At 51.4% G+C, this 44,480-nt stretch carries 65 protein-coding genes and 1 tRNA gene; 49 read left to right on the top strand and 17 right to left on the bottom strand.

The window, feature by feature from the left end:
* Positions 1-72: 72 nt before the first annotated feature.
* A protein-coding gene (locus OGV69_RS14990; RefSeq protein ID WP_114140367.1) for an IS3 family transposase occupies positions 73-1,241 on the top strand; the annotation gives its coding sequence in 2 pieces (ribosomal slippage) (positions 73-322 and positions 322-1,241; 1,170 coding nt in all).
* 73 nt (positions 1,242-1,314) lie between these two features.
* Here the strand turns inward: OGV69_RS14990 and OGV69_RS14985 are convergent.
* The 13 genes from OGV69_RS14985 to OGV69_RS14925 form a co-directional block, all read right to left on the bottom strand.
* Complete coding sequence (locus OGV69_RS14985) at positions 1,315-2,439, bottom strand: DNA-methyltransferase (RefSeq protein WP_286469375.1); 1,125 nt, start codon at positions 2,437-2,439, stop codon at positions 1,315-1,317.
* On the bottom strand, positions 2,436-2,597 hold the full coding sequence (locus tag OGV69_RS14980) for a hypothetical protein (RefSeq protein ID WP_286469374.1): 162 nt from the start codon (positions 2,595-2,597) through the stop codon (positions 2,436-2,438). Before OGV69_RS14980 ends, OGV69_RS14985 begins: the two co-directional genes overlap by 4 nt.
* Positions 2,597-2,881: a hypothetical protein gene (locus tag OGV69_RS14975; RefSeq protein WP_286469373.1), complete on the bottom strand. Its 285-nt coding sequence runs from the start codon at positions 2,879-2,881 to the stop codon at positions 2,597-2,599. Before OGV69_RS14975 ends, OGV69_RS14980 begins: the two co-directional genes overlap by 1 nt.
* Before the next feature lie 17 nt (positions 2,882-2,898).
* A complete protein-coding gene (locus tag OGV69_RS14970) occupies positions 2,899-3,447 on the bottom strand; it encodes a 3'-5' exonuclease (RefSeq protein ID WP_286469372.1) in 549 nt (182 codons plus the stop codon).
* An 8-nt stretch (positions 3,448-3,455) separates the two neighbouring features.
* Entirely contained in the window at positions 3,456-3,917 is a 462-nt protein-coding gene (locus OGV69_RS14965; RefSeq protein WP_103770196.1) for a single-stranded DNA-binding protein, read from the bottom strand.
* A complete protein-coding gene (locus OGV69_RS14960) occupies positions 3,918-4,526 on the bottom strand; it encodes an ERF family protein (protein ID WP_286469371.1) in 609 nt (202 codons plus the stop codon). It lies immediately after the preceding gene.
* A 7-nt stretch (positions 4,527-4,533) separates the two neighbouring features.
* A complete protein-coding gene (locus OGV69_RS14955; RefSeq protein WP_181633872.1) occupies positions 4,534-4,722 on the bottom strand; it encodes a hypothetical protein in 189 nt (62 codons plus the stop codon).
* Between the two features lie 8 nt (positions 4,723-4,730).
* Positions 4,731-5,735 (bottom strand): hypothetical protein, encoded by a 1,005-nt coding sequence (locus OGV69_RS14950; protein WP_286469369.1) that lies wholly within the window; start codon positions 5,733-5,735, stop codon positions 4,731-4,733.
* Positions 5,736-5,811: 76 nt separating this feature from the next.
* The gene (locus tag OGV69_RS14945; protein ID WP_044856894.1) at positions 5,812-6,018 is read right to left on the bottom strand and encodes a cell division protein FtsZ; all 207 of its coding nucleotides are present in this window, start codon (positions 6,016-6,018) and stop codon (positions 5,812-5,814) included.
* A complete protein-coding gene (locus tag OGV69_RS14940; protein WP_023330205.1) occupies positions 6,015-6,173 on the bottom strand; it encodes a hypothetical protein in 159 nt (52 codons plus the stop codon). The genes OGV69_RS14945 and OGV69_RS14940 overlap by 4 nt, the downstream gene beginning before the upstream one ends.
* Positions 6,170-6,379: a hypothetical protein gene (locus OGV69_RS14935; RefSeq protein WP_180252633.1), complete on the bottom strand. Its 210-nt coding sequence runs from the start codon at positions 6,377-6,379 to the stop codon at positions 6,170-6,172. Before OGV69_RS14935 ends, OGV69_RS14940 begins: the two co-directional genes overlap by 4 nt.
* On the bottom strand, positions 6,376-6,624 hold the full coding sequence (locus OGV69_RS14930; protein WP_181825329.1) for a DUF7446 family protein: 249 nt from the start codon (positions 6,622-6,624) through the stop codon (positions 6,376-6,378). The genes OGV69_RS14935 and OGV69_RS14930 overlap by 4 nt, the downstream gene beginning before the upstream one ends.
* Positions 6,625-6,757: 133 nt before the next feature.
* Entirely contained in the window at positions 6,758-7,117 is a 360-nt protein-coding gene (locus tag OGV69_RS14925) for a hypothetical protein (RefSeq protein WP_286469366.1), read from the bottom strand.
* A gap of 808 nt (positions 7,118-7,925) precedes the next feature.
* On the opposite strand from OGV69_RS14925, the gene OGV69_RS14920 reads away from it, so the two are divergent.
* Complete coding sequence (locus tag OGV69_RS14920; RefSeq protein ID WP_172750994.1) at positions 7,926-8,135, top strand: hypothetical protein; 210 nt, start codon at positions 7,926-7,928, stop codon at positions 8,133-8,135.
* Positions 8,136-8,175: 40 nt separating this feature from the next.
* On the opposite strand, the gene OGV69_RS14915 is transcribed toward OGV69_RS14920, so the two are convergent.
* Both OGV69_RS14915 and OGV69_RS14910 read right to left on the bottom strand, forming a co-directional pair.
* The gene (locus OGV69_RS14915; RefSeq protein ID WP_172750995.1) at positions 8,176-8,556 is read right to left on the bottom strand and encodes an SEN1984 family lipoprotein; all 381 of its coding nucleotides are present in this window, start codon (positions 8,554-8,556) and stop codon (positions 8,176-8,178) included.
* A gap of 48 nt (positions 8,557-8,604) precedes the next feature.
* On the bottom strand, positions 8,605-9,309 hold the full coding sequence (locus tag OGV69_RS14910; protein ID WP_061070705.1) for an XRE family transcriptional regulator: 705 nt from the start codon (positions 9,307-9,309) through the stop codon (positions 8,605-8,607).
* Between the two features lie 111 nt (positions 9,310-9,420).
* Here OGV69_RS14910 and OGV69_RS14905 point away from each other — a divergent pair, with 111 nt between their 5' ends.
* The 47 genes from OGV69_RS14905 (at position 9,421) to OGV69_RS14680 (ending at position 42,338) form a co-directional block, all read left to right on the top strand.
* A complete protein-coding gene (locus tag OGV69_RS14905; protein ID WP_025913385.1) occupies positions 9,421-9,648 on the top strand; it encodes a helix-turn-helix domain-containing protein in 228 nt (75 codons plus the stop codon).
* 29 nt (positions 9,649-9,677) lie between these two features.
* Positions 9,678-10,220 (top strand): toxin YdaT domain-containing protein, encoded by a 543-nt coding sequence (locus OGV69_RS14900; RefSeq protein WP_286469365.1) that lies wholly within the window; start codon positions 9,678-9,680, stop codon positions 10,218-10,220.
* A gap of 93 nt (positions 10,221-10,313) precedes the next feature.
* Positions 10,314-11,009 (top strand): phage antirepressor KilAC domain-containing protein, encoded by a 696-nt coding sequence (locus tag OGV69_RS14895; protein WP_286469364.1) that lies wholly within the window; start codon positions 10,314-10,316, stop codon positions 11,007-11,009.
* Positions 11,010-11,062: 53 nt separating this feature from the next.
* On the top strand, positions 11,063-11,995 hold the full coding sequence (locus OGV69_RS14890; RefSeq protein ID WP_286469363.1) for a phage replication protein O: 933 nt from the start codon (positions 11,063-11,065) through the stop codon (positions 11,993-11,995).
* Positions 11,992-12,681, top strand: coding sequence for a replication protein P (locus OGV69_RS14885; RefSeq protein WP_286469362.1), 690 nt, complete (start codon positions 11,992-11,994; stop codon positions 12,679-12,681). The genes OGV69_RS14890 and OGV69_RS14885 overlap by 4 nt, the downstream gene beginning before the upstream one ends.
* 1 nt (position 12,682) lies before the next feature.
* Positions 12,683-13,093, top strand: a complete 411-nt coding sequence (locus OGV69_RS14880) for a hypothetical protein (protein ID WP_286469361.1) — start codon at positions 12,683-12,685, stop codon at positions 13,091-13,093.
* Entirely contained in the window at positions 13,090-13,701 is a 612-nt protein-coding gene (locus tag OGV69_RS14875; protein ID WP_286469360.1) for a hypothetical protein, read from the top strand. Before OGV69_RS14880 ends, OGV69_RS14875 begins: the two co-directional genes overlap by 4 nt.
* The gene (locus OGV69_RS14870) at positions 13,689-13,970 is read left to right on the top strand and encodes a hypothetical protein (protein WP_286469359.1); all 282 of its coding nucleotides are present in this window, start codon (positions 13,689-13,691) and stop codon (positions 13,968-13,970) included. Before OGV69_RS14875 ends, OGV69_RS14870 begins: the two co-directional genes overlap by 13 nt.
* Positions 13,967-14,338: an ead/Ea22-like family protein gene (locus tag OGV69_RS14865; protein WP_286469358.1), complete on the top strand. Its 372-nt coding sequence runs from the start codon at positions 13,967-13,969 to the stop codon at positions 14,336-14,338. Before OGV69_RS14870 ends, OGV69_RS14865 begins: the two co-directional genes overlap by 4 nt.
* Complete coding sequence (locus OGV69_RS14860; protein WP_286469356.1) at positions 14,338-14,688, top strand: hypothetical protein; 351 nt, start codon at positions 14,338-14,340, stop codon at positions 14,686-14,688. Before OGV69_RS14865 ends, OGV69_RS14860 begins: the two co-directional genes overlap by 1 nt.
* A 3-nt stretch (positions 14,689-14,691) precedes the next feature.
* Entirely contained in the window at positions 14,692-15,420 is a 729-nt protein-coding gene (locus OGV69_RS14855; protein ID WP_286469355.1) for a hypothetical protein, read from the top strand.
* Positions 15,417-16,082, top strand: coding sequence for a hypothetical protein (locus OGV69_RS14850; RefSeq protein WP_286469354.1), 666 nt, complete (start codon positions 15,417-15,419; stop codon positions 16,080-16,082). Before OGV69_RS14855 ends, OGV69_RS14850 begins: the two co-directional genes overlap by 4 nt.
* A gap of 193 nt (positions 16,083-16,275) precedes the next feature.
* Positions 16,276-16,713 (top strand): recombination protein NinB, encoded by a 438-nt coding sequence (locus OGV69_RS14845; protein ID WP_286469353.1) that lies wholly within the window; start codon positions 16,276-16,278, stop codon positions 16,711-16,713.
* A 16-nt stretch (positions 16,714-16,729) separates the two neighbouring features.
* Positions 16,730-16,876 (top strand): NinE family protein, encoded by a 147-nt coding sequence (locus OGV69_RS14840; RefSeq protein ID WP_233597610.1) that lies wholly within the window; start codon positions 16,730-16,732, stop codon positions 16,874-16,876.
* Positions 16,869-17,159, top strand: a complete 291-nt coding sequence (locus OGV69_RS14835) for a DUF1364 domain-containing protein (RefSeq protein ID WP_001752687.1) — start codon at positions 16,869-16,871, stop codon at positions 17,157-17,159. The genes OGV69_RS14840 and OGV69_RS14835 overlap by 8 nt, the downstream gene beginning before the upstream one ends.
* Positions 17,156-17,515 (top strand): RusA family crossover junction endodeoxyribonuclease, encoded by a 360-nt coding sequence (locus tag OGV69_RS14830; RefSeq protein WP_001752686.1) that lies wholly within the window; start codon positions 17,156-17,158, stop codon positions 17,513-17,515. The genes OGV69_RS14835 and OGV69_RS14830 overlap by 4 nt, the downstream gene beginning before the upstream one ends.
* Positions 17,512-17,628 carry a PPVAKH motif-containing phage-derived small protein gene (locus OGV69_RS14825; RefSeq protein WP_149007184.1) on the top strand — a complete coding sequence of 39 codons (117 nt, stop codon included), beginning with the start codon at positions 17,512-17,514 and terminating at the stop codon, positions 17,626-17,628. The genes OGV69_RS14830 and OGV69_RS14825 overlap by 4 nt, the downstream gene beginning before the upstream one ends.
* A complete protein-coding gene (locus OGV69_RS14820) occupies positions 17,625-18,314 on the top strand; it encodes a bacteriophage antitermination protein Q (protein ID WP_286469352.1) in 690 nt (229 codons plus the stop codon). Before OGV69_RS14825 ends, OGV69_RS14820 begins: the two co-directional genes overlap by 4 nt.
* 100 nt (positions 18,315-18,414) lie before the next feature.
* Positions 18,415-18,490 (top strand) — tRNA-Arg (locus OGV69_RS14815).
* A 187-nt stretch (positions 18,491-18,677) separates the two neighbouring features.
* Positions 18,678-18,983, top strand: a complete 306-nt coding sequence (locus OGV69_RS14810; protein ID WP_001472851.1) for a phage holin family protein — start codon at positions 18,678-18,680, stop codon at positions 18,981-18,983.
* Complete coding sequence (locus OGV69_RS14805; RefSeq protein WP_286469351.1) at positions 18,970-19,410, top strand: lysozyme; 441 nt, start codon at positions 18,970-18,972, stop codon at positions 19,408-19,410. The genes OGV69_RS14810 and OGV69_RS14805 overlap by 14 nt, the downstream gene beginning before the upstream one ends.
* A gap of 8 nt (positions 19,411-19,418) precedes the next feature.
* Complete coding sequence (locus OGV69_RS25350; RefSeq protein ID WP_502873884.1) at positions 19,419-19,883, top strand: lysis protein; 465 nt, start codon at positions 19,419-19,421, stop codon at positions 19,881-19,883.
* Between the two features lie 281 nt (positions 19,884-20,164).
* Entirely contained in the window at positions 20,165-20,689 is a 525-nt protein-coding gene (locus OGV69_RS14795; RefSeq protein ID WP_016245435.1) for a Rha family transcriptional regulator, read from the top strand.
* A 191-nt stretch (positions 20,690-20,880) separates the two neighbouring features.
* Complete coding sequence (locus tag OGV69_RS25220; protein WP_106672173.1) at positions 20,881-21,465, top strand: HNH endonuclease; 585 nt, start codon at positions 20,881-20,883, stop codon at positions 21,463-21,465.
* Positions 21,466-21,559: 94 nt separating this feature from the next.
* Positions 21,560-21,778 carry a hypothetical protein gene (locus OGV69_RS14790; protein WP_137397937.1) on the top strand — a complete coding sequence of 73 codons (219 nt, stop codon included), beginning with the start codon at positions 21,560-21,562 and terminating at the stop codon, positions 21,776-21,778.
* 3 nt (positions 21,779-21,781) lie between these two features.
* Positions 21,782-22,297, top strand: a complete 516-nt coding sequence (locus OGV69_RS14785; RefSeq protein ID WP_096854973.1) for a hypothetical protein — start codon at positions 21,782-21,784, stop codon at positions 22,295-22,297.
* Positions 22,297-23,769, top strand: a complete 1,473-nt coding sequence (locus tag OGV69_RS14780) for a terminase (protein WP_286469344.1) — start codon at positions 22,297-22,299, stop codon at positions 23,767-23,769. Before OGV69_RS14785 ends, OGV69_RS14780 begins: the two co-directional genes overlap by 1 nt.
* Before the next feature lie 12 nt (positions 23,770-23,781).
* Positions 23,782-25,251 (top strand): DUF1073 domain-containing protein, encoded by a 1,470-nt coding sequence (locus OGV69_RS14775; RefSeq protein WP_286469343.1) that lies wholly within the window; start codon positions 23,782-23,784, stop codon positions 25,249-25,251.
* On the top strand, positions 25,178-26,182 hold the full coding sequence (locus OGV69_RS14770; RefSeq protein WP_286469342.1) for a phage minor head protein: 1,005 nt from the start codon (positions 25,178-25,180) through the stop codon (positions 26,180-26,182). Before OGV69_RS14775 ends, OGV69_RS14770 begins: the two co-directional genes overlap by 74 nt.
* Positions 26,183-26,227: 45 nt before the next feature.
* A complete protein-coding gene (locus OGV69_RS14765; RefSeq protein WP_286469341.1) occupies positions 26,228-26,611 on the top strand; it encodes a hypothetical protein in 384 nt (127 codons plus the stop codon).
* Between the two features lie 62 nt (positions 26,612-26,673).
* Positions 26,674-28,059, top strand: coding sequence for a DUF2213 domain-containing protein (locus OGV69_RS14760; RefSeq protein ID WP_286469340.1), 1,386 nt, complete (start codon positions 26,674-26,676; stop codon positions 28,057-28,059).
* Positions 28,060-28,062: 3 nt separating this feature from the next.
* On the top strand, positions 28,063-28,491 hold the full coding sequence (locus OGV69_RS14755; RefSeq protein WP_286469339.1) for a hypothetical protein: 429 nt from the start codon (positions 28,063-28,065) through the stop codon (positions 28,489-28,491).
* A gap of 11 nt (positions 28,492-28,502) precedes the next feature.
* Positions 28,503-29,597, top strand: coding sequence for a major capsid protein (locus tag OGV69_RS14750; RefSeq protein WP_049060704.1), 1,095 nt, complete (start codon positions 28,503-28,505; stop codon positions 29,595-29,597).
* 10 nt (positions 29,598-29,607) lie between these two features.
* Positions 29,608-29,877, top strand: coding sequence for a hypothetical protein (locus tag OGV69_RS14745; RefSeq protein WP_286469338.1), 270 nt, complete (start codon positions 29,608-29,610; stop codon positions 29,875-29,877).
* Between the two features lie 2 nt (positions 29,878-29,879).
* Positions 29,880-30,260 (top strand): DUF7370 family protein, encoded by a 381-nt coding sequence (locus OGV69_RS14740; protein WP_163331873.1) that lies wholly within the window; start codon positions 29,880-29,882, stop codon positions 30,258-30,260.
* Positions 30,260-30,433, top strand: a complete 174-nt coding sequence (locus OGV69_RS14735) for a hypothetical protein (protein ID WP_286469335.1) — start codon at positions 30,260-30,262, stop codon at positions 30,431-30,433. The genes OGV69_RS14740 and OGV69_RS14735 overlap by 1 nt, the downstream gene beginning before the upstream one ends.
* Positions 30,433-30,789: a hypothetical protein gene (locus tag OGV69_RS14730; RefSeq protein WP_286469334.1), complete on the top strand. Its 357-nt coding sequence runs from the start codon at positions 30,433-30,435 to the stop codon at positions 30,787-30,789. Before OGV69_RS14735 ends, OGV69_RS14730 begins: the two co-directional genes overlap by 1 nt.
* A 2-nt stretch (positions 30,790-30,791) precedes the next feature.
* On the top strand, positions 30,792-31,256 hold the full coding sequence (locus OGV69_RS14725) for an HK97 gp10 family phage protein (RefSeq protein ID WP_286469332.1): 465 nt from the start codon (positions 30,792-30,794) through the stop codon (positions 31,254-31,256).
* Complete coding sequence (locus OGV69_RS14720) at positions 31,253-31,636, top strand: phage tail termination protein (protein ID WP_286469330.1); 384 nt, start codon at positions 31,253-31,255, stop codon at positions 31,634-31,636. Before OGV69_RS14725 ends, OGV69_RS14720 begins: the two co-directional genes overlap by 4 nt.
* Before the next feature lie 62 nt (positions 31,637-31,698).
* Positions 31,699-32,442, top strand: a complete 744-nt coding sequence (locus tag OGV69_RS14715; protein ID WP_286469329.1) for an Ig-like domain-containing protein — start codon at positions 31,699-31,701, stop codon at positions 32,440-32,442.
* Positions 32,443-32,498: 56 nt separating this feature from the next.
* The gene (locus tag OGV69_RS14710; protein WP_286469328.1) at positions 32,499-33,170 is read left to right on the top strand and encodes a DUF6246 family protein; all 672 of its coding nucleotides are present in this window, start codon (positions 32,499-32,501) and stop codon (positions 33,168-33,170) included.
* Positions 33,171-33,182: 12 nt separating this feature from the next.
* On the top strand, positions 33,183-36,116 hold the full coding sequence (locus OGV69_RS14705; protein WP_286469327.1) for a phage tail tape measure protein: 2,934 nt from the start codon (positions 33,183-33,185) through the stop codon (positions 36,114-36,116).
* Entirely contained in the window at positions 36,116-36,613 is a 498-nt protein-coding gene (locus tag OGV69_RS14700; protein ID WP_286469326.1) for a hypothetical protein, read from the top strand. Before OGV69_RS14705 ends, OGV69_RS14700 begins: the two co-directional genes overlap by 1 nt.
* Positions 36,613-37,083: a hypothetical protein gene (locus OGV69_RS14695; RefSeq protein WP_286469325.1), complete on the top strand. Its 471-nt coding sequence runs from the start codon at positions 36,613-36,615 to the stop codon at positions 37,081-37,083. The genes OGV69_RS14700 and OGV69_RS14695 overlap by 1 nt, the downstream gene beginning before the upstream one ends.
* Positions 37,046-37,462, top strand: a complete 417-nt coding sequence (locus OGV69_RS14690; RefSeq protein ID WP_286469324.1) for an NlpC/P60 family protein — start codon at positions 37,046-37,048, stop codon at positions 37,460-37,462. Before OGV69_RS14695 ends, OGV69_RS14690 begins: the two co-directional genes overlap by 38 nt.
* Complete coding sequence (locus tag OGV69_RS14685; protein WP_286469323.1) at positions 37,449-39,926, top strand: host specificity factor TipJ family phage tail protein; 2,478 nt, start codon at positions 37,449-37,451, stop codon at positions 39,924-39,926. Before OGV69_RS14690 ends, OGV69_RS14685 begins: the two co-directional genes overlap by 14 nt.
* A 57-nt stretch (positions 39,927-39,983) precedes the next feature.
* Complete coding sequence (locus tag OGV69_RS14680) at positions 39,984-42,338, top strand: tail fiber/spike domain-containing protein (protein ID WP_286469322.1); 2,355 nt, start codon at positions 39,984-39,986, stop codon at positions 42,336-42,338.
* Positions 42,339-42,367: 29 nt separating this feature from the next.
* Here OGV69_RS14680 and OGV69_RS14675 read toward each other — a convergent pair whose 3' ends face one another.
* A complete protein-coding gene (locus OGV69_RS14675) occupies positions 42,368-43,441 on the bottom strand; it encodes an acyltransferase family protein (RefSeq protein ID WP_286469321.1) in 1,074 nt (357 codons plus the stop codon).
* A 93-nt stretch (positions 43,442-43,534) separates the two neighbouring features.
* The coding region (locus OGV69_RS14670) for a hypothetical protein (RefSeq protein ID WP_286469319.1) at positions 43,535-44,480 on the bottom strand (946 nt) is incomplete at its 5' end.

Raw genomic sequence — 44,480 nt, 5'->3', positions numbered from 1 at the left:
TGTAGTGGTTTACTGAATTTGGCCACCTGAACAGAGGTGATATGCTCATCTCAGAACAATACAGGTGTCCCAATGAAAAAAAGAAATTTCAGCGCAGAGTTTAAACGCGAATCCGCTCAACTGGTCCTTGATCAGAACTACACAGTTGCAGCTGCGGCCAGTGCTATGGACGTGGGGCTTTCTACCATGACGCGATGGGTAAAGCAGTTACGGGATGAACGACAGGGCAAAATACCTAAAGCCTCTCCTATAACCCCAGAACAGATTGAAATACGTGAGCTAAAGAAAAAGCTACAACGCATCGAAATGGAAAACGACATATTAAAAAAGGCTACCGCGCTCTTGATGTCAGACTCCCTGAACAGTTCTCGTTAATCGAGAAACTCAGAGCGCAGTATCCTGTGGTCACACTCTGCCACGTGTTCGGGGTTCATCGCAGCAGCTACAAATACTGGGTGAAAAGCCCCGAAAAGCCAGACGGCAAGCGGGCTGTATTACGTAGTCAGGTTCTGGAGCTGCATAACATTAGCCATGGCTCTGCTGGCGCGAGAAGTATCGCCATTATGGCAACCCTGAGAGGCTTCAGAATGGGACGCTGGCTTGCCGGCAGGCTCATGAAAGAACTGGGACTGGTGAGTTGTCAGCAACCCACCCACCGGTATAAACGGGGTGGTCATGAACACATCGCTATCCCAAATCACCTTGAGCGACAGTTCGCAGTGACAGAGCCTAATCAGGTATGGTGCGGCGATGTGACGTATATCTGGACAGGCAGGCGCTGGGCTTACCTCGCCGTCGTTCTCGATTTGTTCGCCAGGAAACCGGTAGGCTGGGCAATGTCATTCTCACCGGACAGCAAGCTAACCATCAAAGCGCTGGAAATGGCGTGGGAAACCCGAGGTAAACCAGCGGGAGTGATGTTCCACAGTGACCAGGGTAGCCACTACACAAGCAGGCAGTTCCGGCAGTTACTGTGGCGTTACCGGATCAGGCAAAGTATGAGCCGACGCGGAAACTGCTGGGATAACAGCCCGATGGAACGCTTCTTCAGAAGTCTGAAAAACGAGTGGGTGCCAGTGACAGGCTATATAAACTTTAGCGAAGCAGCTCATGCGATCACAAACTATATCGTCGGGTATTACAGCTCGCTAAGGCCGCATGACTATAACGGTGGATTACCTCCAAACGAATCGGAAAACCGATACTGGAAAAACTCTAAAGCCGTGGCCAGTTTTAGTTGACCACTACAGTTGAAGGTGAACGCCATCAATAAAAAAGGCCGCATTAGCGACCTTGTGATTCGTTTGGTTAGCGTCATGCGGCCTCAGTCGTCTTTTTGAAGGAGTGAGCTATTCGCGCCGATGCGATTGTCACGTAGTCAGGATTCATGTCGATGCCTATGAAGTTGAAACCTTCTTCGATAGCTGCCCGACCAGTGCTTCCGCTACCCATCCATGGATCCAGAACGGTACCGCCTTGCGGGGTAATCAACCTGCAGAGGTAACTCATCAATGAGATCGGCTTAACGGTTGGGTGATTGTTCTTCGCACCATTGGTGCGACCGGCACCTGCGCGCGGATCATTAATTCCGACACTTCCATCTTTGCGACCTCCAGTCATCTCACTGGCTGATATCGATATGAATCTCTCTAGCCCTTCATCCCTTTCTTTCTTCGTTACCTTGGCGCAGTAAAAGAACCTAGCCGCACTTTTGTCGCTTTCCACTCTAGCGACATGCGCTTTTGGAGGTGGCATATCTCCATACCTACCTTGAGAAATCCTAGACCTCCCAGTCTCTTTTAAATCTCCTTGCTGACCTTTCGCATCCGGGAACGCTGACACGACAACATCACTTCCATCGTGAATAATATTTGCTGGCCAACGCCCCTCTGGTGCCTGTTCGTAACCACTAAACGGGTCGGTACCGTCACGCTGATGTGAAAGCAGGACTCCAGCGCCACTGCTAAGCGACTCATCAGTTTTTATCCGGCAGGAGTCGATATTTATTGCGCCGGTACCATGCTCGGTCATGTTGGCTGAAACAGTCTTCTTGAAAGGTTTGCGAGCCATGACGATCGGCTCATGGGCTGGTTTTAACGCGGTACCCCATCCATCAAATTCACCATCAAGATTATGTGACTTGGGAAAGCCGCTACCGTAAATCCAGAGGATTTGGTCCCGGATTTCGAAACCAGCATCCTCAACGTTAACCACAAGGCGGTGATAGGTACGGGAACCACCGAAAGCCAGTAGGTGTCCTCCAGGCTTCAGAACTCGCAGACATTCCTGCCACTGCTCAACGGTCGGGACCTCGTAATCCCATTTGTGGTTCATGAAACTCAGTCCGTACGGTGGATCCGTCACTATGGCGTCAACTGAGTTATCAGGCAGCGTTTTCAGAACGTCCTCACAACGCCCGACGTGAAGTTGATAGGTCATGCGTCCTCCTGGTTATGCTTATCCCATCCATTCCGCTCAATATTCACCTGCAGCGGCTTATCTCCGACCTCTTCGATACTCCTACCGGTAATTTCTGCTATTTCTGCGTTGGTGTAGCGCATGAGCGCTGATAGTTCTTCTATGCTCCAGACTTTCATCAGTCGCTCCTTATTTGTCCGTAACGACCGCGATAAGTGCGCATACGGTCATCAACGTAATCAGGTTCTACAGGTCCAACTACCACCAATCCCGGTCTGAATGACGCTTCTAAGTTGGCGTACCAGACTTCCTTTTCGTGCAACTCCATAAGCCTGTCTTCCATGCTTGGCTTCTGGTAATCGTCATTAGCGATAGCTGCAAAGCAACGAGCCAGCACCTCTTCTTTAGTGCCGGATCGCTTTGGTGGACGCAGATATCCCGCCCCATGAAGAGGTGATGACATGATTTAACTCCGTGGGTTTATTTGGTCAGCTTCTGCCAGATGGCTGAAACGTATTTGGCTTGGTGGATGGCATCATCCAATGCGCTGTGGCGGGTTCCTTCGAATGGCATATCGCGTTTAGGGTCGATGCCGATTACTTTCCCCATCTCCACGACAGTGCGTACATCTCGGTCATTCCACCATTGCCACGGCGCTTCATGACCGGTTAGTGCATAGCTGTTGCGAAGGATTACGCAGTCGAAAGAAGCGCCATTACCCCATACCTGAACAAATCTCGGCTTGGCATGTTTGGAGATGAAATCAGATAGCCAGGAGAGAGCGGTTGAAAGCTCCTGCGTGTCAGTGGTTAATGCCTTGCGAGCATCTTCACCTTGTTCCATCCACCACAGGATTGTGGAGGCATCAGGTCTGGCGCGGAATCGCATTGATGATTCGAGAGATACGTTCACCTGGAAGTCGGAACCAATTTCTCCGCTATTCGGTTCGAAGAATACAGCACCAATGGAGATGATCGGCGCGTACGGACCGTTACCCATGGTTTCCAGGTCAATCATTAAATGGTTCATATCAGTCCTTAAAATGGAATATCGTCATCAAAATCCATAGGCGGCTCGTTATGCTGTTGTGCCGGTTGCTGCTGTTTCCGTGGTTGTTGCTGGCTGTTACCTGCTGGCTTTCCTTCTGCTTGCTTCCCGCCAAGCATCTGCATGGTTCCACCGACGTTAACCAGCACCTCAGTGGTGTACTTCTCTACGCCTGATTGATCTGTCCACTTCCGTGTGCGCAACTGGCCTTCGATATACACCTGAGAACCTTTTCGAAGATATTCGCTGGCTACCTCCGCCAACTTGCCAAACAGCACCACACGGTGCCATTCTGTCTGTTCTTTCTGCTCACCGGTTGCTTTATCCCGCCATGATTCCGAAGTTGCCAGTGTGATGTTGGCTACTGCGCCACCATTTGGTAGATAGCGAACCTCAGGGTCTTGCCCGAGGTTGCCGACGAGGATCACTTTGTTTACGCCTCTGCTTGCCATTTATGCAGGCTCTCCTTCAAGTTCATCTTTGCGAATGTTGTAAACGTCCTGGGCTTTCTGCTGCTCATCAGTACCTTCGAGCATTTTCCATGCTTTAGCGAACGCCTGTTTAAGCTCATCGACCGATGTCTTTTGTGCTGCGGCATCAGTGAATGCCTTCAGGATCTGCTCAGGAGTAGGGGATGGTTTTGATTGTTTAGCTGGCGCGGAATTCTGCTGATGTTTGTGCTCATCAGTATCAACATCTTTGGAGTCATCAATGCCGAACAATCCGTTAAGGCAATATTTGCGAGCGTAAGAGCTTGTAGCGCCAGTAACCTGAGCGGCATCCATACCTTTCTTGCTTTCTTCTTCTCGCGCCATAGCGGTTGCTGTGTGCTTATTTTCACCGTCCGTGATTATCGCCGTGGCCTTGACGTAATACCGATCGCCAATCAACACGATTTCATCACTAATCGATAGGAAAAGACCGTTCAGTAGCGGCTTAACTCCTTCGAGAATGTCCTCGCAACTGCGGTATTTGTATTTACCGAACGAGTTGTACTGATTTTTTGGCGCATTCAGATGCTCCTGAATGAATGCCAGCCGCTCATAAAATGTGGCGCTCATAATCACCTCAGAATGGAAGTTCGGAAGGGTTAGCCAGGAACTCGCATTTATTCATGCGCTCACGTTTAGCCATATACAGGCAAAAGCTTTTCATCGACTTGTTACCTGACTTGCGCCAGTAGAGCGCCTCTGTGACGTGGTACTGGCGCTTAATCCGGCTTAGTTCTGGTGTTGTTGCTAAATCAACTGGGATCATCTTTCACCTCAGTAGTTAATTTGTGTTCTCGGTACCAGGCCATCCATCAGCGCTTTCAGGACTTCGATCGCCTGATCACGTGAGATGCTGGTATTAGCAGTGAGTGCGTTTACGATTTCAGTGCCGACGGCCTTGCGGTGCTTAACATCTGCTTCACGCTTTGCCTTTTCGTCAGCGATACGCTTCTCTTCTGCCAGACGTGCGGCTTCTTTCGCTTCTGCTTCACGCTTAATTCGATCTGCTTCTTCCTGAGCTTTACGCTGCTCCGCTTCAATGGCTGCTTTCTTCTCTGCTTCAGCTTTCGCTGCGGCGTCTTTAGCTTCCTGCTCTGCGCGTTCTTGTGCTTGTTTAGCCAGCAATTCAGCCTGAGCTTTTGCTGCAATCGCATCCTCTTCACGCTTCTTCGCTGCCGCCAGTTCAGCTGCCGCTTTCTCTTCGGCTTCGCGCTTGGCCTGTTCTGCTGCCTGACGTTTCAATTCCTCTTCGTGAGCAATGCGCTGGCGTTCTTCTTCCGCTTTCTTCTCTGCCACTTCACGGTCGAAAGCGTCATTCATCAGCAGAGCCATTTCGTGGTCTGCTTCGAACTTGGCCGCCAACTCCTGATCGAACTTGATGTTCATTTCCAGCGCTTCGGCGTGCAGCGCGTTCATGGCTTCTTCAGCCTTGATGCGTTCCTGCTCGGCTTCCCATTCGGTAAGTGGGCGCCGAACTTCATCCTTCAGCGCGTCCAGCCTCTCACGTACAATGCGGCGGCTTTCGTCGATCTGCTTCGGCAGGGCTTTAAGCTCGGCAACCAGATCTTTACCGGCGTTGTCGATGTAGGTTTTGGAACGGGCAACCTTATGCGCCATGGATGCGATAGCGTCGCGGCCTTTGCGGGTCGACACATCCGGCACCAGGCTGCGAGCTTCTTTCTCGATCGCCTCAATAATCGGGTCGAGCTGCTCTTTGGTTGTGAATACCGCCATTGCGTTCTGTTTCTCAATGACGACTAAATCCGTTACTTCGCTCATGGTTTCTCCTGAAATTTGGATGTGCAGATCCCGCCCGCAAAAAGCCAGGCCGATCGGTTGAATAGGGTGGTTAATATCAGTGAACCATCGGCTCGCCGCGCTCATTCAGCAGCACAACGACGGAATCACTTTTGATGATGGTTTTTTCGAAGATGTTGAAGGCGTACAGGCCTTTCTCAACGTTCGCAGAGGCGCGATAAGTTTTACCGTGGTGTTGCAGCATTGTGCCCGGTAAAACCTCGCCACGTGGCACTGATGCGGTGCCGTAGTGCATTCCAATCATACCTTCACCTCAACCTGTTCCAGGAGGCCAGCGATATGCATCTGCCAGCGGTTAAGTACCAGCTTTTCACGCGGTGCCGATACAGACGTCAGCTGCCACTCGTTATCGTTGAGCTTTTTGGCGGTGTACTGCTTTCCGTTGTGGGTGACTGTCATGAGGCCTCCCGGTCGTTGAGGTGCTCTCGAATTTCAGAAATCAACTTTTCCGCATCTACCTCAAAGCGCTTCAAAGTGTCGCACCCGCCAACCTTGTCACCGGAAATACGACACCCGAAATCGTCATTGCTGACGCACAGGGATAGGCCACCAGATTGGTTGTGGGATATTTCGATATAGACGTTTCCCGGTTTGAGTTTGCTCATGATGCCTCCCGCTTTTCTTTGATGTCGGCGCGGAGGTGAATCTCTTTCCCATCAGCTGCCTGGAATATCAGGATGTCATCACGAACCGCGAGAAGATTGGCCACTGCAAATAGTGCCTCGTCAGTGACATCAAATTTCTCACCGGTGAACTCGCGAACCCCGGGCGCCAATTTGCTTGGCTTTGATCGGCCAGCGAAAATTCGCTTAGTCAGGCCTGAAAAACCTACTGTGATTGGGTTACTCATAAATCCTCTTGGCCTTATCGCGGCGAACGGAACATTAATAATGGGGTTGCGCAATATCTGGCGGTGGATGGCCGCCGGTTGTCATAACGAAACAGGCTCTTTGAACCCGTTTGGGTATGAAAAAAGCCGCTTGTTAGGCGGCCTTACCTTCGAACTTCGTTCCGCAGAATGGGCAGTAATTAATTGCGAGCTTGGTGTCAGCGTTTGTAAGGCGCTGCTCCGGATCTCCGTTTTTCTTGCGCTTGCGATATCGCACGTTGAACGGAAGCATTACCTGGCAATAGTCGCCTTTTTCGAGAACCCAAACGCGGTTACCAAAATCACACTCATCCATCGAATAAACGGCGTCACCAAGCGCCTCTTTGACGCGCCCTGCCATCCGTTCCTTAACTTCTGTAAAACACTTACATGCCATCGCCTTACCCTCTGTCGTTACCCGCTGATGCGGGAGAAATGCTTTGGTCGGTGTGGTGGACTGGCACTGAGTCGCCACTCTCACTTACTTCCTGACGCCCTGTTTTCTGTATTGGCAAACAACTATCTGCCCAGCCGGTTTTCAGGTCTTATCACACTGCTAGCGTTGCACCTCGCTTGAGGACACCGCCACCACACCCCAAAGCACTTCGCCACAACGAAAAGAGCACTACCGCGTTTTGCCATTCCATCCTGGCTTTTGGTACTGCAATGGCTGCGAGATTATTTTTTGCATGCCAGCGCTCTTTTCGTTGTGAGCCGTCTCTCCGGCTGTCACCCTTGGCGTTTCATCCAGTTGCAGGCCGTAGCCACTTACCAGACGGACGCCACTCGAACTTCGTGTTGCGGGTTACACCTGTACTACGCGTCGAGTCCGCGCCCCGCAGTTAGCCTCTCATGCGGGGAAAGCTGTGTTTTTGGCAGTAGGTTGCCAGCCAGGCAGCTAAGATTTGTTCATTAAGCGCCAACTCCCTGCCAGTGTTGCCCGTTCTCACGCCGTTCTCGCTCTCGCGCGGGGATACCCTCTCACCGACCGGATCGCACCCGGTGATACAGCACGTTTACGTGTAGGGGTCTTAACAGGTCATTGACGCTGTAAATCTGCATGTTGTTAAAAAGCAGGCGACTTGCTGTCCGCCGCTGGCTAACTTCGCTCAGCTGTCGATGTTTCGTTTCGATGAGTTGATAATAGCGATGAGTATTGTTTATAGCAATACGTATTGATATTAATTGATAGCAATAGGTATCAATTCATTGATAGCTAAAGGAATTTATTTTTGTAAAAGTTGCGTGGTATGCTCATAAAAACATCAAGAGGCTGGTTATTTATGGAACTGGATGATGAAAGAGTAAACATGATGGCTCACGCAGCCGGGCGCGCAGTGATGGAATTGTGCCTGGCAGACATTCCTGTGACTCAGAAAGCTATAATCGACAAGCTGGAGCAGTACCGGAAGGAAACCGGTAACGTGATCGGGAAGGGGATTAACAGAGATGCTGCGGAGATCGTGCGGAATGGAAGGAAAGCATTAAGGTGAAGAAACCCGGCCAGATCGCCGGGTAAAGCTAATTGGATTATTAATCAGCCCAGCCTGATTTTGTATTAATTGCCGATTCGGCCATGGTGTATTTCTGCACCTTATCGTCTTTGAATAGAATGGTAAGCTCTTTCTTGGTGCCATTTGTTCCGTTATGGAAAAGACCATAGAAGGGGATGAACGTAGTCCCGTTCACCTTCACTTTTGCGAAAGCATATTTCCAGATTTCATTCCCGCCATCAGTGTAAGAAACAGCGTCTGGTGAGCCAAAATAGGATTTAACTTCAGCCTTTGTTGTCTTTCCTTCCTGAATTTTTGACTGAACGCTAGTTTCTGTCTCGTTCTTCAGTTGCTGGTTACCAGAGGATGCGCAGCCTGCAAGAGTAACAGCCAAAGCGACTGCAAAAAGGTATTTTTTCATTGTTTTTCCTTTGCTGTGAAAGCTTCTAACGATGAAGCTAAATATATTTCAACCGTGTTTTCTGTATGTCTGCGGCATACTACCAATCACCTTGCCGAACACGAAGATTTTATTCATCTCTTCTTTTTCGATCGGTTCCCACGGGCGATATGTCTTATTGTCAGATATGACCAGCAGCTTATCCTTCATCTTCTGCAGGCGTTTAACGTGTGATGTGTCGTCGTAGATGAACGCGTAGATTCCGTCACCGTCAAAGTGTTGGACGCTGATATCCACAAACAGCAGATCACCTGGCTCAATAGTGCCAGACATGCTGTCGCCGCGGACGTTGATAATCCTTATTTGTTCTGCCTTCCTGCCATTGAACATCCGGCGAGCATCTTCGACTGAATATTCCACGGATCTAAGCACCTCTACAAACTCGCTATTGATGGCGCCTGGTCCGGCGCTCACACAAAAGTCTAGCGCTTCAATTCGAAAAGTGTCAGTAGGTGCAAGCTCTGTTTTTGGCTGCGAAATTTCAGGAATTTGACCATCTGCACGCATCGGCCCAACTCCGGTTGAAAGCCACTCAGTTCGAACGCCAAGCGCATTGGCGATCTCAACGATTTTAGTCGAGCCACGCGCATTTCCACTGGTCAGCCTCCAGATAGTGGGCTGAGCAATGCCAGCCGCTTTAGCTAAAGCGCCCTGAGACATGCCAGATAGTTCCATTGCCTGATTCAGGCGTTCTGCAAGAGTTTCTTTTTTCATGAGTTTAAATTTATACGCTTGCGTATTGATGGTCAAAACACGTTTGGCTATTGCTTAAATCAATACGCATTGCTATTATCAATTCACACCAATACTCATAGGAATTGGAATATGACGAACAAAACCATCCAGCGCGCCATTGATATCGCTGGTAGCCAGAAGAAATTAGCCGACCTGTGCGGCGTGGCGCAGCCGACGGTATGGCGCTGGTTGCACGGTGGCGGAATCGATGCTCGCTACGTAATGAAAATTGTGTCTGCAACCAACGGCAAGCTCAAACCAGCAGATATCCGTCCAGATCTCGCCCAACTGCTTGGGGCGAATAACACAGCCGCTTAACGGCGGCCCTAACCACGAAAGGGAAAGCAATGCATTCACTTGCGTATCAACACAATACCGGAATACACCCGGGAGCGATGATAAACCGCGCTCAACCTAAGGCGGCGCCGGAGCACGACAAGATCCGCGATGCGGTCCGTGCCTGGTCGTCGTCCCTGGACAATCAGGACGTCGTCTCTGCGCTAATCATCAACGAATACCGGGAGCAGGGCGGGACCGCCATCAGCTTTCCGGACGACATCAGCCGGGCACGCCAGAAGCTGTTTCGCTTCCTGGATAACCGCTTCGACTCCGATCAGTACCGCGAGAACGTTAGAGAACTGACTCCCGCAATCATGGCTGTTCTGCCGCTGGAGTATCGTCACCGCCTGCTGCCAGAGGACAGCTTCATGTCCCGTTTAGCGCGCCTTGAGAGGGAAACGAGCGAGGCGAAGGTGGCCGTTGCAATGAATGCCCCGCGCCATCAAAAGCTGAAGGAACTTAGTGAGGGGATCGTAGAGATGTTCCGTGTTGACCCGGACCTGACTGCGCCTCTGATGGCCATGGTCACTTCGATGCTGGGGGCTATGTGATGGGGAGTATCAATAAAGGCGAAAGCCGCGCTGTTGGTAGCAGCTACGGCTCTCAAAACACTGTGTTATGTCAACAACACTAACGAGGTCAGTATGTCAGGAATAATTACTACGGGCAATATCCTGAAGATGACAAGCCGCGAAATCGCTGAATTGACCGGCAAAAATCACGCTCATGTTATGCGTGATATCGATGTGATGTTAGAGCAACTTGGAGAGCGTGCTGAGGGGTATATCCAGACTTGGGTACACCCCCAGAACGGTCAGGAATATCGTGAATATGCTCTTGACCGTGAGCATACCGAATGCCTGGTAACCGGCTACAGTGCTCAGCTTCGCATGAAGGTGATACGTCGCCTTCACGAACTTGAAGAACAATCTCGCCCTCTGCTTCCGCAGACACTACCTGAAGCACTGCGCCTGGCTGCTGATTTGGCTGAAGAAAAGCTTCAGCTTGAGAATCAACTTTCCATTGCTGCGCCGAAGGTTCAGTTCGTTGACAGCTACGTTAATGCGTCGGGATCGCTCGGATTTCGCGAGACCTGCAAACTTCTGCACATCAAAGAAAATCTCTTTCGCCAGTTCCTGCTGGATAACGAAATCATGTATCTGCTGGCCGGGAAGCTGACGCCGTACGCGCAGCACATTGACGCAGGGCGGTTCACCGTAAAAACAGGTGAAAACCATCTCAACGGACATGCGTTTACCCAGAACAAATTCACACCTAAAGGCATCCAGTGGATCGCCGGATTATGGGCCGCTCAGCAGGTTAAGGAGCGTGCAGCATGACAACGGCGATCGTCTATGACTTAAACGCCGCAAGGCAACTCAGGAGCAACAGGATGGAAAACCAGAAGTCTGGTTACATCCCGTTGTACCGGAGCGTGCTTAAGCAGCCATGGGCGAAGGATGTTTATCTTCGCACTCTGTGGGAGAACCTGCTTATGAGCGCTGCCAGACAACCCTACGCTGCCTCATTTAAGGGGCATGAATGGCCTCTGCACACCGGTCAACTGGTAGTAACTGCAGCCGATTTAGGACTTCAGCTTTGTGACAGAAACGGAGTGCCAACAAGCAGGGATTCTGTTGAGAGAATGCTGTCTGTTTTTGTCCGCGAAGGGATGATCACCATCACTGGAGAGAAGCGAAAAGGCAGGGTGATCACTATCACAAATTATGCTGAATATGCTCAAAAAATGGACGATTTACCCGCACATAAAGCCGCACATACAGGCGCACATGACGAAGCCAGTAATGGCGCGGGTTCTGATGGGTATGCCGCACATAAGGCCGCACAATTACCCGCACATCATGAACAAGAAGGTAATAACAAGAATATAAATAACTCTTCGTCCGAGAATTCTGACGAATCCTCTGACAAGCCAGGAAAAAAAACTCCTGTCCTGAAACCTGAAGCGGCGATCCAGAGCGGTACCAAGTGGGGGACGTCAGAAGACCTCCGTTGCGCTGAATGGCTGTTCAACATGGTGCAAAGCATTTCACCATCTGCCAAAAAACCAAACTACGCAGGCTGGGCTAACGACATCCGTCTGATGCGCGAGCGTGATGGTCGCACCCATTACGAAATCGCCGCCCTGTTCAAATGGGCCTGTAACGACAAGTTCTGGAAGGGCAATGTCTTGTGTCCGGCAACGCTGAGAGACAAGTGGACCCAGCTTGATATCAAACGCAACAAGCAGCAGACAGGCGAAGTAGATGCTAAGCCGGAGCTCGATTTCAACAACACTGACTGGGCCTACGAGGTGATGCGATGAAATCTCTTGCAGAGCAGATGCACGATTTCGACCGCGAGCAGATGAGCCGCGTCGCCAACAACCTGCCTGAGCAGCACCAGGAGCGCGCACCGGTCGAGCAGGTGGCCCAGGTATTCAATGGCCTGTTCAACCAACTGCGAGCCGCGTTCCCGGCCAGCATGGCGAACTTCCGCACTCAGGACGACCTGAACGAATTCCGCCGTCAGTGGCTGCTGGCGTTTCAGGAGAACGGTATCCACTCAATGGCCCTGGTCGATGCCGGTATGCGCGTCGCCCGCCGTCAGGAGCGTCCATTCCTGCCGTCGCCGGGTCAGTTCGTCGCCTGGTGCAAACAGAGCGGTGGGGTGCTTGGAATCACAGTTGAGCAGGTGATTGCCGAATACTGGGACTGGCGCAACCGCTCTTTCGAGTTCACCTCCAGCGAGCAATTCCCCTGGTCTCAGCCGGTCATGTACCACATCTGCGTCGAACTGCGCCACCGCAGCACAGAGCGGCAGTTAACGCATGGTGAGCTGGCACGCGAGGCTGGTGATCTTCTGGACATGTGGGAAAAGCGCATCACCGAGGGTAAGCCAGTGCCACCGGTACGTCGGGCAATTGCTGCTCCGGCAGCGGACAGAGGGCCGACGCCGATCCAACTGCTGAAGGCTAAGTATAACCGCAACAAGTCGAACGGGATGGTGTGAGATGGACAGCATAAAACAACGCATCGTCAGCTATGTGAAAGCTAATCAGCCTGTCAGCGTAGCAGACATGATCCGCGATTTGAGTATCGGTCGATCCCGTTACTACGAGGAAGCCAAAGCGCTGAGAAGACTCGGCATGCTGCGTAGCGTATCCGGCATCGGTGTATTCGCCAGCGAAGACGACCATCAGACCTGGTTAGAACACGGCGGCAGGGAAGTTATTTCCCGTCGAGCAGTCGAGGCAAACGCCGCTGGCCAGCAAGCCAAAGGCATCGCTAAAGCGCCGGTTGATAAAGACGATCCGAAGATGTTCATGCCCTACAACCCGGATAAAAACGGAGTGGTGGCGGAGTTCATGAAAAGCGAAGCGCATCAGCGCCTGATGATGGTTTACGGGAGGGTAGGGGTATGAGCGTGACACGTTATGATGTAAATGGGCCATCATCGGTATTTGAAGATGTAAACGGTAGCCTTGTTGATTTCAAAGACTACGCCGCACTTGAAGCCAAACGCGCAGCGCTGGCTGCGGAATTGAAGCAAAGCAAGATTGACGCCGACTGCTACAAGAAGGGCATGGAAGCGTCAAATGCTCGACTGGTGCAACTGGCTGCGGAGAATGCGGGGCTGAAGGCTGCCATCCCGCCACTTAAAATTATTAACGATGTCACCGATTCATGGGATGACGTTTCTCTCGCAGAAGAGATCGGTTTCAATTACGCGGTATCAACAATATTAAAATCTCTTCCAGAAACCCCGGACACAGACGCTTTCCTGGCTGAAGTGCGGGCGCAGGGTGTGGAAGAGTTTCTGAGAGGGAGTCAATTACCTTATCAGATCGCAACTGTGCTAGCTGATTACGACAACGTCGATGACGCAACGCTCCAGACCGTTATTTGGTCTGGTCAACCTCCAGAGCCTGACGGCGACGTTTGGCACCTCGAATATGTGTCTCGTGGTAATGCAATTGTGCATGCTGTTTTGAAAGAGCTTCGCAAAGGAGTGCAGTCATGGGCAAGTTAACAATCGATTTACTCGTAATGGATGATGCCTGCGACCCATATATTTGCGGCGTTCGGGGGGCTTGCACCATTGAAGACCTGCAAGCCATTGAGAAGGAAATTGTTGAAAACCGAGATGACTACCTGCCAGCAGATGGGACCTACACCATTGAGGCCAGTTTTTTTAAGGGTCAGTACGATGAATATGGTCGTTGCGAAATTGCTCCTGGGTGGGAATGGGATGTCGTTGAGTTTTCACCTTTTGATTTTGGTGAGGAGGTCGCCCAATGAGCAACATCGACAAACAGGCACTGCGCCAAACAGCAGAGAAAGCTCAAGAGCATGGCGTGTTCAACATGGACATGCATTCACAAACCGTGTTGGCGCTGCTGGATGAGTTGGAAGCCGCAGAGAAGCGCATAGCAGAACTGAGAGACTGGAATTTAGGACTTGCGCAAGAGTCATTCGAACGACAGCAGCGCATAGCTGAGACTTCTTGTCAGAAACGGCTTATTGGGTGGCGGGCTTCAGATTACACCGATGAGACATCAGACCCTGAGTTAGCTAAAAACTGGGCTGCTGCTATTGGCGTACTACCTATTTTTGAAGGCGATGTGAATACAAAACTTAGCGCCGCTGGCATCGGTAAGGGGGAGTGATGCGCGAAATCGGAGAGCAAATCACAGCGGCGAGGGCCGCAGCGGTCATCTATGAAACCTTCGGACACCTCGACGCGAAGCCTGGCGATCGGCATAGAGGCTGGTTTGTCTTTATCAACGGGCAGCATGGCGACATGGACGTGGTGTACAGCGACTTCCCGACATTTGGCGAAGGGCCCGGTTATTTCAACGACCGTGAAGACTTCATCTGGGAGTTAATTCGTGATGATGGTCCTTGCGCTGCTGTCGGCATTTACCGGTTCGATGGTGAATATCGCCTGCCCAAAAGAAAAGGTTCAGCCCGTTTCGTTGGCAAAACCACCTGCATTCAGACATTCGGGGAGGATTAACTCATGACCACTATTACCAGAGAACAGGCACAAAAAATTATTGATGCAGCCGACGAGGTTATTACCGCGCTGGCTGGCACAAACGATGATGTTCACCCAGACAACAGCAGGAAGATGTGTGACCTGTGGGACGACCTGAACGACAGATACGCACCACCAGAAGTTGTGCGAGAGTTGGCACGTATCGCGCTGGCATCGCTTACCGCTGAGCCTGTTGGTACGTTCCGGAAAGGACCGTGTGGGTACTCTCCATCCTTTCATGAAGATGCCGTGCCGCTTTACACCGCCCCGCCAGCGCCGGTAGTGCCAACGTTCGATGAATGGTTGGAAATTCGCGGTAACAAGCCGCTTGGCTGGGTCAAAGATGCTATGCGTGAATCGTATGACGCCTGCCGCGCCGCCATGCTTCAGGGTAGCCAACCTGTAAGTAATCGTGATGAGTTGCCGGTAATCGGCTGGCTGCGTAGTGATTACAACAGTGACGACAAACGCGATCCGAACGCACCTCTGTTTATGCTGGGCCGCAATGACCCGTCAGAGACATGGGGAGTGAAATACATCCCGCTGACCGGCAACTCTCCGGTAATTCCGGATGGTTACGTAGTGGTGCCGGTTGAGCCAACCATGGCAATGCTTGACGAGTTCGACTCGATTATTGATTATGGCGCAGAAGATTCAAAAGACGCATGGAGCAGACTGATTGCAGCAGCACCGCAGCAGGAGGTGAAGTGATGCCTTGGCACTCACCTGAAACCGACGTCATTCTCGAATCAATGCCGAGAAAACAGAAGCGGCAGAAGTTGATCTACAACGTAGCCGAGAACGATGCTGATTTCTGTATCGGATCCACCATTGACGGAAAAATCATTCGTCATGGAGCTTATGCGGCGTGGATTAACGTTCTTCAACGGTGCTACGGAGATTCATTTCGTAACGCACATAGGCAATATCAGCAGGTCTCAATAGATCCTGAGTGGCACAAGTTTTCTTCGTTCTATGCGTGGTGGAAGCCACGCTATAGAACAGGATGGCATCTTGATAAGGACCTTCTTCTTCCAGGTAATCTGCTCTATGGGCCATTCACATGCGTCTACATCCCTAAAGAGATAAATAACTTCACCATTGGTAGAGACTGCAAGCGGGGAGATTTACCAATAGGTGTAAGTTGGAATAAGCAGCATGGAAGGTACATGGCAAGGGCTAACGACGGTAAAGGGAAATATCTCTTCCTCGGTCTCTATGATAATCCGATGGAAGCCCATGAAGCATGGTTTTTCAAGAAGCTTGAGATAGCACTTGAATACAAATGGCTATGCGACAGCATACATCCTGATCTTTACCGCGGAGTCCAGAGGAAGTTACTGCTTATCCATCGGGAGCAACTGGCAGCATGAGCAGTGATTCTTGATAATCACTTTTCAAAAGTGATGTTATAATTAACCATCGTCGGCCTGAACACCCGGCGATGGGGTTGCGCTAAACGGGGACGTTTATGCGCACACAAAATCTGAAGTCACTTCTCCAGTCACAGATGCAGAAATGCACCTGCGATTTCTTGCATTCTGCGTTACCTCCCGGAGGTGGCGTATGAAGCAGCAATATCTCCTCCGTAACACCAACATTCGTGCTAATGCCATCAATGCGATTAACCAGTTGCAGATCGACGAGAAGCGCCCTGTCGTCATCGAGATAAAAGAGATGACGCGTTCCATCGACCAGAACGCCAAACTTTGGGCCATTTTGGGCGACGTCAGTAGCCAGGTTGAATGGCATGGACGCAAGCTCTCATCTGAATCGTGGAAACATATTTTCACCGCCGCACTGATTAAGCAGGAAGTTGTGCCTAACCTAGCTGGTGACGGCTTCGTTGTGCTTGGGCAGTCAACCAGCAAGATGAGTGTCAGCCAAATGCGTGACCTCATCGAGCTCATTCATGCCTTTGGTGCTGAGCGCAACGTTCGCTGGGGTGATGAATCTCGCCTGGCTATGGAATGGGCTTCCCGCTTCGGAGGTCGTCGTGGCTAATCTCATCAATCGCGTCATGAATGGCGGCATCTACAAAGTACCGACTCGCAACAAGCGTAAGCCGGAACTGAGCCCGTCAGAAATACCCACTCTCAAAGATTACACATCCCGCCTGGTCGATCAGAAATGGCTGCGTCTCGCGGCGAGGAGAGCGCATGGCTAATTTATGCAAAGCCGCACGCGGCCGCGAATGTCAGGTGCGGATCCCCGGCGTATGCAACGGCAATCCTGAAACCTCAGTGCTGGCACATATCCGCCTTGCCGGCCTGTGCGGAACCGGAATTAAGCCGCCTGACCTGATCGCCACCATCGCATGCAGCAGCTGCCACGACGAGATAGATCGCCGTACGCGTTTGGTAGATGCCGAATATGCAAAGGAGTGCGCGCTGGAAGGCATGGCCCGCACGCAGGTTATCTGGCTGAAAGAGGGGCTTGTGAAGGTATGAATATTTACGATATCACGCCGGTCAGTAAGCCGCGCATGACACAGAGAGATCGCTGGCATAAAAGACCTGCGACGGCGGCATATTGGGCTTTCAAAGCCGAAGTGCGCCTGCTTGGAATCAACATTCCTGAATCCGGTTATCACATCACCTTCATCATTCCCATGCCAAAAAGCTGGAGCCAGAAGAAGCGCGCGCAACTCAACGGCCAGGCGCATCAGCAGAAACCGGATAAAGACAACCTGGAAAAGGCGCTACTCGATGCCATTTTCGACGACGACAGCCGCGTCTGGGATGGCCGGGTTACAAAACTTTGGGGAGAGAAGGGGCAGATCATTATTGGGGAGTGCGCGCCGTGACCAGAGACGAGATAACCAGATACCAGGCCGAAAGCGTTAAGCGCGCCAGCATGCCACCAGTAGCAAAGCACAGCAAGACCAAAACCAACCAGCCACAGAAGGAAGCCGCATGAACAGTCAGCAACTGGAATACGTACGTCAGCAGCTCATTGTGGCGACCGCAGATCTGAGCGGAGCGACGAAAGGGCAACTGGTAGCTTTCGCCGAGAACGCGCAATTCACCGCGACGGCGCGCAGCCGTGGCAGAAAAAGGGTATTCGACAAGGATAAGCAGCGCATGGTCAACCCGGACGGCCCACCGATGAGCGGTAGCCAGTCCCGCGCAAAGGGATCGTCTATCGCGCTGGTCAGCCCGGTAGAGTTCGTTACCGCATCGTGGCGCCGCGCCGTCCTGTCGCTGGAAGAGCACCAGAAAGCATGGCTGATGTGGAACTACAGCGAGAATGTGCGATGGGAGAATCAGGTTTCGATCACTCAATGGGCGTGGGCAGAGTTCAAAGCCTCCCTTGGCACAAAGAAGGTAGCAGGGAAGACTCTGGATAGGCTGAAGGCCCTTATCTGGTTAGCAGCTCAGGACGTGAAAGCAGAACTGGCAGGGCGCGAAACTTACGAATATCAGCAACTGGCAGAACTGGTTGGCGTCACACCAAAGAACTGGTCTGAGACATTTACCGATCGATGGCTGGAAATGAAACGCACATTCATGCGACTTGATAGCAGCGCTTTATTGCAAGTAACGCGATCACGTTCACAACAAAAGGCGACAAATTTACATACAAGTCTTGCAAAACTGGATTGAAAAGCATATATTTCATATAAATCTGATATTGTGCCAATGTTGTATGCACTGGCGGTATCTAAGAATTCATAGCCTGAGGTTAACGCCTTGGGCTTTTTATTTGCCTGTAGCTCAGTGGACAGAGCAGCATCCTTCTAAGATGTCGGTCACTGGTTCGAATCCAGTCAGGTGAGCCAAATCCCAGCCAGGGTATCCAGCCAAAGAGCTGACATTGCTAGACCCTCATATTGCCCACGCGCCGTGGGCTTTTTTATTCAGGCCGCAGACAATCAATCAAAGATGCCACGTAGCTATCAGTGTCTGACGGCCTCCCACACTACAAACACAGCACCCCGTTCCTTCGGAGGTGATATGGCAAAACGTATGAATGACGACCACAAAATTGTAGGCCTGTCCTGGCTAGTTCTGCTCGGCATTGCATGCTGGGGCGGTTTGGTTCGCTACCTGATCGACGTAAAGCAGAATAAAGCAACATGGAGCTGGATTAACGCTCTCGCGCAGATCGCTGTCTCCGGCTTTACCGGCCTGATTGGTGGATTGATAAGCGTGGAGAGCGGCCTGAGTTTTCACATGATTCTGGTCACGTCCGGCATTAGCGGAGCGATGGGATCCGTTGCTCTTACGTATTTCTGGGAACGCTTGACGGGGATGAAGAATGCAAACCAGTAATAAAGGCATTGCCCTGATCAAAGAGTTCGAAGGCTGCAAACTCACCGCCTACCAGGACAGCGTCGGCGTATGGACGATCGGCTATGGTTGGACTCAGCCTGTCGACGGGAAGCCAATCCGCGCCGGGATGGCGATTAAGCAGGAAACGGCTGAGCGTTTGCTGAAGACCGGACTTGTCAGCTACGAAAGCGACGTGTCCAGACTGGTTAAGGTTGCACTGACTCAGGGGCAATTCGACGCCGTAGTGTCGTTCACGTATAACCTCGGCGCCCGGTCATTGTCGACATCGACTCTCCTGCGAAAACTCAATGCCGGTGATTACGCTGGCGCTGCTGATGAGTTCCTGCGCTGGAATAAAGCTGGCGGTAAAGTTTTGAATGGGCTGACCCGTCGGCGTGAGGCGGAGCGTGCTCTGTTCCTGTCGTGATTGGCGCATTGGTAAGGCGTTACTGGTTGCAGTTGCTGGTGATAGCGTTAATCGGCGTGCTGGCATTCTCCGTGAACCACTATCGCGACAACGCCATCACCTACAAAGACCAGCGCGACAAAGCCACCAAGAATCTCAGCCTGGCTAACGCCACCATCAAAGATATGCAGGTACGCCAGCGAGATGTCGCTGCTCTGGATGCCAAATACACGAAGGAACTGGCAGATGCTAAAGCTGAAAATGATGCTCTGCAGCGTAAGCTTGATAATGGTGGTCGGGTGCTCGTCAAAGGAAAGTGCCCAGTGCCTACTTCAGTCGAAACCTCCAGCTCCACCGGCATGGGCAATGATGCCACCGTCGAACTCTCTCCAGTTGCTGGACGAAACGTTCTCGGTATCCGATCCGGAATCATCAGCGACCAAACATCGCTGAGAGCGCTGCAGGAATACATCAACGCGCAGTGCCTTAAATAAGCAAAATTGAAAAATATTTCAGTTGGTCATGTCTATTTATAGCTATCCAATTCAACGAACATCTATTCACTGAGTGATTATATCTATCTGAATTTAAATGATTTAATCAAGCCTCGCGATTGCGGGGCTTTTTTATGCCCGCAGTAAACCGCGCATCGCAGCGCATGAAAATCCCGAGTCTTTCAGAAAGCTGAGCCTGAGAACTGCCGTATATGGTGGCGACCATCTCGGGGCGGCTTTTCTGTGCGAACAGGCTCATCTTTCTAAAAGGTAAAGACGCTATGAATAATCCGTCAGTTATTCCAGCCTTCGACTTCCGCGAAATGGTCATGCCATGTAACGGGAAGGTCATCACCACTTCTATGAAGATCGCCAGCTATTTCGGCAAGGCGCATAAAAACGTTCTGCGTGCTATCAAGCGGCTGGAGGTTGATTGCTCGCCTGATTTTAACCGGCTCAATTTTGAGCCCGTTGAATATCTCGATAAAAAAGGCGAAATGCGTCTGATGTACAACATCACAAAAGACGGGTGGATGATGCTGGTAATGGGATTTACCGGGAAAGTAGCTACCGCTATTAAAGAGCAATACATCGCCGCATTTAACTGGATGGCCGAACAACTTAGCAGACGTCTGGCGATGGGCGAAGAAATGCAGCACCGCTACGCCATCAAAGAAACGCGCTCGAAACTGAAAGGCACGATCGGCAGCAGATTGATGAACGAACGCAAGAAGGAAAAGCGCGTTCTGGCCGTTGAGCATGAGCACATCATGCAGGTGACGCAGCCAGAATTGTTGATAGGCTGATCGCGACATTACAGAAGCTCTTCACTGAGGGGCTTCGATAATGATCTGTGTAACCCCGCAAGGATGGTGAAACGAACAGTCAGGCTTCGCTCAGGCGAGGCTTTTTTTATGCGCGCAATCTAGGCTGATCCCCGAAAAGACGCTGCGCCTGCGTCCTGGTTGCGCACTCCAAAGGCGATAGCGAGGCGGCTATGTTCACTGTGGAATATCTGAAATCGATTAAATCAAGAGAGCCTATAGTGTCCAGAATTATGAAAAAGGTTGAGATTCGACCTGAAACAGGGTGCTGGATATTCAAAGGCTCGAAAGATAGATGCGGTTATGGATGCATTAAAATTGGCAAGCACCAGCTCGGGGCGCATAAGGTTGCTTATTTGATGCTTGTTGGGGATTACGACCAAAAGAACCTTGAGTTAATGCATCGTTGTGACAACCCGTCTTGTGTTAACCCGTCTCATTTATCACCGGGAACACATAAAGAGAACATGGATGACTGCCTCAGGAAAGGGAGGCACACATCGCAGAGGGGTGTTTTTATTGAACCTCTTTACGGTCGTCAGGCTGAGTATGCAAGTTCAAAGCTAATAATGACGTGTTCGCCAAGAAAAATGGCGACTACGAATAAAGAAAAAACATATGCAGGTAGTTTTTGCAAAGTGCATACCGACAACAATTTAAGGGTTACCTCTAACGGCGCTTGTTGCTTTTGCCAGGCACAATATCAAAAAAGCAAGAGAACCAACTGCGATACCAAATCAATGAAGTGCATTTTCTAAAGAGATTTATCACATCTTGCTGACGGGTAAGCCGTAAGTGGCTAAGCACTTCTGATAAGCAGGGCAACAGCTGCGACAAGGCAAAGAGGTAATCATGTCAGACACCTACCAAATCACTCTAACCACGCAAACAGGCGAAACCTTCACTGGCAAGATGTCACGACGTCAGCCTGAGCTGGTTAACGGCTTTGTACCGCTGGCTACCGAAACTGGACAGTGGCTTTACTTTGCCCCTGCCGACGTGAAGCGCGTGGAGTTCACGCCAGTGCCAGCAGAGCAGACCGAACAGCCAGAAGAACAAACAACGGAGTAACCAATGAGCAAACCAGATTGGGAGGCCATTGAATCGGCTTACCGGGCTGGTTCTTTATCAGTAAGGGCTATCGGTGAAAAGCATGGCGTTAACCACGCCACCATCCTGAAGAGAGCGAACAAAGAAGGGTGGCAGCGCGATCTGACAGAAAAGGTCAGGGCGGCAACGAAAGCTAAGGTAACCAAGTCGGTAACCAAAGACGGTAACCAGTCACCAGTGGTTACTGATGAGCAGATTATTGACCAGGCATCCGATGAGGCGGCCGCTGTAGTCATGGCTCATCGAGAAAGTCTGGCGGCATGGCGCGGCATCACTAATAAGTTGCGCGACTTCCTCGAAGATGCAGATATCACGGAAAAAAACCACGCCTCAATGTCTCGATCGATCACTGCCGGTGTTGATGCTCAAATCAAAGTGATAAACGCTGAGCGCAAGGCGTACAACCTCGACACCGAGGAAGGCAATAAGACGGTTGATGACCTGTCTAACCTGATGGATTCATTGTCTCAGGGGGCGTAATGAAACCTGAGCACCTCAAGCTGCTGGCTGATAAAAACTGGCGGCTGAACAATCTTTACTGGATCACCGACAAAGAGGGAAAGCCGACGCGGTTCAGGATGACACCTGAGCAGCGCGAGTACTTCGAGGGGATCCACACCCGCAACATCATTCTGAAAGCTCGCCAGCTAGGATTCACCACAGAGGTTTGCATCATCCAGCTCGACGCGGCCCTGTTTGAGTCGGCGAAGTGCGCGCTGATTGCCCACACGCTGAATGACGCAAAGCGCCTGTTCCGCGAAAAGGTTAAGTACGCTTACGACAAGCTGCCAGCAGAGATAAAGGCGGCCAACCCGGCCAGCAATGACTCTTCCGGAGAGCTCGTTTTTAAGAAGGGCGGCTCGCTATATGTGAGTACGTCATTTCGTGGCGGTACGCTGCGTTACCTGCACGTTTCAGAGTTCGGGAAGATATGCGCCAAGTATCCTGACAAAGCCCGTGAGATCGTCACTGGTGCTTTTGAGGCGGTATCGACTGGATGCTTCGCTACCATCGAGAGTACAGCAGAGGGCCGGGCGGGTTACTTTTTCGATTACTGCCAGACGGCAGAGAAAGCGCTGCTGCAGGGTAAAATGCTATCAGCGCTGGACTGGAAGTTTTTCTTCTTCTCATGGTGGAAGAACCCGCAGTACGCAATCGACCCGGTTGAACCGTTGCCGGTGCGCCTGCTGGAATACTTCTCTGAGATGGAGGCGAAGCACGGCGTAGTCGTCAACGAACGCCAGAAAGCCTGGTACTACGCCAAAGAGAAAACGCTCGGCGATGACATGAAGCGCGAATACCCGACCATTCCGGCCGAGGCATTCCAGCAGTCTGTCGAGGGCGCGTACTATACCAAGCAGTTCCGCTGGCTGTACACCAACAAGCGGATTGGCCAAATCCCGGATAACTCACACCTGCCGGTGCACACGTTCTGGGATATCGGTGTGGGCGACTCCACGGCGATCTGGTTCGTTCGCGAGGTTGGCGAAGAGTTCCACATCATCGACTACTACGAAAACTCCGGCGAAGGCCTGAGGCACTACATGAAGGTGCTGAAAGACCGCGGCTATAAGTACGGCGAGCACTGGGGGCCGCACGACATCGAAAACCGCGAGTTCGCTGCTGATGCGAAGTCACGCAAAGAACTGGCGCGAGAAGGTTACGAGATTGACGGCCAGATGTATTCGATGAACTTCCGCGTTGTGCCTAAAGCCGGGATCGACACCGGCATTGAATCGGCCCGTGAAATTCTCTCATCCTGCGTATTCGACGAAGAGAAGTGTGCTGTTGGCATCTCTCACCTCGAAAGCTACCGCAAGGAGTGGGATGACAAGCGCGGCTGTTGGAAAGATAAACCGCTTCATGACTTCACATCGCACGGCGCTGACAGCTTCCGTTATTTCGCAGTAGCGAAGAACAACCGTAAGCAGGTCGGCACAGTATTCTTCTAAGGAGCATCGCCAGTGAGCGAACAAGATAACGGCCTTCAACTGGCTGTGAACAACCTCGCCACTGAAATGCGGCGAGCGAATTACCTGAATGCTATCGGCATTGGTGGTGGCAACACGAAGCGTCCGACGCTTTATCAGGAATTTGGCTACCCACGCACGATCACCTTCAACGACTTCTACAACATGTACCGCCGCAACGCCGCTGGCTTCGCTGTGGTGCATCGCCTGCTGGATGGTTGCTGGCAGGATTATCCGGTCATAGTTGACGGTGATGAAGCACAGGAAGCGGAGAAAACAAACGCCTGGGAAAAGAAAGTCACCAAGTTCATGAAGAAGCTGTGGCCGAAGGTGAAGGATGCCGATCGCCGCAATATGGTTGGACGCTACTCCGCGCTGCTGCTGCAGGTGAAAGATAATAAGTCGTGGAACGATCCAGTAGATATCAAGCTGGTGAAATCCCTTGGCGAGTCAGCGCTGGTAAAACTTATCCCGGTATGGGAGCCGCAGTTAACTGTCGCCGAATGGGATAACGACCGTCAGTCAGAAACTTTCGGCCAGCCGAAGATGTTCAACTTCAATGAGCAGCCGGTCGGTGATGAGCCTTTTGTCGGTCCGATGCGCGGCGAACCGGTACACCCGAGCCGCGTTATCTTGTTCTGCGAAGGATCTGAAGACGACAACGTGCTGTCTGGCATTCCTCTGCTGGAGGCTGGCTACAACAAAGGCCTCGACCTTGAGAAGGTATCAGGTGGTGGTGCTGAGGGTTTCCTGAAGAACGCTAGCCGTCAGATTGCCGTTGAATTCAGTAAAGAAACCGACATGGCGACACTGGCAGACCAAGCCAAAGCTGCTGGCTATTCTGATCTAGGCGAGGCTATGGGCGACAAGGTCAATAAGTTGAACCGTGGCACTGATGCGGCAGCCGTAATGCAGGCCGGTCAGATGCATGTTCTGAGCGTTACGCCAGGCGACCCAGGGCCAACGTGGGAAGTCACCGCGAACGAACTGGCAGCCTCCGTACAAATCCCGTTCACCATCCTGTTCGGTCAGCAGACCGGGCGACTGGCGAGTGACGAGGACAAAACGGACTGGGCTATCCGCCGCAACACTCGGCGCAATGGATTCCTTACGGACCGCATCACCGCGCTGCTGGAACGCTTCTGGACGCTTGGGATTATCGACCCGCCGACCAAAGGCGAGGTCACCATTTCGTGGAGCGACCTGCTGGCGCCCGGCGAGAAAGAGAAGATCGAGAACGCTTCGAAACTCGCCGACATCGTGCAGAAAACCACGCCTTACTATGGTGGAGACGCGCCGTTTACCGCAAATGAGTTGCGCGAGATTGTGGGGCTTGACCCGCTACCGGAGCCAAAAGAACCGCCGAAACCGGACGAGAAGGTGACTACCGATGATCCACTGGCCGATGACACCAGAACAGACGGCAAAGGTGGGCCTGCCGATCGTTCCGCGCAGCAAGGTTGACCCGACCAGATCGGCAAAGCAGGTAACCGCGATGTTCCGGGATATCGAGGGGCGGTATCTCGGCATCAAGCGAGCGCTGAAAACCTTGTTCGACCAGCGCATGACCGGGCGAGAGCGTGAGGTAAACAGCCATAACTGGCACTTCCTGTGCCACGACCACGGCGAGGATATGCGGCTCTACCAGGTCAATGCCGGAAAGTTTATCTACGACATGTCGGCGCAGGAACTGGCTGACCTGCTGGAAGCTGTGCAGGGCATTCTTGACGATTACCTGCTTGAAGGTGGCGAGCAAAACCTCTGGGCTATGGATTACGTCGCCGCAGAAGCGCAGCGCGGCACGCTGGAGGCATTCAATAACCTCTCGCAGCAGTCCCAGGTTTACGCCAGTCAGACGACGCTACAGCAGCTATTAAGCAGCCCCGGTTATCTTAATCAGATATCGGCGGCCAGGCTGACAACGTTCAGTGACTGGAAGGTCATCAGCGACACCGCTCGCGGCGACCTGACTAACATCATCACCGATGCGGTAGCGCGCGGAGTGAATCCTCGCGAGACGGCCAGCGTCATCAGCAAGCGCCTCGATGTATCGATGTCGAAGGCGAAGAACATCGCTCAGACTGAGCAGGTCGGCGCGCTGCGGCAGGCACAATGGAATGAAACGGACTGGGCCGCCGACCGTCTTGGGCTGAATACCGGCCTGCTATGGCTGTCAGCGCTCAAGCCTACGACGCGCACCTGGCACGCCAGCCGACACGGTAAGGTCTACACCACCGAAGAGGTGCGGGACTTCTACGCTGAGAACGGTAACCGGTATAACTGCTACTGCAGCCAGATTCCGGTGCTTCTCAACGACGACGGCAGCATCTTCAATGAAGGGCTGGCGGATAAATTAGCAAAAGAGCGTAAGGCGTGGACGGCTGAAGAAAATTAACGTCTAATGCAGAGTTGAGAAACCGCAACTTACAACTTTACTGATATGAAAAAGATATTAGCTGGCATCTTCTTTATTCTCACGTCGATAGCAATACCAATGCTAACAGATTCAGGAAAGGAATTTATATACGGCTTTGCGAGGGGGTACATAACTCCGTATTTAGTATACTGGCGTGAATTTGCTATCGCTGTACTTGCCATCACAGTGGTGGTGCTAATAGCAAAGCTTCGCAAACCATCAAGCCAATATAAAATGAAGTTTGAGCAACTATGGGATAAAGACGGCACTCTTTACTGCAAAACTTGTAAAACCCCTGTAGATCGCGATATTGACGGATTATGGTGCCCTTCCTGTAAAAAAGAAGTCGAGCTATTCGATGGAAAAAGGAAAATCAATCTTCATGATGCAAGAATTCGTTTGAAATAAAAATAGAAGGGTCGCCACGGCGGCCTTTTTTATTGCCTGAAATCCACCAATGAGGATCCAGCATGAAACGCAACCGCGTTAACGTGCTGACCGTCGTCAACTCCGCCTCAAACATCACCACTGAAACCATCGACGGCAAGCCACATATCGTGGTTCGCGGCATCACGCCTGTCGTGGACGATATCGTGATGAACCGGAAGTTGTACCCGGCAGCAGAAATCGAAAAGGCCTACAACACGCTCGAGCGTAACCCGATGCCGCTGGGCCACCCGAAAGTGGACGGCAAGCATGTGTCGGCGCGCGATGTCCGGGCGGTGAACGAGTACCACGTCGGGGCTTGGCTGCAGAACGTCAGCCACAATGACGGCAAAGTGACTGGCGATATGTATGTTAACCGCCAGTACGCCGAATCCAGCGAAAAGGGCAAGCGCCTGATTAATCGCCTGGATGAGATGCTGGCCGGTACCAACTCCGACCCGATCCACATCTCCACCGGCCTGCTGTATTCCGGCATCGCCGCCAACGGCGAGTCAAAGGGCAAGAGGTACAACGAGATCGCCACCAACATGATGTTTGACCATGTGGCTGTGCTGCTTGATGAGCCTGGCGCCGGAACGCCGGAAGAGGGCGTGGGCATCTTCGTTAACTCAGAAGGTGATGAGCAGCAGATCGAAGTTGCCCGCCTGGCTGATGGTATCGACTGCACTCGCGACGGCCTGATCAACAAAACCAAATTCTTCTTCACCAATGCCTCCAACTTCTCTTTTGACGACATCTCCCGCGCCATCAGCGACAAGCTGCGCGAGGGTGACGACGAAGATAAGTGGCTTTGGCCTGAAACGGTGTGGCCGGACAGCTTCATCTACCGCAATGACACCAAATACCTGAAGCAGAAGTACCTCATCGATGACGACGGCAAGGCCGTGTTCGTCGGCGAACCTGTAGAAGTCGTGCGCAAACCCACTGAGTACGAGATTAAAACCAACGGAGAGAACGATCCGATGAAAGAACTGATTATCAATGCGCTGCAAGCCGCTGGTAAGCCGACTGAAGGCAAGTCCGACGCCGAGCTGATGGACGCATACAACCAGATGAAGGCCGAAGAAGCCACCGCCAAGAAAAAAGGCGATGAAGAAATCGACCCGGAAACCGGCAAGCCAAAGAAAAAAGAGCAGGCCACCAATAACGAAGAAATGCCAGCGTGGGCGCAGAAACTTGCCGATCGCGTGGACGTCGTTTTCAACAGCCTGAACTCGAATGCCGACAAAGAGAAAGGCGAAAAGCGCGCGGCTGTGAAGCTGGCGATGAACATGAGCGATGAAGAAGTCGCGGATCTGGACGGTAAAGCGCTCGACGCCATGTACGCCAAGTGCCAGACATCTTTCGGCCTGAACGGTGCATTCCGCCAGGCAACCAACATCCAATCAGTCAGCGAAATGCCGGAGTAAAAAATGGCTAAAGACGGAAAACACGTAATTCACGCTGGTGGCGTATTCCCTAATCCGCTGCTCAACCGCGAAGGCCGCGCCACCGCGGTCAAGCCCGGTACCCTGGGCTTCTTCGATGCTGGCGTCTTCAAGGTGTCGGTAGATGGTAGCGAAACAGCGATTATTTATGTCGCTGACTTCGACTATCTGCGCTGCAAAACGGTAGATGACACGTTTGCAGTAGACGATCTGCTGGTCGGCATCCACCCGCTGCCGGGCATGTTCTTGAACGTTCGAGCCACTGCCGGGACCTACAAAAAAGGCGACGCTCTCTCAATCGTCAACGGCCAGGTTAAGAAATGGGCCACTGGTGAAAACGATCGCTGCTATTGCGACGAAGAGCGCTCAATTACCGCCGCTGCTGGCGATCTCATTCGCGTAGTGATTAAGTAAGGAGTCACTGAATGCTTGTTTATTCTAAATCGCTGGGCGAAAAGACCGGCAACCTGGCCGTTAACCAGTACCAGTTTGGTATGTTGACGCAGGAGCGTAATGCCGCGCTGAACCATCAGGGCATTAACGTAATGCAGGAAATGGCTGACCGCCTGAATGCAGTTAATCAGCTGAATGGCATCAACGCTGTTCGCTCACCTGCCGATCTGTACAAGGCATTTGACCAGACCGTGCTGCGTCAATTCCAGCCGAACACTGAGTTCACTCTGTTCAACGACCTGATGCCGCTGTCTCGTTCAGTGCGCATCAACCAGACCGTGTACGAATACGCTAAGTCCGGCGGCCGCATGTGGGCGCACACCTCCATGTCAGGCCAGATTGGTGCGGCGCTGGATGCTGTGCAGTACCAGTACGACGGCACGATGGTTCCGGTGCACGATACCGGCTTCAAGTTCCACTGGCGTGAGCCTCGCCTGAACAACCCGGATGCGTTCGACATCATCTCTGATGCTCAGTTCGAGTCCACCAACGAAGTCCGCCGCCAGTACGTGGATTACATCTACAACGGTTACCGCGACGCGGAAGGCAATTACATCAAGTTCGACGAGAAGACCTGGAAAGGTCTGAAGAACGATGAGCGTGTGGCGATGGTTGATCTGGGCGCGTCTGGCCTGAATATCGACTTCACCAGCGCATCCGCTACAGCAGAGCAGATCCGTAACGCAGCGATTAAACTGCGCGACACTCTCAAGCTGACCAACAATCAGTACGCAGAGCAGACCTGGTATGTGTCGAGCGCCATCATCTCCAACCTGGAGCGCTACTTCAGCGACAACTACCAGTCTGACACCATTCTGCAGGAGCTTCTGAAACTGTCCGGCATTTCCGCGATTAAAGAAGATGCTCAACTGACCGGAAACCAGATTCTGATTGTTCCGCTGACTGCTGGCGTGATTGCTCCGATTGTAGGCCAGGCATTTGGCACCGTTGCCGATCCGCGTCCTTTCTACAATAGCGATTACATCTGGCGCACCTGGGGTGCGGCTGGCCTGATGGTTAAGACCGACATCAACAGCAAAAAATCAGTCATCTACGCACACAGCTAAGGGGGGAAATATGGCACTGGTTAAAGTGATTAGCGATAACCTTTTCTCCGGTGCCAATCTCCAGAAACTGGAGGTTGGTGCAAAGGTGGAAGTCAGCGAAGACACCGCGAATAAGTGGAAAGCTGCTGGCCTGGTGGAAATCGAATCCGGTGGTGATCGCATGCTTGAAGTCGCCACTCCTGGCGATACTCCTGTAGAGCAGTCTGAGCAGTCTGAGCAGTCTGAGCAGTCTGAGCAGTCTGAGCAGCCTGAAGCCGCTAAATCGAAGAAGGGTAAATAACCATGGCTGACCCAATCACAGCGGCAGACGTGCAGGCGTTCCTCGGTGAATTGGGTTACTCCATCCCGGGCGCGCTGCTGGATCCGATCCTCTGCGTGGTGAACAAGATTATCCCCTGTCTTGATGGTGCTGGGTATGACGAGTGCACCGCGAAGCTGATCCTGATGTATGCCGCGGCGCTCATGGCTACGTCGTCCGGCGCTCGCCGTATCAAATCGCAGGGTGCGCCCTCTGGCGCGTCCCGCTCGTTCGATTACGGTGCTGACAGCATTACCTGGTTGCGCGACTCGTTGGCCCGGCTCGATACCAGTGGTTGCACCGGTGAGTTGCCGATCAGCGCCGGTAACAGCGTCGGCCTGTTCATGGTTGTAGGAGGCTGCTGATGACGTACAAATCAGTTAAGCAAGGCCTGCCGCGTTCGTTTACCCGCGTATGGGTGATGACCGACACCGGGCGGGAGACTACCGGCTACGTTAAGTCGGACGGCGAGTGGTTCATCAACTGCCAGCGCATCCGGGCGACTGGCGCGAAGGTGCTGCGCTGGAAGGAGGGCTGATGTCGTCTACTGCTTCATGGTCCTACAACAAGCCGTGCACGATATGGCGTAAGGGGGCGGGCGGTAATGATGAGTTTGGCGATCCTGTCGACCCATATGAACCGCCTGAAACCATCATGTGCGACTACATCGGCGGTCTGTCTGCAAAGCTCGGCTCAATCGGAAAAGAGGTTGTCGTTAAGAACACCTTCTTTACTGCGTTTGCGCTGGCCGATGAGGGCGATTACATCCTGATTGGTGTGAGCACTGAACCTGACCCGGTCGTGGCTGGTGCTGATGAGGTCCGTCACGTGACGCGCTGGAACGATACTCTCGACGGCCTGGAAGATGACTGGGCGATAATTACGGGAGTATAGCCATGGGCATCAAAGTGAAAGGCATCAGCCAGGCTAAGAAGCATCTGAACGATGTCATCAACGACGTAAAGGGGCGCAAGATAATTCGCGCGCTGCAGTCGGCGATGATTCTTATCGGTGCCCGGGCAGCCTATTACACCCCGATCGACACCTCCACGCTGATTAACAGCCAGTTTCGAGAAATCGACGCAGGCGGCGTGTTCATTACCGGGCGAATCGGATACTCAGCCAACTATGCCGCGTACGTCCATGAGGCGTCAGGCAAGCTGAAAGGCCAGCCGCGCGCGCACTTTGGCGTGACCAGTAACCGCTCTGAGTTCGGACCGCAGAAGCCGAAAGAGTTCGGAGGCGGTACCGGAACAGGTAACTATTGGGATCCGCATGGTGAGCCGCAATTCCTGACCAAAGGTGCGAATGACGAGCGCGATAACGTTGACGCGGTGATGCGCAAGGAGCTTTCGCTATGACACCCATGATGCACGAGCGGGTGCGCAACATGTTCGGCGACGCCGGGCTAACGACCGGCTTCACGGTGCAGCAGTTGATGTACGACGACCCGGGCGACCTGTCGAAGGCGATCATGGTATTCAGGCCAAACGGCGGTTCGAATATCCGTACTGACCTCGGTTCTGAATATCACGTTCTGGTCGACATTGTCGGCGCGAAGGACAAGCGCAAAGACGCGCTCAGCGCAGTGCAGCGCATCGTCGATTACGTCCAGGCCAACCCCATGGCAGACGAGTGTGTCGGATACATCCAGAACATGGGCGCAATCCCTGCGCCGGTGCTCACAGAAGAAGGGCGAATAGTCTTCCGACTCCAGTTCGCCTGTACTTACGGCGAATAGCCATCCCAACCAAATAACCCGCTCCGGCGGGTTTTCTTTTATACGTCAAAGAGGAGTTTCACATGGCTAATTGCCAGAACTCGAACGAGCGCCTTTTCGGCGGTGCGGTCGTGCTGGAAGTCGCCGATGGCTGCCCGGACGTCAAACCACTGGAAAGTGAGTGGAAGGCGCTGGCAGCTGGTACGTCGAAGGGCTTCGACTTCAACCCGAACTCGGTTACCTCTGATGCGGATGACGGCGGCGGCTATGTCGAGACCATCATCACCAACAGTGACTTCACCCTGAGCTTTGAAGGCGAAGTGCGCAAGAAGGACAAACTGGATCAGTACGGCGTTGGCAAGTTCATCAAGTATTTCGCTGACGAACTGAAGGCCAAGCGCCAGCCTGGGATCTGGGCGCGCATGGACTACGGCCCGGTCGAATTCGTCGGTTACATGAACATCACGGCGCTGAGTTCTGACGGCGGCACCAACGACATCGTCACGTTCTCAACCGAGTTTAAAGTCGGCGACGCGAGCACCATCGAAGTGAACGAACTGACCGCGGTAGCAGTGACTGGCGTAACAGTAACCCCGACAACCAGCACCGGTACGGCAGGTGGTACCAGCACTTTCACGGTGAACATCGCACCAACCGGCGCAACAAACAAAGACTTCACTGTAGCGACTACCGATGCGACCAAAGCAACGGCCACCGCCTCCGGCAACACCGTTACCGTGACGCGTGTCGCCACCGGCAGCGCGCAGATCATCATCAACACCGAAGACGGCAACTTTGTGGCTGTGCATACGGTTACCATTACCTAACGGACATTCCAAAGGGCGGCGTGCTGCCCTTGATAATGACCGTTTACTGGAGGCCTATGACCGCTTTAACCGATATTGGCGAACTCTCTATTAGCGACAGCCGCGAAGGCGGGAAAGATTACCTGCTGCGACCTTCATTCGAGGCCATGACCAGGATCGGCACTCCGGAAGAGATTGTGCAGGCGTACGCCACCATCCACGGCAATGATGTCGCTCAGCTGATTGAGGTTTGCGCTGGCACGCTGGGGCATTTCCCTGCCTGGTTATCTCCATCATTCAACCGCGCTGCTGAGAAGCTGTTATCAACTAGCATGCTGGTGCTGCAGGCGTGCTGCGAGGAAGACCTGACGCCAATGATCGGCGAGTGGAAAGGGTGGCGACACTGCGTCGTCTACCGCCCGGGCCAGATGCCGAAGAACGACATCATCGTGCTGGCGCAGCACCTCATGCAGCACGGTGTCGTCGGCAAAGCTAAGGTCCGCCAGCTGCAGCGCCACGAAACAGGTGCGAGAACGAACGAATTTAAAGCCTTCGACTACATCAGCGCGGCACGCAGCCACTTTGAAATGAACCGAGCCGAAGCCTCTCAGTTAACGATGACCGAGTTCCAGATGCTGCTGGCGGCGAAATACCCGGACCAGAAAGGCTTCACTCGAGAAGAATACGACAGCATCGCCGACGAATACCTGGCTAAACAGGCCGCACGCAGGGCAAAAGCAAAGCAATAACCGGAGAATGACATGGCAGGTGAGAAGAACGCCGGTAGCATCGTTTATGAAATCAGCGCCGACGTTGAGCCGCTGCTGCAGGGCGGGAAACAGGCCATTGACGCTCTGGATAAACTGGATGCTGCTGCCCAGCAATCCGGCAAGGGAATGGATAACCTCGACCAGAGCGCGTCCCAAACCGGATCCGCATTTACTGAACTGGCCGGTTATGCCAACTCCATGGATAACCAGCTGCGCAAGCTGAATACCAACGTGAGCGGAATAGCTCGCGCAATGGAAGAGGCCCGCAGCGGTACCGGCGGCGCGAGCAGTGAATTCAGCCGCGCAGAATCCATCATCGAGGCGCTGGGTAACCAACTGGCTGTGCTGGACGAAGCACAGGAGAATGGTGCCCGTAGTGCCGCAGTCCTGGCTGCACAGCTGCGCGCAGGGTCGAAAGCGACAGACGAAGAAAAGCAGAAAATCGGCGAGCTGACCGGCCGTCTGTATGACATGAAGACTGGCGTTGAAAATGGCGCAAAGGGCACTGGCAACTGGAAAACCAGCATGCAACAGGCCGGATACCAGGTTCAGGACTTCATCGTACAGGTGCAGGGTGGACAGTCTGCGCTGGTGGCGTTCGCCCAGCAGGGCTCGCAACTAGCTGGCGCATTTGGTCCTGGCGGTGCCGTGGTTGGGGCCATAATAGCGCTTAGTTCAGTCCTGGCTGGCGTGCTTATTACTTCGCTGAATGGCGGAAAGAACGCCATGGACGCGCTGAAAGACGCAGCTGAAGCGATGGATAAGGTGATCACCATTTCCTCGCAAGGCGTGGCTGCGCTTTCCGATAAGTATGCTGCCCTGGCGCGCGTAAATGCCGACGTGGCTACTTTGCTGCGAAATCAGGCGCTGCTCGAGTATAACCAGGCGATCTCAAAGATTCCGAAGGCCATTAGTGACGCGTCTGATGCTTTCATCACGTTAGGCGATCGCGCACTGGCGGCGGTCGGAGGGGCGTCTCCAAGCATCAAGAAATTCAACGATGAGCTTTCTGCGCTTGGTGTTACCACCACAGACTGGAGCCAGGCCATTCAGCAGGCCAACAGCCAGGGACAATATGCTTCTGGCATTGTTAACTCTTTATCTTCAACGGTCAGCACGCTTTCATCACGCCTCGGTATCAGCAAGCAAGCAGCGTTTGATCTGGCAAGAGAGTTATCTGACCTGAGCAATAACCCGTCCCCGGAAGCACTTCAGGAACTGGCGAAAAAACTCCAGGAAATGAAATCATCATCCAAAGATGGGCAGTCAGCTATTGCTGAACTGGCAGGTAAGCTTGTCGATTTGGCGAGAGAGGCGGCCAACGCGAAGATTAACGTCGACAGCCTGAACAAGTCCACTGACAACCTCACGGCCGGGCAGAAGAACCTCATCAAGCAGTCTGAGCGAAACCTCGCCCTGTCGAAACTACAGGGCGAGGCCCGCGCGCGGCTGCAGGCGCAATACGCTGCCGAAGATGCCGGGTTTGCGAAGGATGATCCGCACGCCAAACAGATGGAAGATGATGCTGCTGCTACGTACAAAAATACGCAGGCGCAGAAGACGCTTCAGTCTGAGCAGAAGAAGGGAGCTTCCCAGGCTGATTCTATTGCCCAGAAGCTGGCGAACCTCAAACAGCAGTCAGAACTTGCCGCCGACTCAACGAACAAGCTGAGCCGCGAGCAGGCCATCCTGGCTGCGCAGCAGTCGCTTGGGAAAGGGGCCACCAAGGAACAGGTGGCTCTGGCAGGTAAGTACGCGGCTGCAAAATGGGATACGGCCAACGCCCTCAAGGCGCAGGCCGCTGCCGAGAAACTCCTTCCAGAAGCGCGCGAAAACGCCAGCTATAAGCAGGATGTTGAGGACCTGAATACGGCTCTGGCTGCGAAGAAAATCAGCCAAGAGCAGTATAACCAGACCTCAGAAAGACTGGCGGCAACGCACCAGGCTAACCTTGCGAAAATTCAGGCTCAACAGGCTGTAACTCCACAGCAGGAGGCTGTCGGCGGAGTTGATCCTGTTCAGCAGCTGGCTAACGAGAACGCCCAGAAACTCGCGCTTATTCAGTCATACGAGCAGCAGGGGCTGATTACTCACCAGAACGCACTTATGCTGCGCGCTACTGCTGACAGAGAGTACGAGCAGGCTCGCATTGCTGCACAGTGGGAGATCTTCCGTAACCAGAGTGCAGGCAATGAAGCGCTGGCGGCGTCCTTTGATGCACTTGCTGGGAACGCATCGAATGCTTTTACCGGACTTATAACTAAAAGCATGACGGCAGAGGAAGCCGCCAGATCGTTAGGCAGTACTGTTTTGAACAGCCTCGTAAACACGTTTGTGCAGATGGGCGTCGAGTGGGTTAAGTCAGCCATCATGGGCCAGGCTGCACAAACAGCTGCTATCGGCACGGTGACGGCAGTGCAGACGGCAGCAGTGGCTACGCAAACGGCAACCAGCACAGCAGCAGCGGCAACGACTGCTGCAGCATGGACACCGGCGGCGATCCTGTCATCCATTGCCTCAATGGGTACGGCTGCAGCAATTGGTCTCGGCGCGGTAGCGGGCGTTATTGGCGCGAACCTGCTCGGAAAGCGTAAGAACGGCGGTCCAGTATCGGCTGGCGGGATGTATCAGGTCGGCGAAGGTGGCATGCCGGAGATCTACCAGGCCAGTACCGGTAAGCAGTACATGATACCGGGCGACAATGGCAGGGTGATCAGCAACAAGGAGATGACTGCTGGCGGCGGAGGGGTAGTTATCAACATCCAGAACTACACGTCATCGTCCGTTGATGCACAGGCTGGCACTGATGCAAATGGTGGTTTGACTGTTGATGTCATTGTTGCAGACCTGAACAACGGCGGGCCAATCAGTAGCGCTATTACCAGCAATATGAACGTTAAACGCACGCCAAGAGGGCAGGGCTGATGCCAATTATCGACTATCCCGACTGGCTTCCGCTGGCGCAGAAGGCCAGCAAAAACATGACGCTTGATACCGGGTTCCAGACCGATCATCCAGCGGTAGGCCCGGCCATCTTCGAGAATCAGACTGATGACCTGAAAGTGACATGGTCGGTGACGTGGGTCTTCACGCTGGCTGAAGAGCGAGCTTTCCAGCAGTGGCTACGAAGTCCGAATTATCTGAACCGCGGGCTGAACTGGTTCCGGATGAATATCAATCTGGGCGGCAGTGGCCTGCAACTCCAGGAGCTTCACTTCACTCAGATGCCGGTGCAAACTAGTATCGATGGCGGAGTGGTGACCTGGACGGGGACCGTTATTGCGAACCACCTGTTTAACGCTGATGACGAGTTCGACGACATCATTGTTGAGCTTCCGCCGCCGTGGGCTTCATGGCTGGATATCGTGGTTACGGGTTACCCAGACAACAGAGACCCAGAGTCATTACCGAGGGTGCCGTAATGCCGAGCTTCAGGGAGTATAAGCAGCAGCGCCCGACACGCGGCCTGTACGACACCATCACGTTCTACCATCCATCCTTTGGCTATGTCCGCCTAGTCGATAAGCAGTTCTTCCAGAAGACGCTCGGCGGCCAGACGTACACGCCATCACGCTTTGAAATTGAAGAGAGCCAGCAGAGTGGTACGCCGGTGATCGACGCCACGGTTAAGTTAGGGCGGCTGTCGTCTGATATCAAAGCGCTAATGAAGCAGTGGAAAGGTGCATCACGGTTAACAGCCATCACGGCCACAAGGCAAATCTTCGACAGCGGTGATATGTCGGTACCGATAAAGTCTTGGGAGTTGTACGTCAAGACGGTAGATATAGACGCTGATGCCGCTTCTGTGACGCTTTCTGTCACTAACCCGCTGAACAACAACATAGGCCGACTTTATGATCCGCAGGAATACACCGGGCTGCAGTACCTCTGATTTCATCAGTAAGGTGATCGGCGTGCCGTGGTCTAACCGGGCCTGTTCGTTCGAGAAGGTAGATTGCTGGGGTCTGGTGGTACTGTATTACCGTCACGTTCTCGGCATTGAACTGCACCAGACACCGGACTACGAAGCCGGGGCTGACTTCTTCACCTGCTATCAGGGTGATGTCGTTTTCTGGCGCCAGGTCGATAATCCTGTCGAAGATGGGATATTCGTCGGGTACCGCGGTGCGCAACCGGCACACGTTGGACTGGTGCTTAACAGGCAGGCGTTGCACTCGCGCGGCGAGAACGGAAGCGTGCGCATGGACTCGTTGCTGGTCATTCAGCGGGCATTCACTAAAGTGGAGTTTTTCGAATATGGCGCTGGTTGAGATATCGAATTTTCCAGGAACGCCTAAGCTGCGTTGCAGGGTGCCAAACGGCACCCTTTTTTATGACTGGCTGGCGGCCAATGATGCCACCTTTCATCGCGATCTACTGATCTTCCGCAATGGCGTGAAGCTGGGCGATGATGATGAGCTGGCGTTTGAACTGAGCGAACTGGACACCATCCAGATATTCGACCAGCCAAAAGGTATTATCAACGATATTCTCAGCCCAATATTCAAAGTTGTTGGTGCTGTGTTTTCCTTCCTGGCTCCGAAGCCTGCAATTGCTAACAACGGTGGCAACACCGTCGACTCACCGAATAATAGCCTGACTGGGCAAACGAATACTGCGCGAGTATACAAGGCGAAACCTGACATTTACGGACAGGTCAGATCTTTCCCTGACTTGATTCAGGAGTCGATGTTTGAATATGTGCGCCAGAGTGAGAACGATGGTGGCCTGAAATATGTCACTGAGTGGATGTGTATTGGTATCGGTAAGTATAACTATGAGTCTGTTCGTTACTCAGAGTCGAGTCTTGGATCGATGGCCGGTGCTGAATACCAGTTTTATCAGCCTGGTGAAGTGATACCGACTATTAACGAGGGGTATTCATTCGACGATGTCGACGGGCAGGAGATGCCAGGTCCCAACGAAAGCGACAATTTCCCGGTAGAATCTGCGACGGCCAATACCGTAGTCAGCGGGGATTATGCAGGCGGCCAGATAGCGATGAAAATCGTCAAGCAGGCTGAATTCGACTACTTCATGGGGCTGGTGTTACCACACTCCGTAACATTCACTATTAACGTCACCTACAACACGACATCAGGAAGCGTTACTGAAGATGTGCTTTTTTCAGGCACGTTGATTTCTGCTGTGGAGAGTGATGATGGCGCCGTTATAGACCCTGTTCAGTGGTACACGTTCACCATGACAGACTTGCAGGGACCGCCTACCGTTCCCTCTACAGCCACAATTAACACGACGAAATTCATCCTCAACGATAATGAGGCACTTGTTGTGGGGCCTTTTTTCTCGCCAGTTGAGTCAACAGAGCTTTGGCTGCATACGCAATCATCACTGGGTGGGGGAAACTGGACTGACTGGGCGGTGACAATCTGGAAAATCGATGACGATTACAATCAGATCCCCGGGACACAACAGACATTCACCTATCATCAGGGAACGCCGCATAAGTCGACCAGCGAAGTGTTTTATCGGACCGATAAAATAATTCCAGCAGGAGGATTTGGTAAATACGCCATCAACTTCCAGCGTACAAACAACTCTAATGATGCGTCCATTCTTAAAGTTGAGGAAATTCACGCCGTCAACATCCGCAGCAATGTTGTTCATCCGACTGATACGCTGGTTCGCGTAAAGGTAAGGGCAACAGAGAATGCGTTAGGGAGTCGAGACCGAAAATACAATGCCCTGGTGACCCGGCACACAATCAGTTATGACCTGACTACACAGACCGTAGATTATACATTGCGTCCATCGCGTTCCTTTGCTGACGCTGTTGCACATACCTGGCTCGTAATGGGTGGGCAGCCAGAAAGCAGCATTGATCTGTACGGCCTGTACTCTATCGCAGAGAGCCTGTCAGATGAGCGACTGGGCTACTTCGACTACACGTTTGACGATGAGAATGACTCACTTGGCGACCGCGTGCAGGCGATATGTAATGCGGCTTCTGTCATGGCGTACTGGGATGATGGTGTGCTTACTTTTACCCGAGATCAGAAAGTAGATTACCCGGCAGCAGTGTTCAACCGGGCGAACATGAAGACTGACGAGTACAAAATGACGTATGAGGCCACGCTACCAGGAGGTTACGACGGCGTTCAGGTCTCCTACGTTCACCCGACTACGAACAACAAGACGTACATCAACTACCGCGTACTTAACGGCGCTATTGTCGAGGAAGAAGCGGAGAACCCGAACAAGCTGGAGATAGTTGGATTCCGTAATGAGTACCAGGCGCGGGAACGCGCGCTGCGAGAAACGAAACGCCTGATCTACTCCCGGGTGAAGATGAACGCCAAAGTGTTCGAAGACGGGATTATTCAGGTAGGCAGCGTCATCCAGATGCCAGACATCTACGACAGCAACCAGCAGCAGGGGTACATAACTGGCCGTTCCGGGAATAATTTTGATACCAGCGAGCCAATCACGTTTACCGGCTCGATGTATGTGCTGGTGACCGACAGCATGGGAAATCCCACGCTGCGCTATCCGGCGGCGGCGCGCGCCGACACGAAGTACGGATTCACCGCGGCAATACCAGACATTCAGCTCAACATATGGAACGGAGACACTGTGCAGCTCCCGTCGCGCTATCTCATAGCGACAGTGGAGGAGCTGGACAGTCAGCTATGGACGGTCAACAGCATCAAACCGAACACAGATAACACGGTATCTCTGACCGTCGCGGAATACAGCGACGCCATCTACCAATAAGAACCGTCCCAGACCACCAAAACCCGGCCACCGTGCCGGTTTTTTTATGGAATCAATATGGCTACCCAACCTACTAATATGCCAGTACCAAGCGAATCACCTCGTGACCTGAAATTCAACGCCGGGAAGATTGACGAGTTTGTAACTTCGATGGCAAGGCAATATATCGACAGATTTGGAAGCGCCCACTACACCATTGAAGGGATTCGATGGGTTGCTCAGCAGGCGATCGCAGCGTTTGGCTATATCACGCTGGACAGCTTTGAAGACGGAAACACACTGACATTGCCAAATCAGGTTCTTCGCCTTGAGGCAACAGGTGAATATTACCGATGGGATGGGGTATTCCCTAAGGATGTTCCTGCTGGATCAACTCCTCAAACTACTGGCGGTGTAGGTGTTGGGGCGTGGTTAAGTGTGGGTGATGCAACCGTCCGCCAATGGGTGGCAGAAAATTTTACTGAGTCCCCATTCAAGAAAACGGGAATGTTTAACAGCGGCGTCACAGTCTCATCTAAAAACGATGCAGTGCAGTACACAGATGGTCTATGGTACGTATGGACTGGCGCATTACCACATACCATATCATCAAGTGAAACTCCTGACGTAGAAACAACTAAATGGGCTTGCGTTGGGCTTCTAAACGGTTACCGAATCAATGAAGTTAAAAATTTCATTGAGGAACCTGGCATCACAAATGATTCACCAGCAATTAAACTTGCTATTTACTCGTTAGTGCGTATTGGCTACGGAGAGCTGATTGTTACAGCGAACTCAAAAATAAACATAATCACAGAGGTTGCAATACCATTTGCCATTGATGGAATACCTGTATCCATAGGAATAAGAGGTGAAGGTGTAATAAACTCCCTGGGGAATGTCCCAGAGATAAGGGTTGGACTTAACTCAAGGGGGATTGTGTTTGGTAATGTTTGCTATTCATTAGACCGCTTGGTGATATCACAATATGTAGGGTCAGAAAACACAGATGTGATAAGCAAAACATCCAATACCATTACACTCGCATCAAATCCATTTCAGGCTAATGGTGGAAATATAATTACATGGCCTTTGACTGACAACAACACCGCAGGTGTTCCGGTAAGTAACTTCTGTCAATTCAGTACTAACTCCGGGGCGTTCTTTGCTACAGGACTTGTTAATAACTCTGATGGGAGTTGTACATTAACCGGAGTTACTGGGTGCAATGGAACTCCTTCGTCAGAGATATCGAACGTCACAAAAGTTGTCAGATTTACATCAAGAGCGCATCAGTTACCAGATGACACCTACCCGCGCACAGCAGCATGCATCAGTTTAGATGTCATAGAAAACCCTACTATAAGCAACTTATGGGTTCTGCAAACATATCGAACTTTCTCATTCAAAGATGGAAATGGCGGCGGAGAAGGATCAGGTCTGGGGCATTATGGGCTGTGGAATGACATCATAGTCGATGGGACAAAAGAATTTGTAGGCGGCACTGATTTGAGTGGTGGAAGCATTCAAGGAATAGAAGGCGGACAGTTTGTTAATATCCATCTGTTTGGCACTAAGTATGGTTTTCGTGGACGAAGAATGAAGTCATGTATGTTCTCAAACTGTACGCACTATGCTTTTACAGGCGGTAAAATATTTGACATTCTGGAGTTTGATGGTTTTTCATGGGCAGGCGGTTCTATTGGTTGGAACTCAGGTTCTGGGTACATCAGCAATGTTATGGATTGTGTAAATGGTGATAACATTACATTCACCGGTGTTAAGTTTGGTAGGCACCACACTACAGAATCAGGACCAGCTTTTAAATGCTCATCTCGTTTTACTAATTTTTCATTTACCGGAAACAGCCATGAATCAGTGAGCGAAGGTGGATTCACTGATATTGGTTTCTTTGATGTAAATGAATTTTCTAGATCAAGTATTGGCGAAAACGCAATTGGGTTTAATGGTAATGGGCAACCAACACTAACGATGTCTACTTCTGCACCTGATATTGCAAGATTCGCAGGTACTAGATTTAATCAGCCTGTTCTCACAAATGCCCCTGCTGGCATTTATGATAACGAACATACTTCAGGTAAAGGAACATTCTATTCAACATCAGACTATCGTGACTCAGGTAAGATTTTAATAATACCGGATATTAACTCGGCTTCACCATGGCCTGATGATTCTAGGAATATAATAAAATTTGGCGGTTCTTTATCTCCTGGTAAAACTCTAATGCTTCCAGAGTTAACTATATTAAATGGAACGCTTCTTAGGAGCAAGGTTTTACTAGATCTTTCATCAGTAAATTTCAATGGTCAGACTATCGGTATTTATAATGGACCTACACTTATAACTACCTTGTCATCACAAGGAATATATGAGTTTCTTAGTGTAGGATCTACTTATTACAGGATAAAATAAAAAAGCGGGGCATTGACCCCGCTGCTAAATTATCTTCGAATCTTATTGATTATCTTTCTGCCTAGATTAACAAAAGGTTTTTCTATTGTATAGAATAGGATAGAAGATAAAGCAAACGCAATCATCAGCATTATATAAACATTTCCAAATCCACCATTTGGGGAATATATACTTGAAACGAAAAACAATGTTGTTATTGATTGTATTATTATTGGGTGGGTGAGGTATAGTGAATATGAAATATCACCTAGAAAGTTTAATGATTTAATTGGTTTTATTGGATGGTTTTTTTCATAAACTGTAAGAGACAATAGTAATAAAGCTGCAAACATACCGCTTGAATTTATTCCATGCCCACCATTTACACCAGTAATGTAATATAGAATAAACAATGACAAAGAAATCATTACCATTCCAGTTGATACTAACAGAAAAAATCTGTTGCGTGATCTCTTGTATATTTCATAAATTAATATTCCTACTGCAAACTCAATAAACATTGGTGAGGATAACAATCGGATAGCGCCGTCAACAAAATAAATACCTGTATGCGCTACTACAGCGTCGTATCCACTTAATGAAATGCTATTATTATAATAATAACCAATTGAAAAAGGTAGTACAACAAGAACAAATGAACAAATTAACCCGCGATATCTCCACGATGCAATCATCGACAATGAAAAAATAAAGTAAAATATAATCTCATACATTAAAGTCCATGCAGTGTACACTAGTGAATAGCCAAACCATGGCGCTTGCGAGTTCATATCCAACGGTATAAAAAACAATGATTTATAGAAGTTTAGGTCTATTGGCTTCGATAATAAATAGGTGCATAAAATAAGGCAAACTATATATACTGGATATAGTCTAAAGATTCTTTTAATAACAAACGATAAAGATGATTTATCTTTTTCTGTTGATAGCATGATAACAAATCCGCTAACCATAAAAAATAAATCTACACCAATGTATCCATTGCTAAAAAGAAGATCTCCAAGTCCTTTTTGTGCATATGATGCATTTAACTCACCACGATAATGGTAAAGAACAACCAGTATCGCCGCTATCCCTCTTAAATACTGTAATGACAATATCATATTTTAATCTTATTAACTCTCAGTTTGTTAAAATGTAATTGATATGGATATTCTATAAATAGTTAAACTATATTCAATTAAGTTCACTGTAGTTTAATTTGATCTTATCCACTCTAAGCCTCCGTGAACTTCCGCCGATTGTCCTGTAGATAAAATTAAAGGTACACCATTTATTAAATTGAAGTAACTTTTATATCCAACAAAGAAAGCAGAAGGATACTTATCACTCACATTTAATCTTTTCCCTAATCCGTATTTTGTGTCTAACCATACCAAAACTTCATCATTATGCTTGTTCTTTGCCGTCATGCGGTAAACATTTGGATATTTACCCTTAGGTCCACTATCATTTGGTCCGCTGGAGGTATCTTTCCATTCTGGAGAGTCGCCTGATTCATAACGAATTGAACTGTTGGCATACAGTTGGGAAAGTGCTGTTTGTAGTCCGTAGTAAGTGTGTATCCTCACCTTTTCAAGAGGAGTCATTTTGATATGCACATCTGCACGTCCTTCATTGAAGGTCATTTTTACTTTCTGTTGAATAATCTCCCTACCGGAGCCATCTTTCTTTTTGGTGTTAAATCCCTGGATGTTAGATGTGGTTTCAATCACTAAATCATTTGTATATCCCTTAAAGGTATCTTTGACCATCTTCCCGTCAACCCATACCTGAAGAGAAACATGCCTGGCTGTAGGTGATCCGCTCTGGTCCCGGTTAAATCCATGCCAGCCACCTGTGAACGCAGCTATTGGGTCATCACCATCTTCATTATTTTCTGCGCTGACCATAATTGGTCCAATGATGTCAGTGTCGAATGTTTGAACCGCAGTTAACCCATCCAGTATGCCGCTTGGAAAAGTTGCATCCTTCCCAGAATCAATCCTGTAAAGCCTTGAAAATGAGAAAAGTTTATTGAGGCCAACTCTCTCAAGCTCAATTACCCTATCTTCTTCAGGTGAATATTTATACTGAATTTTAATATCTGCGTTCTGGACATCAACACTCACAAACTGCTTCTGTTTCCCACCCTCAGCAAAT

It is taken from the genome of Citrobacter sp. Cc139 (assembly GCF_030334645.1).
Lineage (GTDB): Bacteria > Pseudomonadota > Gammaproteobacteria > Enterobacterales > Enterobacteriaceae > Citrobacter > Citrobacter werkmanii.
Note: the sequence above shows the minus strand (reverse complement) of the source record. Positions and strands in the feature narration are given on the sequence as shown.

What these genes read in the sequence shown, in the direction of transcription:
- OGV69_RS14870 (WP_286469359.1), top strand. Translation starts at nt 13,689, where the DNA reads ATGGGCAAGTTAACAATCGATTTACTCGTAATGGATGATGCCTGCGAC.
- OGV69_RS14955 (WP_181633872.1), bottom strand. Translation starts at nt 4,722, where the DNA reads ATGATCCCAGTTGATTTAGCAACAACACCAGAACTAAGCCGGATTAAG.
- OGV69_RS14710 (WP_286469328.1), top strand. Translation starts at nt 32,499, where the DNA reads ATGACCGCTTTAACCGATATTGGCGAACTCTCTATTAGCGACAGCCGC.
- OGV69_RS14930 (WP_181825329.1), bottom strand. Translation starts at nt 6,624, where the DNA reads ATGAGTAACCCAATCACAGTAGGTTTTTCAGGCCTGACTAAGCGAATT.
- OGV69_RS14980 (WP_286469374.1), bottom strand. Translation starts at nt 2,597, where the DNA reads ATGAAAGTCTGGAGCATAGAAGAACTATCAGCGCTCATGCGCTACACC.
- OGV69_RS14985 (WP_286469375.1), bottom strand. Translation starts at nt 2,439, where the DNA reads ATGACCTATCAACTTCACGTCGGGCGTTGTGAGGACGTTCTGAAAACG.
- OGV69_RS14700 (WP_286469326.1), top strand. Translation starts at nt 36,116, where the DNA reads ATGCCAATTATCGACTATCCCGACTGGCTTCCGCTGGCGCAGAAGGCC.
- OGV69_RS14965 (WP_103770196.1), bottom strand. Translation starts at nt 3,917, where the DNA reads ATGGCAAGCAGAGGCGTAAACAAAGTGATCCTCGTCGGCAACCTCGGG.
- OGV69_RS14835 (WP_001752687.1), top strand. Translation starts at nt 16,869, where the DNA reads ATGGCTAATTTATGCAAAGCCGCACGCGGCCGCGAATGTCAGGTGCGG.
- OGV69_RS14970 (WP_286469372.1), bottom strand. Translation starts at nt 3,447, where the DNA reads ATGAACCATTTAATGATTGACCTGGAAACCATGGGTAACGGTCCGTAC.
- OGV69_RS14830 (WP_001752686.1), top strand. Translation starts at nt 17,156, where the DNA reads ATGAATATTTACGATATCACGCCGGTCAGTAAGCCGCGCATGACACAG.
- OGV69_RS14885 (WP_286469362.1), top strand. Translation starts at nt 11,992, where the DNA reads ATGAAATCTCTTGCAGAGCAGATGCACGATTTCGACCGCGAGCAGATG.
- OGV69_RS14860 (WP_286469356.1), top strand. Translation starts at nt 14,338, where the DNA reads ATGCGCGAAATCGGAGAGCAAATCACAGCGGCGAGGGCCGCAGCGGTC.
- OGV69_RS14730 (WP_286469334.1), top strand. Translation starts at nt 30,433, where the DNA reads ATGTCGTCTACTGCTTCATGGTCCTACAACAAGCCGTGCACGATATGG.
- OGV69_RS14940 (WP_023330205.1), bottom strand. Translation starts at nt 6,173, where the DNA reads ATGACAGTCACCCACAACGGAAAGCAGTACACCGCCAAAAAGCTCAAC.
- OGV69_RS14780 (WP_286469344.1), top strand. Translation starts at nt 22,297, where the DNA reads ATGAAACCTGAGCACCTCAAGCTGCTGGCTGATAAAAACTGGCGGCTG.
- OGV69_RS14895 (WP_286469364.1), top strand. Translation starts at nt 10,314, where the DNA reads ATGTCAGGAATAATTACTACGGGCAATATCCTGAAGATGACAAGCCGC.
- OGV69_RS14740 (WP_163331873.1), top strand. Translation starts at nt 29,880, where the DNA reads ATGGCTGACCCAATCACAGCGGCAGACGTGCAGGCGTTCCTCGGTGAA.
- OGV69_RS14720 (WP_286469330.1), top strand. Translation starts at nt 31,253, where the DNA reads ATGACACCCATGATGCACGAGCGGGTGCGCAACATGTTCGGCGACGCC.
- OGV69_RS14975 (WP_286469373.1), bottom strand. Translation starts at nt 2,881, where the DNA reads ATGTCATCACCTCTTCATGGGGCGGGATATCTGCGTCCACCAAAGCGA.
- OGV69_RS14675 (WP_286469321.1), bottom strand. Translation starts at nt 43,441, where the DNA reads ATGATATTGTCATTACAGTATTTAAGAGGGATAGCGGCGATACTGGTT.
- OGV69_RS14685 (WP_286469323.1), top strand. Translation starts at nt 37,449, where the DNA reads ATGGCGCTGGTTGAGATATCGAATTTTCCAGGAACGCCTAAGCTGCGT.
- OGV69_RS14695 (WP_286469325.1), top strand. Translation starts at nt 36,613, where the DNA reads ATGCCGAGCTTCAGGGAGTATAAGCAGCAGCGCCCGACACGCGGCCTG.
- OGV69_RS14755 (WP_286469339.1), top strand. Translation starts at nt 28,063, where the DNA reads ATGGCTAAAGACGGAAAACACGTAATTCACGCTGGTGGCGTATTCCCT.
- OGV69_RS14680 (WP_286469322.1), top strand. Translation starts at nt 39,984, where the DNA reads ATGGCTACCCAACCTACTAATATGCCAGTACCAAGCGAATCACCTCGT.
- OGV69_RS14855 (WP_286469355.1), top strand. Translation starts at nt 14,692, where the DNA reads ATGACCACTATTACCAGAGAACAGGCACAAAAAATTATTGATGCAGCC.
- OGV69_RS14715 (WP_286469329.1), top strand. Translation starts at nt 31,699, where the DNA reads ATGGCTAATTGCCAGAACTCGAACGAGCGCCTTTTCGGCGGTGCGGTC.
- OGV69_RS14890 (WP_286469363.1), top strand. Translation starts at nt 11,063, where the DNA reads ATGGAAAACCAGAAGTCTGGTTACATCCCGTTGTACCGGAGCGTGCTT.
- OGV69_RS14705 (WP_286469327.1), top strand. Translation starts at nt 33,183, where the DNA reads ATGGCAGGTGAGAAGAACGCCGGTAGCATCGTTTATGAAATCAGCGCC.
- OGV69_RS14790 (WP_137397937.1), top strand. Translation starts at nt 21,560, where the DNA reads ATGTCAGACACCTACCAAATCACTCTAACCACGCAAACAGGCGAAACC.
- OGV69_RS14725 (WP_286469332.1), top strand. Translation starts at nt 30,792, where the DNA reads ATGGGCATCAAAGTGAAAGGCATCAGCCAGGCTAAGAAGCATCTGAAC.
- OGV69_RS14910 (WP_061070705.1), bottom strand. Translation starts at nt 9,309, where the DNA reads ATGAAAAAAGAAACTCTTGCAGAACGCCTGAATCAGGCAATGGAACTA.
- OGV69_RS14875 (WP_286469360.1), top strand. Translation starts at nt 13,090, where the DNA reads ATGAGCGTGACACGTTATGATGTAAATGGGCCATCATCGGTATTTGAA.
- OGV69_RS14750 (WP_049060704.1), top strand. Translation starts at nt 28,503, where the DNA reads ATGCTTGTTTATTCTAAATCGCTGGGCGAAAAGACCGGCAACCTGGCC.
- OGV69_RS14765 (WP_286469341.1), top strand. Translation starts at nt 26,228, where the DNA reads ATGAAAAAGATATTAGCTGGCATCTTCTTTATTCTCACGTCGATAGCA.
- OGV69_RS25220 (WP_106672173.1), top strand. Translation starts at nt 20,881, where the DNA reads ATGTTCACTGTGGAATATCTGAAATCGATTAAATCAAGAGAGCCTATA.
- OGV69_RS14945 (WP_044856894.1), bottom strand. Translation starts at nt 6,018, where the DNA reads ATGATTGGAATGCACTACGGCACCGCATCAGTGCCACGTGGCGAGGTT.
- OGV69_RS14915 (WP_172750995.1), bottom strand. Translation starts at nt 8,556, where the DNA reads ATGAAAAAATACCTTTTTGCAGTCGCTTTGGCTGTTACTCTTGCAGGC.
- OGV69_RS14935 (WP_180252633.1), bottom strand. Translation starts at nt 6,379, where the DNA reads ATGAGCAAACTCAAACCGGGAAACGTCTATATCGAAATATCCCACAAC.
- OGV69_RS14785 (WP_096854973.1), top strand. Translation starts at nt 21,782, where the DNA reads ATGAGCAAACCAGATTGGGAGGCCATTGAATCGGCTTACCGGGCTGGT.
- OGV69_RS14905 (WP_025913385.1), top strand. Translation starts at nt 9,421, where the DNA reads ATGACGAACAAAACCATCCAGCGCGCCATTGATATCGCTGGTAGCCAG.
- OGV69_RS14770 (WP_286469342.1), top strand. Translation starts at nt 25,178, where the DNA reads ATGATCCACTGGCCGATGACACCAGAACAGACGGCAAAGGTGGGCCTG.
- OGV69_RS14735 (WP_286469335.1), top strand. Translation starts at nt 30,260, where the DNA reads ATGACGTACAAATCAGTTAAGCAAGGCCTGCCGCGTTCGTTTACCCGC.
- OGV69_RS14820 (WP_286469352.1), top strand. Translation starts at nt 17,625, where the DNA reads ATGAACAGTCAGCAACTGGAATACGTACGTCAGCAGCTCATTGTGGCG.
- OGV69_RS14880 (WP_286469361.1), top strand. Translation starts at nt 12,683, where the DNA reads ATGGACAGCATAAAACAACGCATCGTCAGCTATGTGAAAGCTAATCAG.
- OGV69_RS14845 (WP_286469353.1), top strand. Translation starts at nt 16,276, where the DNA reads ATGAAGCAGCAATATCTCCTCCGTAACACCAACATTCGTGCTAATGCC.
- OGV69_RS14795 (WP_016245435.1), top strand. Translation starts at nt 20,165, where the DNA reads ATGAATAATCCGTCAGTTATTCCAGCCTTCGACTTCCGCGAAATGGTC.
- OGV69_RS14805 (WP_286469351.1), top strand. Translation starts at nt 18,970, where the DNA reads ATGCAAACCAGTAATAAAGGCATTGCCCTGATCAAAGAGTTCGAAGGC.
- OGV69_RS14950 (WP_286469369.1), bottom strand. Translation starts at nt 5,735, where the DNA reads ATGAGCGAAGTAACGGATTTAGTCGTCATTGAGAAACAGAACGCAATG.
- OGV69_RS14900 (WP_286469365.1), top strand. Translation starts at nt 9,678, where the DNA reads ATGCATTCACTTGCGTATCAACACAATACCGGAATACACCCGGGAGCG.
- OGV69_RS14960 (WP_286469371.1), bottom strand. Translation starts at nt 4,526, where the DNA reads ATGAGCGCCACATTTTATGAGCGGCTGGCATTCATTCAGGAGCATCTG.
- OGV69_RS14760 (WP_286469340.1), top strand. Translation starts at nt 26,674, where the DNA reads ATGAAACGCAACCGCGTTAACGTGCTGACCGTCGTCAACTCCGCCTCA.
- OGV69_RS14840 (WP_233597610.1), top strand. Translation starts at nt 16,730, where the DNA reads ATGAATGGCGGCATCTACAAAGTACCGACTCGCAACAAGCGTAAGCCG.
- OGV69_RS14745 (WP_286469338.1), top strand. Translation starts at nt 29,608, where the DNA reads ATGGCACTGGTTAAAGTGATTAGCGATAACCTTTTCTCCGGTGCCAAT.
- OGV69_RS14810 (WP_001472851.1), top strand. Translation starts at nt 18,678, where the DNA reads ATGAATGACGACCACAAAATTGTAGGCCTGTCCTGGCTAGTTCTGCTC.
- OGV69_RS14920 (WP_172750994.1), top strand. Translation starts at nt 7,926, where the DNA reads ATGGAACTGGATGATGAAAGAGTAAACATGATGGCTCACGCAGCCGGG.
- OGV69_RS14865 (WP_286469358.1), top strand. Translation starts at nt 13,967, where the DNA reads ATGAGCAACATCGACAAACAGGCACTGCGCCAAACAGCAGAGAAAGCT.
- OGV69_RS14690 (WP_286469324.1), top strand. Translation starts at nt 37,046, where the DNA reads ATGATCCGCAGGAATACACCGGGCTGCAGTACCTCTGATTTCATCAGT.